The organism is Tardiphaga sp. 862_B3_N4_1, assembly GCF_051811085.1.
In the GTDB taxonomy this organism is placed as follows: domain Bacteria; phylum Pseudomonadota; class Alphaproteobacteria; order Rhizobiales; family Xanthobacteraceae; genus Tardiphaga; species Tardiphaga robiniae.
Genome location: NZ_JBPWQB010000001.1, coordinates 1,196,637 through 1,251,079 on the forward strand (window position 1 = coordinate 1,196,637; position 54,443 = coordinate 1,251,079).

Annotated in this window: 57 protein-coding genes and 1 tRNA gene (2 of these 58 cut by a window edge); 33 read left to right on the forward strand and 25 right to left on the reverse strand. The window is 61.3% G+C overall.

The genetic code is table 11. The annotated features are described in order from the left end of the window. Both AB8B02_RS05605 and AB8B02_RS05610 read left to right on the forward strand, forming a co-directional pair. Positions 1-144: the 3' portion of a DUF2065 domain-containing protein gene (locus AB8B02_RS05605; RefSeq protein WP_068734021.1), read on the forward strand. It extends 57 nt beyond the left edge of the window; only the last 144 of its 201 coding nucleotides appear in the window; its start codon lies off the left edge, out of view; its stop codon occupies positions 142-144. Between the two features lie 198 nt (positions 145-342). Next, positions 343-1,881: a Do family serine endopeptidase gene (locus tag AB8B02_RS05610; RefSeq protein WP_439063359.1), complete on the forward strand. Its 1,539-nt coding sequence runs from the start codon at positions 343-345 to the stop codon at positions 1,879-1,881. 1,058 nt (positions 1,882-2,939) lie between these two features. Here the strand turns inward: AB8B02_RS05610 and AB8B02_RS05615 are convergent. Continuing rightward, on the reverse strand, positions 2,940-3,263 hold the full coding sequence (locus tag AB8B02_RS05615) for a hypothetical protein (RefSeq protein ID WP_139285909.1): 324 nt from the start codon (positions 3,261-3,263) through the stop codon (positions 2,940-2,942). Positions 3,264-3,351: 88 nt separating this feature from the next. Continuing rightward, entirely contained in the window at positions 3,352-4,245 is an 894-nt protein-coding gene (serB, locus tag AB8B02_RS05620; RefSeq protein ID WP_439063360.1) for a phosphoserine phosphatase SerB, read from the reverse strand. 3 nt (positions 4,246-4,248) lie between these two features. Here serB and miaA point away from each other — a divergent pair, with 3 nt between their 5' ends. The 8 genes from miaA (at position 4,249) to ilvC (ending at position 11,465) form a co-directional block, all read left to right on the forward strand. Then, the gene (gene miaA / locus AB8B02_RS05625) at positions 4,249-5,175 is read left to right on the forward strand and encodes a tRNA (adenosine(37)-N6)-dimethylallyltransferase MiaA (protein WP_175365602.1); all 927 of its coding nucleotides are present in this window, start codon (positions 4,249-4,251) and stop codon (positions 5,173-5,175) included. Between the two features lie 39 nt (positions 5,176-5,214). Further along, complete coding sequence (locus AB8B02_RS05630; RefSeq protein WP_175365601.1) at positions 5,215-5,511, forward strand: type II toxin-antitoxin system RelE/ParE family toxin; 297 nt, start codon at positions 5,215-5,217, stop codon at positions 5,509-5,511. An 8-nt stretch (positions 5,512-5,519) separates the two neighbouring features. Continuing rightward, positions 5,520-5,828, forward strand: a complete 309-nt coding sequence (locus AB8B02_RS05635; protein ID WP_175365600.1) for a HigA family addiction module antitoxin — start codon at positions 5,520-5,522, stop codon at positions 5,826-5,828. A 480-nt stretch (positions 5,829-6,308) separates the two neighbouring features. After that, positions 6,309-8,087: an acetolactate synthase 3 large subunit gene (locus AB8B02_RS05640; RefSeq protein ID WP_175365599.1), complete on the forward strand. Its 1,779-nt coding sequence runs from the start codon at positions 6,309-6,311 to the stop codon at positions 8,085-8,087. A gap of 163 nt (positions 8,088-8,250) precedes the next feature. Beyond that, entirely contained in the window at positions 8,251-8,793 is a 543-nt protein-coding gene (ilvN, locus tag AB8B02_RS05645) for an acetolactate synthase small subunit (protein WP_068738461.1), read from the forward strand. A gap of 18 nt (positions 8,794-8,811) precedes the next feature. After that, positions 8,812-9,684, forward strand: a complete 873-nt coding sequence (locus tag AB8B02_RS05650; RefSeq protein ID WP_175365598.1) for an EamA family transporter — start codon at positions 8,812-8,814, stop codon at positions 9,682-9,684. 4 nt (positions 9,685-9,688) lie between these two features. Continuing rightward, a complete protein-coding gene (locus AB8B02_RS05655; protein WP_175365597.1) occupies positions 9,689-10,291 on the forward strand; it encodes a LysE family translocator in 603 nt (200 codons plus the stop codon). Positions 10,292-10,445: 154 nt separating this feature from the next. After that, entirely contained in the window at positions 10,446-11,465 is a 1,020-nt protein-coding gene (ilvC, locus tag AB8B02_RS05660; protein WP_089267877.1) for a ketol-acid reductoisomerase, read from the forward strand. A 141-nt stretch (positions 11,466-11,606) separates the two neighbouring features. Here ilvC and AB8B02_RS05665 read toward each other — a convergent pair whose 3' ends face one another. After that, a complete protein-coding gene (locus AB8B02_RS05665) occupies positions 11,607-12,095 on the reverse strand; it encodes an energy transducer TonB (RefSeq protein ID WP_231077549.1) in 489 nt (162 codons plus the stop codon). Positions 12,096-12,214: 119 nt separating this feature from the next. Here AB8B02_RS05665 and AB8B02_RS05670 point away from each other — a divergent pair, with 119 nt between their 5' ends. The 5 genes from AB8B02_RS05670 (at position 12,215) to AB8B02_RS05690 (ending at position 19,076) form a co-directional block, all read left to right on the forward strand. Continuing rightward, on the forward strand, positions 12,215-13,063 hold the full coding sequence (locus AB8B02_RS05670) for an SDR family NAD(P)-dependent oxidoreductase (protein ID WP_439063361.1): 849 nt from the start codon (positions 12,215-12,217) through the stop codon (positions 13,061-13,063). 73 nt (positions 13,064-13,136) lie between these two features. Continuing rightward, positions 13,137-13,880, forward strand: coding sequence for a FadR/GntR family transcriptional regulator (locus AB8B02_RS05675; protein ID WP_184514884.1), 744 nt, complete (start codon positions 13,137-13,139; stop codon positions 13,878-13,880). Between the two features lie 151 nt (positions 13,881-14,031). After that, complete coding sequence (locus tag AB8B02_RS05680; protein ID WP_439063362.1) at positions 14,032-15,255, forward strand: ABC transporter substrate-binding protein; 1,224 nt, start codon at positions 14,032-14,034, stop codon at positions 15,253-15,255. A gap of 182 nt (positions 15,256-15,437) precedes the next feature. After that, positions 15,438-17,183, forward strand: a complete 1,746-nt coding sequence (locus AB8B02_RS05685; protein WP_439063363.1) for a sulfatase-like hydrolase/transferase — start codon at positions 15,438-15,440, stop codon at positions 17,181-17,183. A gap of 186 nt (positions 17,184-17,369) precedes the next feature. Further along, positions 17,370-19,076, forward strand: coding sequence for a sulfatase-like hydrolase/transferase (locus AB8B02_RS05690; protein ID WP_439064601.1), 1,707 nt, complete (start codon positions 17,370-17,372; stop codon positions 19,074-19,076). Between the two features lie 65 nt (positions 19,077-19,141). Here AB8B02_RS05690 and AB8B02_RS05695 read toward each other — a convergent pair whose 3' ends face one another. Then, positions 19,142-20,701 (reverse strand): ABC transporter permease/substrate-binding protein, encoded by a 1,560-nt coding sequence (locus AB8B02_RS05695; protein WP_439063364.1) that lies wholly within the window; start codon positions 20,699-20,701, stop codon positions 19,142-19,144. After that, positions 20,698-21,507, reverse strand: coding sequence for an ATP-binding cassette domain-containing protein (locus AB8B02_RS05700; protein WP_439063365.1), 810 nt, complete (start codon positions 21,505-21,507; stop codon positions 20,698-20,700). Before AB8B02_RS05700 ends, AB8B02_RS05695 begins: the two co-directional genes overlap by 4 nt. Before the next feature lie 137 nt (positions 21,508-21,644). Here AB8B02_RS05700 and AB8B02_RS05705 point away from each other — a divergent pair, with 137 nt between their 5' ends. Beyond that, on the forward strand, positions 21,645-22,451 hold the full coding sequence (locus AB8B02_RS05705) for an ABC transporter ATP-binding protein (protein WP_439064602.1): 807 nt from the start codon (positions 21,645-21,647) through the stop codon (positions 22,449-22,451). Further along, positions 22,448-23,236, forward strand: a complete 789-nt coding sequence (locus AB8B02_RS05710) for an ABC transporter permease (RefSeq protein ID WP_439063366.1) — start codon at positions 22,448-22,450, stop codon at positions 23,234-23,236. The genes AB8B02_RS05705 and AB8B02_RS05710 overlap by 4 nt, the downstream gene beginning before the upstream one ends. A 44-nt stretch (positions 23,237-23,280) precedes the next feature. On the opposite strand, the gene AB8B02_RS05715 is transcribed toward AB8B02_RS05710, so the two are convergent. Further along, on the reverse strand, positions 23,281-23,742 hold the full coding sequence (locus tag AB8B02_RS05715; protein WP_068738428.1) for a cupin domain-containing protein: 462 nt from the start codon (positions 23,740-23,742) through the stop codon (positions 23,281-23,283). 130 nt (positions 23,743-23,872) lie between these two features. Between AB8B02_RS05715 and AB8B02_RS05720 the strand changes: the two genes are divergently transcribed. The 3 genes from AB8B02_RS05720 to AB8B02_RS05730 all read left to right on the forward strand — a co-directional run bounded on the left by AB8B02_RS05720 (position 23,873) and on the right by AB8B02_RS05730 (position 26,686). Next, positions 23,873-24,928 (forward strand): ABC transporter substrate-binding protein, encoded by a 1,056-nt coding sequence (locus AB8B02_RS05720; protein WP_439063367.1) that lies wholly within the window; start codon positions 23,873-23,875, stop codon positions 24,926-24,928. Between the two features lie 9 nt (positions 24,929-24,937). Then, positions 24,938-25,645 (forward strand): NUDIX hydrolase, encoded by a 708-nt coding sequence (locus AB8B02_RS05725; protein WP_439063368.1) that lies wholly within the window; start codon positions 24,938-24,940, stop codon positions 25,643-25,645. Between the two features lie 66 nt (positions 25,646-25,711). Beyond that, entirely contained in the window at positions 25,712-26,686 is a 975-nt protein-coding gene (locus AB8B02_RS05730) for a polyphosphate kinase 2 family protein (RefSeq protein ID WP_309946510.1), read from the forward strand. Positions 26,687-26,837: 151 nt separating this feature from the next. Here AB8B02_RS05730 and AB8B02_RS05735 read toward each other — a convergent pair whose 3' ends face one another. Next, a complete protein-coding gene (locus AB8B02_RS05735; protein ID WP_439063369.1) occupies positions 26,838-27,731 on the reverse strand; it encodes a dihydrodipicolinate synthase family protein in 894 nt (297 codons plus the stop codon). 499 nt (positions 27,732-28,230) lie between these two features. On the opposite strand from AB8B02_RS05735, the gene AB8B02_RS05740 reads away from it, so the two are divergent. The 7 genes from AB8B02_RS05740 to AB8B02_RS05770 all read left to right on the forward strand — a co-directional run bounded on the left by AB8B02_RS05740 (position 28,231) and on the right by AB8B02_RS05770 (position 35,081). After that, entirely contained in the window at positions 28,231-29,811 is a 1,581-nt protein-coding gene (locus tag AB8B02_RS05740; RefSeq protein WP_439063370.1) for a 2-isopropylmalate synthase, read from the forward strand. Between the two features lie 340 nt (positions 29,812-30,151). Beyond that, positions 30,152-31,153: a TRAP transporter substrate-binding protein gene (locus AB8B02_RS05745; protein WP_231077537.1), complete on the forward strand. Its 1,002-nt coding sequence runs from the start codon at positions 30,152-30,154 to the stop codon at positions 31,151-31,153. A 144-nt stretch (positions 31,154-31,297) separates the two neighbouring features. After that, on the forward strand, positions 31,298-31,873 hold the full coding sequence (locus AB8B02_RS05750; RefSeq protein ID WP_068738416.1) for a TRAP transporter small permease: 576 nt from the start codon (positions 31,298-31,300) through the stop codon (positions 31,871-31,873). After that, the gene (locus AB8B02_RS05755; RefSeq protein ID WP_175366840.1) at positions 31,870-33,195 is read left to right on the forward strand and encodes a TRAP transporter large permease; all 1,326 of its coding nucleotides are present in this window, start codon (positions 31,870-31,872) and stop codon (positions 33,193-33,195) included. Before AB8B02_RS05750 ends, AB8B02_RS05755 begins: the two co-directional genes overlap by 4 nt. Positions 33,196-33,333: 138 nt before the next feature. Beyond that, positions 33,334-33,987: a Spy/CpxP family protein refolding chaperone gene (locus AB8B02_RS05760; RefSeq protein ID WP_439063371.1), complete on the forward strand. Its 654-nt coding sequence runs from the start codon at positions 33,334-33,336 to the stop codon at positions 33,985-33,987. A gap of 173 nt (positions 33,988-34,160) precedes the next feature. After that, a tRNA-Lys gene (locus AB8B02_RS05765) sits at positions 34,161-34,236 on the forward strand. Between the two features lie 158 nt (positions 34,237-34,394). Continuing rightward, positions 34,395-35,081, forward strand: coding sequence for a hypothetical protein (locus AB8B02_RS05770; protein ID WP_439063372.1), 687 nt, complete (start codon positions 34,395-34,397; stop codon positions 35,079-35,081). A gap of 52 nt (positions 35,082-35,133) precedes the next feature. Here the strand turns inward: AB8B02_RS05770 and AB8B02_RS05775 are convergent, their stop codons facing one another. After that, on the reverse strand, positions 35,134-35,619 hold the full coding sequence (locus AB8B02_RS05775) for a hypothetical protein (RefSeq protein ID WP_439063373.1): 486 nt from the start codon (positions 35,617-35,619) through the stop codon (positions 35,134-35,136). 418 nt (positions 35,620-36,037) lie between these two features. Between AB8B02_RS05775 and AB8B02_RS05780 the strand changes: the two genes are divergently transcribed. From AB8B02_RS05780 to AB8B02_RS05790, 3 genes are all read left to right on the forward strand, one after another. Then, positions 36,038-36,238 carry a hypothetical protein gene (locus AB8B02_RS05780; RefSeq protein ID WP_439063374.1) on the forward strand — a complete coding sequence of 67 codons (201 nt, stop codon included), beginning with the start codon at positions 36,038-36,040 and terminating at the stop codon, positions 36,236-36,238. 219 nt (positions 36,239-36,457) lie between these two features. Then, on the forward strand, positions 36,458-37,087 hold the full coding sequence (locus AB8B02_RS05785) for a DUF6680 family protein (RefSeq protein WP_439063375.1): 630 nt from the start codon (positions 36,458-36,460) through the stop codon (positions 37,085-37,087). A 66-nt stretch (positions 37,088-37,153) separates the two neighbouring features. Then, positions 37,154-37,801, forward strand: a complete 648-nt coding sequence (locus AB8B02_RS05790) for a hypothetical protein (protein ID WP_439063376.1) — start codon at positions 37,154-37,156, stop codon at positions 37,799-37,801. 21 nt (positions 37,802-37,822) lie between these two features. Here AB8B02_RS05790 and AB8B02_RS05795 read toward each other — a convergent pair whose 3' ends face one another. The 3 genes from AB8B02_RS05795 to AB8B02_RS05805 are packed head-to-tail and all read right to left on the reverse strand — an operon-like array spanning position 37,823 to position 40,927. After that, complete coding sequence (locus AB8B02_RS05795; protein WP_439063377.1) at positions 37,823-38,626, reverse strand: hypothetical protein; 804 nt, start codon at positions 38,624-38,626, stop codon at positions 37,823-37,825. A 27-nt stretch (positions 38,627-38,653) separates the two neighbouring features. After that, positions 38,654-38,950, reverse strand: a complete 297-nt coding sequence (locus AB8B02_RS05800; RefSeq protein ID WP_439063378.1) for a hypothetical protein — start codon at positions 38,948-38,950, stop codon at positions 38,654-38,656. A 9-nt stretch (positions 38,951-38,959) separates the two neighbouring features. Further along, a complete protein-coding gene (locus tag AB8B02_RS05805; protein ID WP_439063379.1) occupies positions 38,960-40,927 on the reverse strand; it encodes a hypothetical protein in 1,968 nt (655 codons plus the stop codon). A gap of 210 nt (positions 40,928-41,137) precedes the next feature. Here AB8B02_RS05805 and AB8B02_RS05810 point away from each other — a divergent pair, with 210 nt between their 5' ends. Continuing rightward, the gene (locus AB8B02_RS05810; RefSeq protein ID WP_439063380.1) at positions 41,138-42,394 is read left to right on the forward strand and encodes a glycosyltransferase family 87 protein; all 1,257 of its coding nucleotides are present in this window, start codon (positions 41,138-41,140) and stop codon (positions 42,392-42,394) included. Here AB8B02_RS05810 and AB8B02_RS05815 read toward each other — a convergent pair. The 7 genes from AB8B02_RS05815 to AB8B02_RS05845 all read right to left on the reverse strand — a co-directional run bounded on the left by AB8B02_RS05815 (position 42,391) and on the right by AB8B02_RS05845 (position 46,911). Then, positions 42,391-43,791: a hypothetical protein gene (locus AB8B02_RS05815; protein WP_439063381.1), complete on the reverse strand. Its 1,401-nt coding sequence runs from the start codon at positions 43,789-43,791 to the stop codon at positions 42,391-42,393. The two genes, AB8B02_RS05810 and AB8B02_RS05815, sit on opposite strands and share 4 nt — an antisense overlap. Beyond that, positions 43,788-43,934, reverse strand: coding sequence for a hypothetical protein (locus AB8B02_RS05820; protein WP_439063382.1), 147 nt, complete (start codon positions 43,932-43,934; stop codon positions 43,788-43,790). Before AB8B02_RS05820 ends, AB8B02_RS05815 begins: the two co-directional genes overlap by 4 nt. A 125-nt stretch (positions 43,935-44,059) precedes the next feature. Beyond that, the gene (locus AB8B02_RS05825; RefSeq protein WP_439063383.1) at positions 44,060-44,722 is read right to left on the reverse strand and encodes a hypothetical protein; all 663 of its coding nucleotides are present in this window, start codon (positions 44,720-44,722) and stop codon (positions 44,060-44,062) included. After that, positions 44,688-44,894, reverse strand: a complete 207-nt coding sequence (locus AB8B02_RS05830; protein ID WP_439063384.1) for a hypothetical protein — start codon at positions 44,892-44,894, stop codon at positions 44,688-44,690. The genes AB8B02_RS05825 and AB8B02_RS05830 overlap by 35 nt, the downstream gene beginning before the upstream one ends. A 9-nt stretch (positions 44,895-44,903) precedes the next feature. Then, a complete protein-coding gene (locus AB8B02_RS05835; RefSeq protein WP_439063385.1) occupies positions 44,904-45,149 on the reverse strand; it encodes a hypothetical protein in 246 nt (81 codons plus the stop codon). Positions 45,150-45,157: 8 nt separating this feature from the next. Continuing rightward, a complete protein-coding gene (locus tag AB8B02_RS05840) occupies positions 45,158-46,570 on the reverse strand; it encodes a hypothetical protein (protein WP_439063386.1) in 1,413 nt (470 codons plus the stop codon). Continuing rightward, positions 46,567-46,911 (reverse strand): hypothetical protein, encoded by a 345-nt coding sequence (locus tag AB8B02_RS05845; protein ID WP_439063387.1) that lies wholly within the window; start codon positions 46,909-46,911, stop codon positions 46,567-46,569. The genes AB8B02_RS05840 and AB8B02_RS05845 overlap by 4 nt, the downstream gene beginning before the upstream one ends. 265 nt (positions 46,912-47,176) lie before the next feature. Here AB8B02_RS05845 and AB8B02_RS05850 point away from each other — a divergent pair, with 265 nt between their 5' ends. Then, positions 47,177-47,419 carry a hypothetical protein gene (locus AB8B02_RS05850; RefSeq protein ID WP_439063388.1) on the forward strand — a complete coding sequence of 81 codons (243 nt, stop codon included), beginning with the start codon at positions 47,177-47,179 and terminating at the stop codon, positions 47,417-47,419. Between the two features lie 380 nt (positions 47,420-47,799). Here the strand turns inward: AB8B02_RS05850 and AB8B02_RS05855 are convergent, their stop codons facing one another. From AB8B02_RS05855 to AB8B02_RS05865, 3 genes are all read right to left on the reverse strand, one after another. Then, positions 47,800-48,447, reverse strand: a complete 648-nt coding sequence (locus tag AB8B02_RS05855; protein ID WP_439063389.1) for a hypothetical protein — start codon at positions 48,445-48,447, stop codon at positions 47,800-47,802. Between the two features lie 256 nt (positions 48,448-48,703). Further along, positions 48,704-48,934 carry a hypothetical protein gene (locus AB8B02_RS05860; RefSeq protein WP_439063390.1) on the reverse strand — a complete coding sequence of 77 codons (231 nt, stop codon included), beginning with the start codon at positions 48,932-48,934 and terminating at the stop codon, positions 48,704-48,706. Between the two features lie 297 nt (positions 48,935-49,231). Beyond that, positions 49,232-50,473: a tyrosine-type recombinase/integrase gene (locus tag AB8B02_RS05865; protein ID WP_439063391.1), complete on the reverse strand. Its 1,242-nt coding sequence runs from the start codon at positions 50,471-50,473 to the stop codon at positions 49,232-49,234. Positions 50,474-51,068: 595 nt separating this feature from the next. Between AB8B02_RS05865 and AB8B02_RS05870 the strand changes: the two genes are divergently transcribed. Continuing rightward, on the forward strand, positions 51,069-51,344 hold the full coding sequence (locus AB8B02_RS05870; protein WP_093760270.1) for a hypothetical protein: 276 nt from the start codon (positions 51,069-51,071) through the stop codon (positions 51,342-51,344). A gap of 353 nt (positions 51,345-51,697) precedes the next feature. Here the strand turns inward: AB8B02_RS05870 and AB8B02_RS05875 are convergent, their stop codons facing one another. The 4 genes from AB8B02_RS05875 to AB8B02_RS05890 form a co-directional block, all read right to left on the reverse strand. Beyond that, positions 51,698-51,934: a hypothetical protein gene (locus tag AB8B02_RS05875; protein WP_231077535.1), complete on the reverse strand. Its 237-nt coding sequence runs from the start codon at positions 51,932-51,934 to the stop codon at positions 51,698-51,700. A 330-nt stretch (positions 51,935-52,264) separates the two neighbouring features. After that, positions 52,265-52,684 (reverse strand): hypothetical protein, encoded by a 420-nt coding sequence (locus AB8B02_RS05880; protein ID WP_231077534.1) that lies wholly within the window; start codon positions 52,682-52,684, stop codon positions 52,265-52,267. Positions 52,685-53,011: 327 nt separating this feature from the next. Beyond that, positions 53,012-53,758 carry an SDR family NAD(P)-dependent oxidoreductase gene (locus AB8B02_RS05885; protein ID WP_309946442.1) on the reverse strand — a complete coding sequence of 249 codons (747 nt, stop codon included), beginning with the start codon at positions 53,756-53,758 and terminating at the stop codon, positions 53,012-53,014. Positions 53,759-53,797: 39 nt separating this feature from the next. Continuing rightward, positions 53,798-54,443, reverse strand: the 3' portion of a protein-coding gene (locus tag AB8B02_RS05890) for a sugar kinase (protein WP_439063392.1). The gene runs 314 nt beyond the window's last position; the window shows 646 of its 960 coding nt (coding positions 315-960); the start codon falls outside the window, past its right edge — the gene reads right to left on this strand; it ends in the stop codon at positions 53,798-53,800.

Here is a 54,443-nt window from a genome sequence, read left to right on the forward strand (position 1 = left end):
GAAGGCATCCTGTTCCTGGCATTTCCCGGATGGATGCGCCGCGCGATGAAGAGCGCGCTGCAAAGCCCTGACAATATCCTGCGCATCGCCGGTCTGGTCTCGGCCGTCGGCGGCCTGATCCTGATCTGGGCGATCCGGCGCTAGCGGCGGCTCATAATCTCTCCGGGCGTCCGAAAAAGCTCTTCCCGATCAACGCGATCGTGCACGTTTACGTCCGCATTCCGCCGCAATCCACGTCCCAGATGGGCCAGCCGGATGGCCCGCGCGAAGGCTTGCGCGATGTCGCCGTTCGGGCGCACTCTCAGTCAAATTTGCCGACTCTCTTTTGGAGACGTTTCCGACATGTCCATCGCTCATCCCTCTCTGAGCTCCGTTTCGCGCCGTGCACCGTATAGCGGCCTGCGTCCGCTGCTGACGGCGCTTTGTTTTGGCGCCGCGGTCGCCACGTTTTCCGCGCCGGCCTCGGGCCGCGGACCGGATGGCATCGCCGACGTCGCCGAGAAGGTGATCGATTCCGTGGTCAATATCTCGACCACCTCGACTGTCGAGGCGAAGAACAGCGACAAGGGGGAGGGCGGTGGCCGCGGGGCGATGCCGCAACTGCCGCCAGGCTCGCCGTTCGAGGAGTTCTTCGACGACTTCTTCAAGAACCGCGGCGGGCGCCCCGGCGGCGACAAGAATGGCGGCCTGCAGCCGCGCAAGACCAATTCGCTCGGCTCCGGTTTCATTATCGACACCTCGGGCGTCGTGGTCACGAACAACCATGTCATCGATGGTGCCGACGAGATCACCGTCATCATGAATGACGGCACCAAGATCAAGGCCGAGCTGGTCGGCGTCGACAAGAAGACCGATCTGGCAGTGCTGAAGTTTACCCCGGTAAAGCCTGTGGTCGCCGTGAAGTTCGGCGATAGCGAGAAACTGCGGCTTGGCGAATGGGTGATCGCGATCGGCAATCCGTTTTCGCTCGGCGGCAGCGTCACTGCGGGCATCGTCTCGGCGCGTAACCGCGAGATCAGCAATAACAGCCCCTATGACAGCTACATCCAGACTGACGCCTCGATCAATCGCGGCAATTCGGGCGGTCCGCTGTTCAACCTCGAGGGCGAAGTGGTTGGCGTGAACACGCTGATCATCTCGCCCACCGGCGGCTCCATCGGCCTCGGCTTCGCCGTGCCGTCGAAGACCGTGGTCGGCGTCATCGAGCAGCTGCGCGAATACAAGGAAGTCCGCCGCGGCTGGCTCGGCGTGCGCATCCAGCCGGTGACGGACGAGATTGCCGAGAGCCTGAACATCAAGCCGGCGCGCGGCGCACTGATCGCGGGTGTCGACGACAAGGGCCCGGCCAAGCCTGCCGGCCTCGAGCCCGGCGATGTGGTGATCAAGTTCGACGGCCGTGACGTCAAGGAGCCGAAGGACCTGTCGCGCATCGTTGCCGGCACCGCCGTCGGCAAGGCGGTCAATGTGCTGATCATTCGCAAGGGCAAGGAAGAGACCAAGCAGGTCACCCTCGGACGTCTCGAGGATGACAAGCCGGTGCAGGCCTCGATCAAGGCCACGCCGGAAGCCGAGAAGCCGGCGACGCAGAAGGCGCTGGGCCTCGACCTCACCGGTCTCAGCAAGGATCTGCGCACCAAGTACAAGATCAAGGACAGCGTGAAGGGCGTCATCGTGACCGGCGTCGATGCCGGCTCCGACGCCGCCGAGAAGCGCCTAGCCGCCGGCGACGTCATCGTCGAGGTCGCGCAGGAAGCGGTCACCAACGCCGCCGACGTCAAGAAGCGCGTCGATGCCTTGAAGAAGGACGGCAAGAAGTCGGTGCTGCTGCTGGTGTCGAATGCCGAAGGCGAGCTGCGCTTTGTGGCGCTGAGCGTGCAGTAGGGCTCTTTCTTCTCCCTCCCTCAAGCGCGGCGAAGCCGCGCGCAGCGGGGAGGGTGGCGCGTTTGAGAGCGAAGCGAACAAACGTGACGGGTGGGGTGCCCCACGTGAGGGCGTCGCTCGTGGCACCCCCACCCCGGCCTCCACTTCGTCGATGCTGCGCATCGCCTCCTTCGGCCGACCCTGCCCGCCTAGCGAAGCTTCGCTTCGCGCGGGGGGAGGGATTCCACAAACGCCTGCGCGCCGTTGCAGATGTGAATGTTAAACAGCCACTACCCTTCAGACATGCGTCATCGCCCCCATTGTTTGCGGCGCGGGGGCGCCGTCGTCGCTTGCATTCCCACCCTCCTGTGAGAGGGCGTGCGGAACGCCGGGTGCCCGTTGCACCCTTGGGCCTGATGCGATGCGGTCTTCCGCAATCTAGAGTGCATCAGGACTTTCGGAGGCGCCGAGCGATTGCCCAGCGTTCCGCATGCGGTGTTTTTCGGTTGCTTGCACTTTGCCTCGACGAACGCTCCGATCGCGAATTAAAGTCCCAAGGCGATGGGAAGGGAGCCTCAAGCGACTAGGCCGAACGCGTTTTGACTTGGTCGTCCGTCACACTGTTCAGAGGGTCATTCCATCCGAAGGTCGGCCGTCTCCCTGCCAGTGGCAGTGCTGGCGCAGATCCGTCCTGCCCGAAGACAGACGTTCCCCATGAACCGCGTGACGCCGCATCTCCGGCGTCCACCGCATCCCACCCCGCGAACGTGACGATCGCGATCGCCCCTCTCGGTGGGGCAGGACGAGGGGGAATATAAACCTTATGGGGATGGTGTCAACGGAAGATAGGAAAAAATGTTTGGCGTCGGCCTGTTGCCCTCACGAAAGCGGGGAGCCCAGTAAACGCCGGCGTTGCGCTTCGTCACGATGGCCTGCGTTTACTGGGCCGCCCGATCAAGTCGGGCGACGACAATTAGAGTTTGCGGCTGAAGCCACCAGAACACGTCGAGATTCCCCGCCACTCCAACTGGAGTGGCGGGGAATCTCGTCATGGGATGAACACTCCGGGAATCTTATTTTTAGGCGGGCGGCTCAGTGACCGGTTCCTTCTCGGGATAGCGCTGTTTGATCAACCAGTCGGCGGTCAGCAGCACCGCGAATGTCGCAAGTAGCAGCAGAACCAGCGTGCGAAGCGATATTGCCTGCTGCCTGTAAGCTTGCTGGAGAACGAGAAACATCGTCAGCCATGCGCCCGCATAGATGCTTCGCCAGCCGGTATGGAGAAGTTGGCGTGCGGAAAGCGGCCTGTCGGCCAGGAACGTCCGCACGCATTCCATTAGGGGCACGAGAATCCAAATCAAAGCGAAGAGCGGAACGAGACCCGATAAATCCAACGGCGGCATGATGACCGGTGCTTTCGTAACTGAAGACCGGTCGTTTGACGCTGCGGCTGCCGCAGTGGTTCAATTTACGTTTAGACTTTGGCCGTGCCTACGCGGTCACAAACGTGCTGCGCTTGTAGCCCTGCGCATACAGTAGCGCGGTGAGATCGCCGTGGTCGATCCGGGCTGCTGCCGATGCAGCCACGGCCGGCTTGGCGTGATAGGCGACGCCGAGGCCTGCATCCTGGATCATGGCGAGATCGTTGGCGCCGTCGCCGACGGCCATGGTGTCGAGATTGTCGAGATCGAAGGACTCGCGCAGCTCCACGAGTGTGGCGAGTTTCGCGGCCTTGCCGAGGATCGGCTCGGCCACCGTGCCGGTCAGCTTGCCATCCGCGACATGCAACACGTTGGCGCGGTTTTCCTGGAAGCCGACGAGTTCGGCGACCTTGGCTGTGAACAGCGTGAAGCCGCCGGAGACGAGGCAGGTATAGGCGCCATTGGCGCGCATGGTCTGCACCAGCTCGCGGCCGCCTGGCGTCAGCGTGATGCGCGAGGCCAGCACCTCGTCGACGACGCCGACCTTCAGATTTTTCAGCAGCGCCACGCGTTCGCGCAGCGCCGGCTCGAACTCGATCTCGCCGCGCATGGCGCGTTCGGTAATCGCAGCCACATGGGCCTTGAGGCCGGCGAAATCGGCGAGCTCGTCGATACATTCCTGGCCGATCATGGTGGAATCCATGTCGGCGAGAAAAAGCTTCTTGCGGCGGTCGCTGACAGGCTGCACGACAACGTCGATCGGCATGTCGCCGCGGGCTGCGCGCAGGCGGTCGCCGAGCGCGAGCATGTTGTGGTCGCTGGCAAACATGATATCTGCGGCGACGCCGTCGCTCAGCCAGTGCGCCTCGGTGTCGCCCGGCAGAAGTGCGCGCAGACCGTCGACCACCGTGCTATCGAGAGCGGGATTGGCGGGATTGCAGATCAGGGTCGCGACGAGAGACATGACGTGAGTTCCAAGCCAGACAACAGAGCGCTGCTTATCGCAGGGCCGACCGCCAGCGGCAAGTCGGCGCTGGCGCTGGCCGTGGCGCGCGCGCAGAACGGCGTGGTCATCAATACCGACAGCATGCAGGTCTATCGCGACCTGCGCGTGCTGACGGCGCGGCCGACGGTCGACGAGGAGGCGCTGGCGCCGCACCGGCTCTATGGCTCGGTCGATGCCGCGGTGAATTTCTCCGCCGGCGCCTGGGTGGAGGAGGCGGCGCGGGTGCTTGCCGAGGTGCGGACGCAAGGCAAACTGCCGATCTTCATCGGCGGCTCCGGACTATACTTCAAGGCGCTGACGCGCGGGCTCTCGGCCGTACCGCCCGTCGCCGCCGAGGTGCGCGACGATGTCCGCGCACGGCTGGAGCGGGACGGGCCAGAGGCGCTGCATGCGCAGCTCGCTTTGGTCGATCCGGTCTCCGCTGCGCGGCTCAATCTGCGCGACCGCACGCGCATCGCCCGCGCGCTTGAAGTGGTGGAGGCGACCGGACGTTCGCTGACCGACTGGCATAGCGAAGGCCTGCCGCCGCTGCTGCCACCGGAGGGCGTGACCGCGCTGTTTCTCGCGCCTGAGCGCGATGAGCTTTATGCGCGGATCGATGCGCGGTTCGCGCGGATGCTGGATGAAGGCGCGCTGGACGAAGTCGCAGCGCTGGCCGCGCGCGGTCTCGATTCGCTGCTGCCGGCGATGAAGGCTCATGGCGTGCCGGCGCTGATCCGGCATATCCGCGGCGAGATCTCGCGCGAGGAGGCCGCGGAGATCGGGCAGGCGGATACGCGCCACTACGCCAAGCGGCAGTTCACGTGGTTTCGGCATCAACTGCCGGAGTTCGCGTGGATGACGGTGGAGGAGGCGGGGACGAGCTTGGCCAGAGCTCTTGTCCGTTGACCCATAGGGTGGTACAATGGCTCATCTGGGAGGCTCTGAATGATCGTCGGGTTTCGCGATGATTGGTTGCGGGCCTTCTTCGTGGACGACGTCCATTCTCGCAACATTCCGGCGGACCTTGAAAGCCGGCTGTTTCGCAAGCTTCAGATGATCGACGATGCGACCACCGATCAGGATCTGCGCGTACCGCCGAGCAATCATTTCGAAAAGCTGCGCGGCAAACTTGGCGGCTTGCACTCGATCCGCGTCAACAACCAATGGCGGCTGATCTTCCGCTGGGACAGCAGCCGCGGCGAAGCGTCGGATCTTTATCTCGACGATCACAGCTATCGATGAGGTGACTCATGCTGATGACCAAACGCAAGCCGGCCACTGTCGGTGAAATCCTGGTCGAGGAATTCATGCAGCCGCTTGGCCTGACACAAGGGACATTGGCAAAGGCGATGGGTGTCCAGCGCAAGCATGTGAACGAGTTGTGCAACGATCGCCGTAACGTGACCGCGGCGACCGCGCTCATTCTCGCGCGCGTCTTCGGCAACAGCCCGGACTTCTGGCTGAACGTGCAGCGCCGCAGCGATTTGTGGGAGGCGATGAACTCGCCGCAGGAAATGGCGCGGATCGAACGTGCAACGCCGCTGGTGAAGGCGGCGTAGGCCTGCAAACCAACACGCCGTCATGGCCGGGCAGAGCGAAGCGAGCTTCGCTAGATGTCCTGGCCATCCACGTTTTCGCTTGCGGCCAAAGGCGTGGATACCCGGCATGCGCCGGGCATGACGGTTGAGGAGGCGGCGCATATCAGCCCGCCCGTTTTTTCCGCTCGCCGAACGCCAAAGACCCGGCTAGGCTCCAAAATCAGCGCGATCACAGCAACTTCCCTTGACATCCCCCGTTTGCTGGCTATGTTCCGCGCAAGTTATGAAAAGTCGGACCGATCCTGTGCGCAACAAAGTTACGAATCTCCTTATTATCGTGGTACCCTGGCGCACCGCCGGGGGTAGCTGACGGCTACCCACGAACCGAGCGGTGTGCACAGGGTCCTGAACGGGCCCTTTTTTATTGTCTGAACTTCAAGCTTTCCGAACCCAGCGACCATCCAGACCAAGCCGCGCCGCAGAGCGCATCCGGAGCGAACCATGAGCGACAGCAAGCCTCACGATCCCAATCAGATGACCGGCGCCGCGATGATCGTGCGCGCGCTTGCTGATCATGGCGTCAAGCACATCTTCGGCTATCCCGGTGGTGCGGTGCTGCCGATCTATGACGAGATCTACCAGCAGTCCGAAGTGGAGCACATTCTGGTCCGCCACGAGCAGGGCGCCGGTCATGCCGCCGAAGGCTATGCGCGCTCGACGGGTTTGCCGGGCGTCGTGCTGGTGACCTCGGGTCCGGGCGCCACCAATATGGTGACGCCGCTGGCCGACGCGCTGATGGATTCGATCCCGCTGGTCTGCATCACCGGACAGGTCCCGACGCATCTCATTGGTAACGACGCGTTCCAGGAATGCGACACCGTCGGCATCACGCGGCCCTGCACCAAGCACAACTGGCTGGTCCGCGACGTCAACGATCTCGCCAAGGTGCTGCATGAAGCCTTCTACGTCGCCACCACCGGCCGTCCGGGCCCGGTCGTCGTCGACGTGCCGAAGGATGTGCAGTTCGCCACCGGCACCTATCATCCGCCGCGCAAGTCGGACGTCCATATCTCCTATTCGCCGCGCGTGAAGGGTGATGCCAATGCGATCCGCAAGGCGGTGTCGCTGCTGGCGGGTGCCAAGAAGCCGATCATCTATTCCGGCGGCGGCGTCATCAATTCGGGTCTCGCGGCATCGAAGCTGCTGCGCGAGCTGGTCGAGGTCACCGGTTTCCCGATCACCTCGACGCTGATGGGCCTCGGCGCCTATCCGGCCTCCGGCCCGAACTGGCTGGGCATGCTGGGCATGCACGGCACTTACGAAGCGAACATGGCGATGCACGACTGTGACGTCATGCTGTGCGTCGGCGCGCGCTTCGACGACCGCATCACCGGACGTACGGACGCGTTCTCGCCGAACTCGAAGAAGATCCATATCGACATCGATCCGTCGTCGATCAACAAGAACATCCGCGTCGATATCCCAATCATCGGCGATTGCGGCAACGTGCTGGGCGACATCCTGCAGGTGTTCAAATCCGAGGCGAAGAAGCCTGACACCAAGGACTGGTGGAAGACCATCGCCACCTGGCGCGCGCGCAATTCGCTGGCCTATAAGACGAATAACGATGTGATCCTGCCGCAATATGCGATCCAGCGGCTGTTCGAGGCGACGCGCGGTCACGACACCTACATCACCACCGAAGTCGGCCAGCATCAGATGTGGGCGGCGCAGTTCTTCGGCTTCGAAGAGCCGCATCGCTGGATGACGTCGGGTGGTCTCGGCACTATGGGCTACGGCCTGCCGGCGGCGCTCGGCGTGCAGGTCGCGCATCCGGATTCGCTGGTCATCGATATCGGTGGCGACGCGTCGGTGCAGATGACGATGCAGGAAATGTCAGCCGCGGTTCAGCACGAACTGCCGATCAAGATCTTCATCCTCAACAATCAGTATATGGGCATGGTGCGCCAGTGGCAGCAGCTGCTGCATGGCAACCGGCTGTCGCATTCGTACTCGGAAGCACTGCCTGATTTCGTCAAGCTGGCGGAAGCCTATGGCGGCGTCGGCTTCCAGTGCAGCAAGCCCGGCGATCTCGACGGCGCGCTGCAGGAGATGATCAAGGTGAAGAAGCCGGTGCTGTTCGACTGCCGCGTTGCCGCGCTGGAAAACTGCTTCCCGATGATCCCGTCCGGCAAGGCGCATAACGAAATGCTGCTGCCGCTGGAAGCCAATGATGAAGCCACCGCCGCGGCCTTCGCCGGCGGCAAGGCGCTGGTGTGATGCAGATAACACAGGCCCTCATCCTGAGGAGCCGCACTCTTGTGCGGCGTCTCGAAGGATGAGTGTCCAAGCTCATGGTTCGAGACGCGCGAAGCCGCGCTCCTCACCATGAGGGATGTAACATCGTGGCGAAAGCCAAACGAGACTTCGACAGGAAACGACAATGGAACAGCCTGCCTCCGCCTATTTCATGGAAGAGCGTCACGATCCCAACGAGACGCATACGCTGACGGTGCTCGTCGCCAATGAGCCCGGCGTGCTCGCGCGCGTCATCGGTCTTTTCTCCGGCCGCGGCTACAACATCGAAAGTCTCACGGTGTCGGAGACCGAGAGCCACAAGCATGTCTCGCGCATCACCATCGTCACCACGGGCACGCCGATGGTGATCACGCAGATCAAGCATCAGCTCGATCGCATGATCCCGGTGCATCGCGTGGTCGACATGACGCTGACCGGCCGCTCCATCGAGCGTGAGCTTGCCATGGTGAAGTTGCGCGGCACCGGCGAGCATCGCGTCGAAGCGTTACGTTTGGCCGAAGCGTTCCGCGCGCGCGTCATCGACGCCACCATCGAGAGCTTCGTGTTCGAGATCACCGGCAATACCGGCAAGATCAACCAGTTTATCGACCTGATGCGGCCGCTTGGCCTCGTCGAGATCTCGCGCACCGGCGTTGCCGCCATCAGCCGCGGACCGGAGGGGATGTAGCCTCCACGCATCGCAGTCATGAAACCTCTCGACATCGCGTTGGCCGTCGCAGTGGCCGTGATCTGGGGCGTCGGCTTCGTGCTGACCCGGATGGCGGTCGACGAAATGTCGTCGACGCTGCTCACCACGCTGCGCTTCGGCATCACGGCACTGCCGTGCCTGTTCCTGCCGAAGCCGAAGCTATCATGGCTGCTGATCGTCGCCACCAGCTGGCTCTTGGTGGCGCAATTCCTGGCGCAGACCTATGGCATGGCGCATGGCGTGCCGGCGGGGTTGACCTCGGTGATCGTGCAGAGCCAGGCGTTGTTCACGGTGGGCGCCGCAGCGCTGTTCCTGCGGGAATTGCCGACCCGGCAGCAGGTCGCGGGTATCGCCATCGCCATGGGCGGACTGCTGATGATCTGCTTCACGGTCGGCTATGACTTCAGCGTGTTTCCTTTCATGGTGCTGATGACCGCGCCGGTGAGCTTTGCGTTCTCCAATCTGCTGCTGCGGCGCGCGCAGGGCGTGCCGATGCTCGACCTGTTCGCCTGGATCAGTCTTGTCGCGCTGCTGCCGCTGCTGGTGGTGCTGTTCGGTGTCGATGGCGCGAGCACGACGTGGCAGTCGCTCACGCATGTCTCGCTGAAGGCCTTCGCCTGCGTGCTGTTCCTCGCGCTGGTCGGCACCACGCTGGGCTACTGGATCTGGGGCCGGCTGCTGCGTGACTATTCCGCGGCGCAGGTCGTGCCATTCGCGCTGCTGGTGCCCTTCATCGGGGCGGCTGCGTCGAGCGTCACGTTCGGCGAGCAGTTTGGATCACTGCGGCTCGCCGGTATGATCGTCGTCGTCTGCGGCATCGCCGTGATGCTGCTGTCGAAGCGCCCACCCACGCTTGTCGAGGTGGTCTGAGGTCATGTCGCAGCAACTCTTGTTCGCCTTCATCGTGTTCGCCATCGTGATGTTCTTCACGCCAGGCCCGAACAACATCATGCTGCTCGCGTCGGGGCTTAATTTTGGCTTTCGTCGTACGCTGCCGCATGTCTTCGGCGTCACCGTCGGCTTTGCTTTCATGGTCGCCGTCACGGGCCTCGGATTGGGGGCGGTCTTCACCTCCTATCCGGTGCTGCACACCGTCCTGAAATATGCCGGCGCGGCGTATCTCGTCTATCTCGCCTTTGCGATCGGGATGTCCGGTCCGCCGAGCCCCGGTGACGCCGAGCGGCGCCGGCCGATGACGTTTTTCGGCGCAGCGCTGTTTCAATGGGTCAACGTCAAGGGCTGGGTGATGGTGATCGGCACCATCACCGCCTATGCGGCGATTGCGAACTATCCCTGGAACATCCTGCTGCAGGTCGCCCTGTCGCTGCTGCTCGGGTTCGTCTCCTGCGTCACTTGGGTGCTGTGCGGCACCTCGCTGCAATCGCTGGTAAAATCGCCTGGCGCGGTCCGGGCGTTCAATATCGTCATGGGGCTGCTGCTGCTGGCCTCCCTGTATCCGGTGCTGGTCGAGCTATGAGCCCGACGCGCAGCGTAAAATCACCGCCGCGGGCTTGTCTCGCGGCACCCGTCGCCCTAGAAACCGGCGGCAATTCATGGTCTTCGGCCATTCGGCTTGAGACCGGTTCGAACGGGCAGCTTTGAAATATAGTTGCTGAAGAGAGGAAATACCCATGCGAGTTTATTACGATCGCGACGCCGACCTGAACCTGATCAAGGGCAAGAAGGTCTGCATCGTCGGCTATGGCAGCCAGGGCCATGCCCATGCGCTGAACCTCAAGGACTCTGGCGTCAAGGACGTGGTCATTGCGCTGCGCAAGGGCTCGGCCACCGCGAAGAAGGCGGAAGCCGCCGGCTTCAAGGTGATGGAAGTCGCCGAGGCCGCCAAGTGGGCCGACCTGATGATGATGCTGACCCCCGACGAATTGCAGGGCGACATCTATCGCGACCACATGCATGACAACATGAAGAAGGGCGCAGCGCTCGTCTTCGCGCACGGCCTCAACGTGCACTTCAACCTGCTTGATCCGCGTGAAGATCTCGACGTGCTGATGATCGCACCGAAGGGTCCAGGCCACACCGTGCGTTCGGAATATCAGCGCGGCGGCGGCGTGCCCTGCCTGATCGCGGTTCACAAGGACGTTTCGGGCAACGCCCATGACCTCGGCCTGAGCTACGCTTCGGCAGTGGGTGGTGGCCGCGCCGGCATCATCGAGACCTCGTTCAAGGAAGAGTGCGAAACCGATCTGTTCGGCGAACAGGCCGTTCTCTGCGGCGGCACCGTCGAATTGATCCGCGCCGGCTTCGAGACGCTGGTGGAAGCCGGCTACGCGCCGGAAATGGCTTACTTCGAGTGCCTGCACGAACTGAAGCTGATCGTCGACCTGATCTATGAAGGCGGCATCGCCAACATGAATTACTCGATCTCCAACACCGCCGAATACGGCGAATACGTCACCGGCCCGCGCATCGTCACCTCGGAGACCAAGGCCGAGATGAAGCGCGTGCTGACCGACATTCAGTCCGGCAAGTTCGCCCGCGACTGGATGCTGGAAAACAAGGTCAACCAGGCCTCGTTCAAGGCGACCCGTCAGCGCAACAACGCGCATCCGATCGAGGAAGTGGGCGCCAAGCTCCGCGACATGATGCCGTGGATCAAGGAAAAGGCGCTGGTCGACAAGACCAAGAACTAAGCGCTTCGCTTAGGCGCAGCTATGATGGGACCGCGGCAACGCGGTCCCGTTTCTTTTGAAATGTACAATGCGTGATGAGCTCACCGAAATGGCCAGCCCGCAAAGTCCGCGCCAGGTATTTGCCACATGCTATCCGGGAGTTCACGTGCCATGCAGGCGCGCGGCTCTGCCGCCATGGGAGGACGGGCCCGAATAGGCTATCGGCACGCCGACCGCCAGAACCGCTTTAGGGTATATCGATGGCAGTGGCGCGAATGGGCCGGCCATCCGCACAACGGCGAGAGCTGCACCGTCAAGTTCGGTGTTTCCAGAACTCCTTAAGACGGTAGCCTCGACCACCCGACCACTGCGGTTCACCGCAAGACAGACGACCACACGTCCGCGAAGTCCCGCCTCGGCAAGCCGCTTTGCCGTTCGCATGATCCGCGCGGTTGTGTGCTGCCGCCATGCGCGCATGGCCGGACTCGCGGTCATGGCTTCGGGGCCAGTTGTCGGTGCAATCTGCGCTTCCGCACTCGTTGCCATTGCGGCGAGCAACACGGCGACGCCGATTGCTCGCCGCATGGTCATATTGAGTCCTTTGCTCTGCTTCGTGTGGTTGGCCGGGGTTGAGGCAAAAACAGGAAGCATGTCGAGCCCTTGAGATTGGATGACGGAAGCCAATAGATGAGTGATATCATATTGCGCCCACTTTCTTCCATTTTCTGGGTACTGAGACAACCTTCGCACCATGTCGAGCAGGTCACCGCATGAATGCTATTGTTATCACCGGCGTCTCCACGGGCATCGGCCACGCCACGGCGAAGCTTCTACTCGCGCGCGGTTTTCGCGTATTCGGCAGTGTCCGCAGGCAGGCCGATGCCGAGCGCTTGCAAGTCGAGTTCGGCACGAACTTCATCCCGCTGCTGTTCGATGTGACCGATGAGGCCGCTGTGTTGGCCGCCGCTGTCCAAGTTCGCGCCGCGCTGAACGGCGAGACGCTTGCAGGGCTCGTCAACAATGCCGGCGTTGCGGTGCCGGGCGCGCTGCTCGATCTGGCGGTGGACGAGTTTCGCCAGCAGATCGAGATCAATGTGATGGGGCCGGTGATCGTCACCAAGGCCTTCGCGCCGCTGCTCGGCGCCGATCCGGCAATGACGGGCGCGCCCGGGCGCATCGTGATGATGAGTTCGGTGTCCGGACAGTTCGGCAATCCACTGCTGTCGCCCTATAGCGCGTCGAAATTCGCACTGGAAGGATTGGCCGAGAGCCTGCGGCGCGAATTCATGCTGTTCGGCATCGACGTGCTGGTGATCGCGCCGGGGGCCGTGCGCACGCCGATCTGGGACAAGGCCGACGCCATCGATATGGCGCGCTTCGATGCGTCGCCGTTTCTGCCGGCGCTAACGAAGCTGCGCGAGATGCTGATGAAGCTGGCGAAGAACGGGCTGCCGCCGGAGACGATCGGCGAGCTGGTTCATCAGGCGTTGACCAGGCCCAACCCGAAAGTGCGCGTGGTGGCATCGCCGCAGCCGGTTCAGACTTGGATCGCCGGTTGGCTGCCGCGGCGCTGGCTGGACGGCATTATGGCGAAGCAGTTGGGATTACGGCCCAAATAGCGGGGCCATTTGTCGCCTCGACAGGGCGGCTAAAATTGGCTAACTGGTACTACCAGATTGGTAGGGTCAGTCCATGCTCGCTGCGGTCAGCACTGATACGTCCGACGCCGTTCGGAAAACGCTCCAATTCGTTCGGCACCACCGGCTGTCGAAGGGCGACCGGCTGCCGTCCGAGCGGGACCTGTCTGAGCGGTTCGGGGTGACGCGCAGTTCGGTTCGCGAGGCACTGGCGGTGCTCGATGCCATGCGCATCACCGAGCGGAAGCCCAAATCCGGCATCTATCTGCGCAATACGCTGGAGGACAGCGGCCTCGATGCACTGGTGCTGCAGGCCGATCTGGGTGTCACGTTCGATGCGCAGGTGACGCGCGATGCTATCGAGGCGCGGATCATCTGCGAGGAGCAGGCGTTCCGGCTCGCTTGCCAGCGCCGCACCGATGCCGATCTCTCAAAGCTGCACGGACTGCTGGACACCTATGCGGCGCTGGCCGCCAACGGCCGCAACATGGCCGACGAAGACGTTGAGTTTCATCTTGCCGTGGCTGCCGCGAGCCAGAACCGCATTCTCGTGCGCACGATTACGCCTTTGATGCTGATGAGCACGCGCGGGCGTCGCCGTTATTTCGAGTCGGCGGCGCTACGCCAGCGCTCGCTCGACGATCACCGCGCATTCGTCGCCGCCATAGCAGCGCGTGACGAAGTCGCTGTCACCGCGCTCGTCCATAGCCATGTGCAGATCGCTGCCGCCGACATTCAGGCGCTGGCTGATCAGGCCGCGACCGACCTCGATCATTCCGACACCGACCGCAAGGACTGAGGTTCACGAACAACACACGCACCTGACGAGCCGCTCGACAATCCCGACCAACGGGAAGGCTCGGATCGAATACGGCAACGGCCGTAGCGGCACCACCGCACGCACTGGAAACGCAAAAGAAGGACGTATGATGCGTATGAAGACAACTGCCATGACTGCAACTTCGATGGCCGCTTGGGCGGTCGCCGTCGCGATGGTCGCAAGCCCGGCGCTGGCGCAGAAGAAGTATGGCCCCGGCGCCAGCGATACCGAAATCAAGATCGGCAACACCGTGCCCTATAGCGGCCCGGCGTCTGCTTACGGCATTCTCGGGAAGTCCTATGCCGCCTATTTCAAGAAGATCAATGACGAGGGCGGCATCAACGGCCGCAAGATCGTCTTCATCTCCTATGACGACGCCTATTCGCCGCCGAAGACCGTGGAGCAGACCCGCAAGCTGGTCGAGAGCGACGAGGTGATGGCGATCGTCGGCAATGTCGGCACCGCCGCGAATGCCGCGATCCAGAAATACGTCAATGCCAAGAAGACGCCGCAACTGTTTCTCGCGACCGGCGCCACCCGCTGGAACGATCCGAAGCAGTTTCCATGGACCATGGGTTGGCTGCCGAGCTACCACGCCGAAGCTGCGGCCTATGCGAAGTATCTTCTGAAGGAGAAGCCGGATGCCAAGATCGGCGTGCTCTATCAGAACGACGATTTCGGCAAGGACTATCTGAAGGGACTGAAGGAAGGTTTCGGCGACAAGGCGGCGTCAAGGATCGTGGCTGAAGCGAGCTACGAGGTTTCCGAGCCGACCATCGACTCGCAGATCGTCAAGCTGAAGGCCGCCGGCGTCGATACGCTGTTCTCCTTTGCTGTCGGAAAATTCGCCGCACAGTCGATCAAGAAAGTCGCCGAGCTCGGCTGGAAGCCGCTGCACATCGTGCCGAATGCGAGTTCGTCGGTGGGCAGCGTGATCCGTCCGGCAGGCTTCGAGAATGCGCAGGACGTTTTGTCCGCGACCTTCGCCAAGGATCCGACCGATCCGCAGTGGAAGGACGATCCGGGCATGCAGAAGTTCTACGCCTATGTCGAGAAGTACATTCCGGAAGGCAAGCCGATGGAGAGCACCGTGCTGTCCGGCTACAGCATCGCCCAGACCATGGTCGAGGCGCTGAAGCAGTGCGGCGACGATCTCACCCATGAGAACCTGATGAAGCAGGCCGCCAACCTGAAGAACGTGCAGCTCGACGGACTGCTGCCGGGCGTGACCGTCAATACCAGCCTGACCGACTTCTCGCCCATCGACCAGTTCCAGATGATGAGCTTCAAGGGCGAGCGCTGGCAGCGCTTCGGCGAGATCATCAAGGGCGAGACGCCGACCGCAGTGCGGTAGAGGCGAGGGATGACGACGGCAGGCGGCGCCCGGACCGGCACCGCCTGCGTCGAAAGGTTCATTGTCCGTTCATGACGCCTGTATTACGATTTTGTGACATTCCGCAGGGTCCGGTCGCGGTGTGAGCCGGCTGGCCGTTGCCAGACAAGGTAGTTTTCTTGCCGGGTGTTCGCAGGCAAGTCATGCTGCCGTCGCCGATCTCAGTCTCCCCGGCGCAAGCCGGCCGCCGCTTCAGGGAGCGAATGGCGGCGGCCTGGCAGTATGTTCGGCACTGGCCGCTGCGCACGGCGCTGATCGCTGCGATCCATACGCTCGCGATCTATGTTCTCGCCTCGGTCGAATACGGCCCGTTCGCCACCACGCTGGCGCTGTTCACCTGGGGTTTGCTGAATTTCCTGTTCCTCGCGCTGTTCAAGCGGCCCGGCGTCAGCGCGGTGCTGTCGCTGCTGCTGGTCACGGCGCTGATCGTGCTGTCGCAGTTCAAATTCGGCATCACGCAGCTCACGCTGACCTTTCTCGATTTCCTGATCATCGATCGTGATACGATCTCCTTCCTGCATTCGATCTTCCCGCAGCTGCGGACCTGGCTGCTGATCGCCGCCGCCGTCGCGCTGCCGATCCTTTGGCTGATCTGGCGCGCCGATCCGTTCCGACTGCGCCGCCGCACGGCTCTGGCCTGCGCGGGCGTCTGCATGGTCGGAATCGTCGGTCTGTCGGCAGCCAATCCCGAAAAGCCATGGGAGCCGTTCCAGGGCGTCAATCACATTTCCAATCTGGCGCGTTCGGGCGTGGTTTCGGTCTCGCATCTGACCGCGACCGGCTGGATCGAGGCGGATTCCAAGAGCCTCGTCAGCTCCGCGCAGGCGTCGCCGATGACCACCTGCGAGCCGGGCGTGAAGCGGCCGAATATCGTGATGGTGCTCGACGAGTCGTCCTTCGACGTGTCCGCGGCCCCCGGCATCAAGGTGCCGGCGGGCTATCATGATTACTTCAAGTCTGCCGATGGCCAGCAGCGCGCGCTGATCACCGAGTCCAGCGGCGGGCCGACGTGGTACACCGAGTTCAATATCTTCACCGGACTGTCTGCGCGCTCTTTCGGTGCGCTGAAATTCTATGTGACGCGTATCGCTGCCGGAAAGATCTCGCGCGGCCTGCCGCAGGCGCTGCAGCGCTGCGGCTACAAGACCTTCTCGCTGTATCCGACCTACGGAAATTTCCTCAGCGCGCGCAGCTTCCAAGAGGGCGCAGGCATCGACGGCTTCATCGACATGGCGGCGATGGGTGTCAGCGAAGACATGCAGCCCGACAGGTTCTATTTCGATCAGGCCAGGGACCTCATCGCGCGCGAGAGCAAGACCGACCAGCCGGTCTTCGTGCTGGTCTATCTCACCGCCAATCACTTCCCGTGGACCACGACCTATCGCGACGACCTGACGCCGGCCGGCTGGCAGGCGCCGGGCAATACGGCGGAGGTGGATGAGTATATCCGCCGTCAGGCGATGACGGCTGCGGACTACAAGGCCTTCGTCGCGCAGCTGCAGAAGGATCATCCGGCCGAGCCGTTCCTTCTGGTGCGGTTCGGCGATCACCAGCCGGCAATCGCGCAGAAACTGCTGGAGCCTGATCTGGCCCAGCCGAGGCGCGCCGACCGGATCATGACGCATGATGTCAGATACTATACGACCTATTACGCCATCGACGCGCTGAACTACCGGCCCGAACTGTCATCGGCGCTGCCGGTGCTGGATGCTGCCTATCTGCCGTTGATGGTGCAAGAAGCCGCGCGGGTGCCGCTCGATCCATCCTTTGTCGAGCAGAAGAAGATCATGCTTCGCTGCAAGGGCGTGTTCTATGGCTGCAAGGGCGGCGATGAAGCCAGCCGTTTCAATCGCTGGCTGATCGATGCGGGGCTGATCAAGGATCTCTGACCCGGCCGGCTGCAGCAGTGAGGGCAGTCTGCTGGTTCCGTCGATCCCGTTCGGGCCAAGGTCATTGCCCGTTCATGACGATTACATTACAAATTAATGACATATCGCAGTTTCCGGCTGCGACATGCGCCCTCTGGCCGTCGCCAGCCCAGGCCCGAGGCCTCGCCGGTGGTGTTGCGTGCCGCCATGGCGCCTCCGCTCAATCCAGTACCCAGCGTCTCGTCAACTGCTGTGGCCGCGCCGACCAGCGTGTGGCGGCTGTTGGCCGTGGCTGCGTCGCATTTCGGCGCGCTGCTGGTGATGGTCCAGACCGAGACCGATCTGGTGGGTCGGATCGGCTTCGTGCTGGCCTGGGCCATCCTCAACTTCTTCTGGATCGCGCTCTTGCGCCGCCCCGCGCTGTCGGGGGCGCTGTCGCTGACCCTGGTCGTCATCCTCGTGCTGCTGTCGCGGCTGAAGCACGACGTGGTGCAGATGACCGCGAACTTCGTCGACCTGATGGTGATCGACCGCGATACCGCAGCCTTCCTGTTCACGATCTTTCCGAACCTGCGCTGGTCCGCCATCGGCGCTGCCGTGGTGGTGCTGCCGCTGATGTATGCGCTGTGGTGGCTCGATCCGTTCCGCATTCGACGGCTGCCGGCGCTCGCCGCGCTGACGGCTTGCCTCGCCGCATTGACGGGATATGCGTTGGCCTGGCCGGATGAAGCCTGGCGCGGCTATTACGATGACGGCTATCTGTCGAAATTCGCGCGCTCCGGCGTTACCGCGGTGTCGGACTTCAGCAGCTACGGTTTCATGGAGTCCGACGCGGTCATCACCGAGCGGCTGAAGTTGCCGCTGGAGGATTCCTGCCATCCGGCGGGACGTCGTCCGCACATCATCATGGTGCATGACGAGTCGTCCTTCGACATCCGTCAGGCCGCCGGCGTGAAGACGCCGAAAGGCTATGGCAGCCACTTCAATTCATGGGATGGCAAGGCACGCAAATTTCTCGCCGAGAGCAATGGCGGGCCGAGCTGGTTCACCGAATACAACGTATTGGCCGGACTCTCGTCGCGCTCGTTCGGGCCGTTCTCCTATTTCGTCACGCGGATCGCTTCGGGCCGCGTCGAGCGCGGATTGCCACTGGCGCTGCGCCGCTGTGGCTACAGCACTATCTCGCTCTATCCGGCCTTCGGCGCCTTCATGAGCGCGCGCAGCTTCCAGACCACCACCGGCGTCGAGCGCTTCTATGACGCCAAGGATCTTGGTGCCAAGGGCGTCGAGCCCGACAGCTTCTTCTACGATTCAGCGGCGCGCCTGATGGCCGAGCAGCCGCCGACCAATCCGCTGTTCATGTTCGTCTATCTCGCCGCCAATCACTTTCCGTGGGAGACCAAATTTCGCCCAGACATGACGCCGGGCTGGCGTGCGCCCGGCAATGTGCCGGTGGTTGATGAATATCTGCGCCGGCAAGCGATGAGCGTCGATCATTATAGCGCGTTCGTCGCGAAGCTGAAGAAGCAGTTTCCAGCGCAGCCGTTCCTGATCGTACGCTATGGCGATCATCAGCCGGAATTCGCGCCGGGCATTCTCGATCCCAACATGGATGAAGCGGGCCTCGGCAAGAAGCTGCAGAGCTACGACCCGCGCTACTACGCGACCTACTACGCCATCGACGCGATCAATTTCGAACCGGTGAAGAGCGCGACGGTGATGGACACGATCGACGGGCCGTATCTGCCGCTGGTCATTCAGGAGGCCGCGGGCATTCCGCTGGACCCGTCCTTCGAGGAGCAAAAGAAGATCATGCTTCGCTGCAAGGGTATGTTCTATGCCTGCAAGGACGGCGCGGAAGCGCGGCGGTTCAATCGGCTGCTGATCGACGCGGGGATGATCAAGAATTTGTAGTCGCTCTTTCTTCTCCTCTCCCCCGCGAAGCGAAGCTTCGCAAAGGGGAGAGGGGAAGAGAAGTGTCACTTCTTCCCGATCTTTTCCCACATCCACCGGGCCACACTCTCCGGCGAACTCGTCGCATCATTGCCTGCCGCGCGCAGGTTTGCCTCGCGCATAAGCGGCAGATCGATCTTGCCGAGCAGTGGCTCCAATGCGCTGCGCAGCTTCTCGTCACCCGCGTGCTTCGGCGCCAGCAGCATGATCGCGTCATAGGGCGGGATCGCATGTTTGGGATCGTCCAGCACCACGAGATCGTATTTCGCGATCAGCCCGTCGCTGGTGTAGCCGGCGATGACATCGACCTCGCCGGAGGCGACGGCGGCATACATGAAATCGGGCTGCATGGTGCGCTGGGCCTTGAACGACAGGCCATAGGCTGCCTTCAGCCCCGACCATTCCGGCCGCGAGAAGAATTCGTAGTCGCCGGCGATGGTCATATTACTGCTCAGCGCCGCGAGATCGGCTGCGGTCTTGATCCCCAGCATCTCCGCCTTCGTACGCGGCATCACCAGCGCATAGGCATTGGCGAAACCGAGTTCGCCGAACAGCGTGATGCCTTGTTTGGCCAGCGTCGTCTTCAGCTCGGTCAGCAACTGTTCGCGCGGCAGGATCTCGCTGCGGTGAAACTGGTTGGCCCACAGCGTGCCGGAATAATCGATGTAGACATCGATATCGCCGGAGGCCAGCGCATCGTAGATCACGCTGGAGCCGAGACCCTGCCGCGTCGTGGCGGGCAGGCTGGCCGCCTGCAGGCGCTGCGACATCAGCGCGGCCAGCACATATTGTTCGGTGAAAGTCTTGGCGCCGACCACGATGCGTGTGCCGGAGCGGGCGAATGACGGCGCGAGTGTGACGAGCACCAGCGCAGCGATACCGAGCACGCCGATGGCAGTGCGGATGCGGCTGCGCCGGCGGATGCCGGTCTCGATCAGCGCCAGCAATTGATCGACGGCCAGCGCGAGGATTGCAGCGGCGACGCAGCCGAAGATCACCAGCACCCAGTTCTGCGTCTGCAATCCTGCAAAAATGTAGTTGCCGAGACTGGTCTGGCCGATCGGCGTGGACAGCGTCGCGGTGCCGATGACCCACACCGCCGAGGTGCGGATGCCGGCCATGATGACTGGCAATGCCAGCGGCAATTCGACCATGGTCAGCGATTGCCGCGGTGTCATGCCGACGCCTTGCGCGGCTTCGGTGAGCGCGGGATCGACGCCGTTCAATCCCGTGATGGTGTTACGCAATACCGGCAGCATCGAATACAGCGCCAGCGCCAGCACGGCCGGCAGGAAGCCGAAGGCCGAGAAGCTGACGCCGAGATATTGCAGCGACAGCGCCGCAAGCGCGAGCAATAGGGGATAGAACAAAGCCAGCAGTGCCAGGCCCGGCACTGTCTGCACGATGCTGGCCGCACCGAGCAGCGCGCTGCGCATCACGGGCCGGTGCCGCGCGATGATGGCCAGCGGCAGGCTGATGACGAGGCCGAGCGCCAGCGCGGCGAGGCTGACGCGCACGTGGCTGCCGAGATAGTCCGGCAGATGCCCGAGCGCGTCGCTCCAGCGCGGATCGGTGAACAGGCTCATGTCGCGCCGCCTTGGGGCGCCGCGCCATCCTTCGGCAGCAGCATCTGAAGTCGTTTCGCCTGCCGGCGCGGCGTACCCAGCAACTCGCCGACATAGGGATCGGTGCTTTCGGACAAATCAGTGGGCGTGCCCTCCGCGAGCAGTTTGCCGGACTGCATCACCGCGATCCGGTCCGCGAGCAGGATCGCCTCCGTCATGTCATGGGTGATCATGATGGTGGTGAGGCCGAGGCTGCAATGTAGCGCGCGGTAGTCGTCGCCAAGCGCATCGCGGGTCAGCGGATCGAGCGCGCCGAACGGTTCATCCATCAGCACGATGCGCGGCTTCGCAGCCAGCGCCCGCGCGACACCGACGCGCTGGCGCTGACCGCCGGAGAGTTCGTGCGGGAAGCGGTCGCGATGCTGCTTGCGGTCAAGGCGCACGAGATCGAGCAATTCATCGACGCGATCCGCGATGTCCCTGGCGGGAGTGCCCAGCAGTCTGGGCGTGATGCCGATATTGTCGGCTATGCTCATATGCGGAAACAACCCGCCGCTCTGGAACACGTAGCCGATGCGCCGGCGCAGTTCGATGGGATCGACCTGCGCGACGTCCTCGCCGGCGATGGTGATGTGTCCCGTGTCCGGTGCGATCAGCCGGTTGGCCAGCCGCATCAGCGTGGTCTTGCCAGAGCCGGAGCCGCCGACGACCGCGAGGAACTCGCCCTCGGCAACATCGAGCGAGACGTTGTCGACGGCTTTGATGGCACCGCCGTCGAAGCTCTTGCTGACATGCTGAAAGGCGATCAGGGGGGCAGCGGAGGTCATGTCCCGGACTATCACAGCCGTGGCAACCCACCAAGCTCGGCCCAGACGTTGAATTGTCTGCCCTGCAGCGCTAAGCCAGTCCCGGAACAAAAACACTCTGGGGGACGCGCGTGCAGGCAGGTGAGGCCGCGGCATCGATGGCGGTGGCGCTTGATGACGCGACGGTGGCGTTCGGTATTGCCGACAACCGCGTCTATACGGCGGTAGAGAAGGCGACGCTCCGGGTCGCGGATGGCGAGTTCGTTGCCATCGTCGGGCCGACCGGCTGTGGCAAATCTACACTGCTCAATGTCGCTGCCGGTCTGCTGGCGCCAGCCTCCGGTGCTGTCCGGATTTTCGGTCAGCCGCTGGGCGGACTGAACGCACAGGCGGGCTACCTGTTTCAGGCCGATGCGCTGTTTCCCTGGAAGACCGCCCTCGACAATGTCGCCATCGGACTGGAGATCGCGGGCATAGCACGCGACGCGGCGTTGGCGCGGGCGCAGGAGTGGTTGACCTCGGTCGGTCTCGGTGCGTTTTCGGGGCGCTATCCGCATATGCTGTCGGGCGGCCAGCGCAAGCGCGTCGGTCTTGCGCAGGTGCTGATCCGCAATCCGAAAATCCTGCTGATGGATGAGCCGTTCGGGCCGCTTGACGCGCAGACCCGGCAGGTGATGGGCAACCTGTTGCTGGATCTGTGGAGCAGGGATCGCAAGGCGGTGCTGTTCGTCACCCACGATCTCGAAGAGGCGATCGCGCTGGCGGACCGCGTCGTCATCATGTCGGCGGGGCCTGGTTCGCGCATCATCGGCGACTGGAAAGTGCCGTTGCCGCGGCCGCGCGATATTTTCGAAGTGCGGCTCGACAAGGAGTTTCACGCGCTTCATCGCGAGATCTGGAGCGTACTGAAGGACGAAGTGATGAAGGGCTACGCGCAGTCCGCTGGTATGGGAGCCGCGTCATGACGCGTCCCGTGCTGCTGCTGTGTCAGGTGCTCGTCGCCGTGGTCGTCATCGGGCTGTGGCACCTGCTCACCACCGTGCCGGTGTTCGGCCGCATCCTGCTGCCGCCGTTTTTCTTCTCCAACCCCTGGGATGTCGGCAGCCAGATCTATAGCTGGTTCGCTAGCGGCATTATCTGGAAGCATCTCGGCATCACACTGCTGGAATCCGTGCTGGCCTTTGTGATCGGCTCGACGCTGGGCGTGCTGATCGGCTTCTGGTTTGCGCGCCAGCCGCGTCTCGCAGCGATCTTCGATCCTTATGTGAAGATGGCCAATGCGCTGCCGCGCGTGGTGCTGGCGCCGATCTTCGCGCTGTGGCTCGGGCTCGGCATCTGGTCAAAAGTCGCGCTCGGCGTCACGCTGGTGTTCTTCATCGTATTCTTCAACGTCTATCAGGGCGTCAAGGAAGTCTCGCCCACGGTGCTCGCCAATGGCCGCATGCTGGGCATGAGCGAGCGGCAGTTGATGCGCCATGTGTTCTGGCCGTCGGCGCTGTCATGGATGTTCTCGTCGCTGCATACCGCAGTGGGCTTTGCCGTCGTCGGCGCCGTGGTCGGCGAATATCTCGGCTCCGCGGCGGGGCTTGGCTATGTCATCCAGCAGGCGGAGGGTACGTTCGATGTGGCCGGCGTGTTCGCGGGCATGTTTGTGCTATCGGCCTTTGTGATCGCCATCGATATTCTCGTGACGATGGTCGAGAAGCGCTTGCTGGTGTGGAAGCCGGTGGCGAGCGACGGGCGGAGCTGAGACGATTCCCCCGCCCCGCAAGCGGGGCGAGGTTAGCCCGTGGCTTACGGCAGCGGCTTGGTGTCGTCCGGCGCCTGTGGCGGGGTCTTGATGGCGATGGCGCGGAACGGCTTGCCGTCCGGCTTGGTGCCGCCATGGGGCGTACCCTTCGGGATGATGATGAGGTCGCCGGCCTTGACCTGAACTTCCTTGTCGCCGAGCCAGACGGTGCCGGTGCCTTCGAGGATGTACTGGATCTCGTTGGTGTTGGGATGCATGTGCTTTACCACATTGCCGTCCTGCACCGAGATGGTGGCGCCATCGGCCTGCATGAACATCTTGGAGCGGAAGCCGGTGGGCGAGGCCGGGCCGAGTGCGTCGCCGACGAGTTCGGGGACGTGGATGACCTGGGCGGTGATGTTTTCCGCAGCCTGTGCCGGCGTGATGCCCTCGGGCACGAGATGCGTGATGAGACAACCGGCGGCGAAGGCTGCGGTGATCGAGAGTGTCGCAGTGATGCGCTTCATGAACGTTCCCCCTGGATGACAATGATTTGCCGCGCGGATGCTATGTCGCGGAATGTGCGTTGACCAGTGCCGGCTTTCCAACCGGCGGAGGCTCCTCTATCCTCCGCGCCTGATAGCAGCGGAGGAAATAATGACAACAAACATAAAAACCGGCTTGAGCCGTTTATTCCCCACACGTCTTTTCCTTGCGAGCCTTTTGTCGCTGTTTCTCGTTCATCCCGCTGCAGCGCAAACCAAAGTGACCATCGCCATCGGCGGCGGGGCGTGCCTGTGCTATCTGCCGACCGTGCTGGCCAAGCAGCTCGGCGAATACGAGAAGGCGGGTCTCGCGGTCGAACTGGTCGATCTCAAGGGCGGCTCCGATGCACTGAAGGCGGTGCTCGGCGGCAGCGCCGATGTGGTCTCCGGCTATTTCGATCATTGCGTCAATCTCGCCGCCAAGAAGCAGGAGCTGCAATCCTTCGTCGTCTACGACCGCTATCCCGGTCTCGTGCTGGTGGTGTCGCCGAAGCACACCGGCAAGATCACGTCGATCAAGGATCTCGCCGGCAAGAAAGTCGGCGTCAGCGCGCCGGGCTCGTCGACAGACTTCTTCCTGAAGTATCAGCTCAAGAAAAACGGTCTCGATCCGGCTGGCACCGCCGTGATCGGCGTGGGCCTCGGCGCGACCGCGGTGGCGGCGATGGAGCAGGGGCAGATCGAAGCCGCCGTCATGCTCGACCCTGCCGTCACCGTGCTGCAAGGCAGCCACAAAGACCTCACGATTCTCAGCGATACCCGGACGCAGAAGGACACGCTGGCGGTGTTCTCCGGCGAATATCCCGGTGGCGCGCTGTATTCGACGACCGCATGGGTCAAGGGACACGAGAAGGAAGTGCAGGGGCTGACCAACGCGATCATGAACACGCTGAAGTGGATCCACAGTCATACGCCGGAAAAGATCATGGCGAAGATGCCGGAAGGTATCGTCGGCAAGGACAAGGAGCTCTATCTCGCGGCGCTCAAAAACACGCTCCCGATGTATTCGGAGACGGGGCTGATGGATCCGAAGGGCGCGGCTGCCGTGCTCGCCGTGTTCAGCGAGGGCTCGCCCGAGGTGGCCAAGGCCAATATCGATGTCAGCAAGACCTACACGAATAAATATGTCGAGCAGTTCGCCAAGACGACGGGGACGAATGCGAAGTAGGTTCTGCGCATGATGACGCCGGTCATTCACCGCGTCACGCAACTCGACCTCACACGCAGCGATTGGCAGTGGCCATTCGCGCGTGAGCGGCGTGAGGAGATCGACGCTCACTTCGCAAGCAAGCGCGCCGAGAAGCCGCAACTGTTCAATGGGCGCGTGTTGCTGGCGCGCAATGCGCAGTTCACTGGCAACCAATTTAGCGCGGACTATTTCGAGACCGATTTTGCGAGCTTTCTGGCGTGGCGGGATTGGCGCTGTCCCGATCCGGATGTGTTCAACGGATTTGGCATGGGTGCGCTGCGTGCCAGCGACGGCGCCTTCGTGCTCGGCGAGATGGGGCAGCATACATCCAATGCCGGACGCATCTATTTTGCGGCGGGCACGCCTGATCTGGACGACCTGCGCGGCGACGTCGTCGATATCGCGGGCAGTGTGACCCGTGAAGTCGAGGAAGAGCTCGGTCTGACGGAAGCCGATTACCGGGCCGACGCTGGTTGGTCCTGCGTCGTGACGGATTTCTCGGTGGCGATGATGCGTCTTCTGGATGCGGATCAGCCGGGTGAGACGCTGCGCAGCACCATCGAAGCCAATCTTGCCGGTCAGGCGTCGCCTGAGCTGAGCGGAATTCGTCTGGTGCGCAGCGAAGCTGACTTCACCCCGACGATGCCGCTGTTTGTGACAGCGTTTATGACAGCGCAGCTGATGCCAGCGACGTGATCTGCTGGTATTGCCGGGATCGGCACGCTACGCTTGCAATCCCCGTGTCCCGGAGTTGCCGATCTCATGTCTGCCAAGCCAGTTGTGTCCGCGTTGAAGTCCTATATCGAGCCGTATCGGGTCGACGGTTCGAAAGCTTTCCACCTCAAGGCGCATGACACCAATGGCAGCGGCGGGCTGCACAAGGAAACCGGCAAGAAGATCATCGAGGCCAACCGCCGCCGGCTGCAGGAGCTGCAGGAGAAGCTCTATGCGCAGGATCGCTGGTCGCTGCTGCTGATCTTCCAGGGCATGGACGCCGCCGGCAAGGACAGCGCCATCGAGAGCGTGTTCGACGGCATCAATCCGCAGGGCTGCGAGGTGCATTCGTTCAAGACGCCGTCGTCGAACGAGCTCGATCATGATTTCATGTGGCGTCACACCATCGCGCTGCCACAGCGCGGCCGCATCGGCATCTTCAATCGCTCTTACTACGAGGAATGTCTCGTGGTGCGCGTGCATCCGGAGATTCTAGCCAAGCAGAAGATCCCGGCGGAGCTGGTGACAAAAGATATCTGGCGCGAGCGCTTCGAGGACATCACCGCCTTCGAAAAGTATCTGGCGCGCAACGGCACCGTGGTGCTGAAGTTCTTTCTCAACGTCTCCAAGGAAGAGCAGCGCGAGCGCTTCCTCGATCGTCTCGAGCAGCCGGCCAAGAACTGGAAGTTCTCATCGGCCGATATCGCCGAGCGCGCGTTGTGGGACAAGTATCAGGAGGCCTATGAGGACCTGATCAAGCATACGTCCTGCGAGGAAGCGCCATGGCATGTGGTGCCGGCGGATCGCAAATGGTTCTCGCGTGTAGTGATCGGCTCGGCCATCGTCAACGCGCTGGAGAAACTGGACCTGCACTTTCCGACCGTGGACGGCGAGGCGAAGAAGGACTTTACGCTGATCCGCGAGGCGCTGGAGAAGGAAGGGCCGCCGCGGGAAGGCAAGCCTGTGGTGAAGAAGGTCGCGAAGAAGAAGGTGGCCAAGAAGAAGGTGGCGAAGAAAACGTGATATTTTCTGGCTGTCATCCCCGCGAAGGCGGGGATCCATACACGCCGAAGAGGCCGTTCGTACGTTGTCGTTGCGACTTTGCCGTTTTGATTAGTTCGACCGTGGCTATGGGTCCCCGCCTTCGCGGGGACGACAGCTACGGCGGGCTAGTTTAACTCAACTTCAATTCCTTCAACACCGCGGCGACCTTGTCCTGCGCCGCGTCATTCAATGGCAGCACCGGGCGCGGTGGCTTCGCATCCGTCAGCCCCATCTGCTCCGCAGCCGCATACATCACGCGCAGGCTGGAAAACTGCTTGAACAGATCCCACAGCGGCTGCATCGCGCCGTTGAGGCGGCGCGCTTCGTCGGCATTGCCGGCCTGCGCTGCGCGGGTGATGGCCAGACAACTCTTTGGAAACAGGCCCGCCGCCACGCAATACCAGGCATCGCCGCCGGCCAGCAGCGTCTCCATCGAATTCCAGTCACCGGCATAGCCGACGGAGAAGCCTGATGGCACAGCGGCACGCATTTGCTTCAGGTGATCCGCGGCGAGGCTGGCTTCGGGCGAGGTGCCCTTGACGGCGACGACGCCGGGAATACGTGCGATGCGGCCGACCAGGTCGGGCGTGAACTTGAAATGCGTGGTGGCGAAATTGTCGTAGATGACGATCGGCAGTTTGCTCTCGCCGGCAACCACTTTGAAGTGCTCGAACACCTCGTCCTCGGTGAGCGGCGTGTAGGACACCGGCGCGAGCAGGCCGGCGGCTGCGCCGGCCGCCTTGGCGTCGCGGGCGAGTTCGATCGTCTCGTCGGTACGCAGTGCGCCGATGCCGACCAGCACGGGGACACGGCCGTTCACCTCCGCAATGGCGGCTTCAGTGGCACGCCGACGCTCGTCACGGCTGAGAAACGGATACGATCCGGTGCTGCCCAGGAGCCCGATGGAATCGACCTTGGCGGTCGCCAGCGGCGCCACCAGCCGCCGTAGCGCGGGCGTATCGACCCTGCCATTCGTATTCATCGGCGTGATCGGGAAAGCGGATAATCCCCTAGCGAAAGTCATCGTCCTGTCCTCGCAATTGCCGTTCGGTCTTAGGGCAAAAGGATGGCTGCGAAAACGTCCAGTTGGCGATGTTCTGGCTAGGCCAGTCGGCCACGCGCCCGAGCTTCTCCCAGGAGGATTTAGGTCAGTCTTCCTGACCCTCTTAGCCGTTGCAGGGCCCCGCATTTGTCGTCTAGAACGACCTTAGGCCTCGTCGGCAACGAACCATCAAGGGTTTTCCTTGAAACTGGTTTTGGCCGAGGATCTGGGCCTGAAGGTGTGGCAATGCTGATTCGCAGCGACATGGTTGGAGTTTCCGGGGGAGTGGCTGTTGCCGCTGGTCCCGACGCGATTCCGGCTGCGCTGCGCTCGAACCTCCTTCTTGGCGGGCTGCTTCTGCTTATCTGCCCCTGAGCGCCGTCTGGGCCGTTTGGCCTGGGTACTCAGGGGATCATGACATTCAGAACCATCAGCTCCCTCTGGCGCCCAGACAGATGCGCCCCGACCTAAGGAATATCTCATGACTTCGACCACCCCGTCCGTTCAGGACAAGTCCGACAAGGACCGCGTCATCATTTTCGACACCACCTTGCGCGACGGCGAGCAGTGTCCCGGCGCCACCATGACCTTCGAGGAAAAGCTGGAGATCGCCGCGATGCTCGACACCATGGGTGTCGACGTCATTGAGGCCGGCTTCCCGATCGCTTCCGACGGCGACTTCGAAGCCGTCAACGAGATTGCCAAGCGCACCAAGAATGCCGTGGTCTGCGGCCTGTCCCGCGCCGGCCAGAAGGACATCGACCGCTGCGCCGAGGCGATCCGTCCCGCCAAGCGCGGCCGCATCCATTCCTTCCTGTCCACCTCGCCGGTGCACATGAAGTACAAGCTGCAGATGGAGCCGGATGCCGTCCATGATCTGGTGATCTCGTCGGTGACCCGTGCCCGCAACCATACCGATGACGTCGAATGGTCGTCGGAAGACGGCACCCGCACCGAATTCGATTTCCTGTGCCGCTGCGTCGAGTCGGCGATCAAGGCCGGCGCGACCACCATCAATATCCCCGACACCGTCGGCTATTCGGTGCCCGAGGAATATTACGACCTGTTCAAGCGCGTGCGCGAGAACGTGCCGAATTCCGACAAGGCGATCTTCTCGGTTCACTGCCACAATGACCTCGGCATGGCCGTCGCCAATTCGATGGCCGGCATCCGCGGCGGCGCGCGGCAGGTCGAATGCACCATCAATGGCATCGGCGAGCGTGCCGGCAATGCTGCGCTGGAAGAGATCGTGATGGCGATGAAGGTGCGCAATGACAAATTGCCGTACTGGAACAACATCGACACCACGATGCTGATGCGCGCGTCGAAGGAAGTCTCGGCTGCGACCTCGTTTCCGGTGCAGTACAACAAGGCGATCGTCGGCCGTAACGCCTTCGCGCATGAGAGCGGCATCCATCAGGACGGCATGTTGAAGAACGCGCAGACCTACGAGATCATGCTGCCGGAGACGGTGGGCGTGAAGCAGACCTCGCTGGTGATGGGCAAGCATTCCGGCCGCCATGCCTTCATCCACAAGCTGGAGGAGATGGGCTATAAGCTGGGTCAGAACCAGCTGGAAGACGCCTTCGTGCGCTTCAAGGCCCTGGCCGATCGCAAGAAGGACATCTACGACGAGGATCTGGAAGCGCTGGTCGATCAGGAAATGACTGCCGCCCACGACCGCATCAAGCTGGTGTCGCTGACGGTGATCGCTGGCACCCACGGTCCGCAGCGCGCGACGATGAAGCTGAACATCGACGGCGTGGTGAAGATCGAGGAGGCCGAGGGCAATGGCCCGGTCGATGCGGTGTTCAACTGCATCAAGGCGCTGGTGCCGCACGAGGCCAAGCTGGAACTGTATCAGGTCCATGCCGTCACCGAAGGCACCGACGCGCAGGCGGAAGTGTCGGTGCGTCTGGCCCATGAAGGCCGCTCCATGACCTCGCGCGCCGCCGATCCGGATACGCTGGTCGCTTCGGCCAAGGCCTATCTCGGCGGGCTGAACAAGATCGTCATGAAGCGCGCGCGCGACATGCCGGCAGCGGTTGCTGCCGCGAGCTGATCTGGGATAACCTCTCCCCGCTCTGCGCGGGGAGAGGTCGCGCGCTCTTACGCGCGGGTGAGGGGCGGTTCGTTGTCCTCTCATCCCTCACTTACTGACGGGTCGCACCCGCACGATTCCCCACGCTGTTAGGCCATTGCCTCGCCCCTCACCCCGCCCCTCTCCCCGTGCAGAACGGGGAGAGGGAGCAGGCGCTCCGCGTTTTGCGTTGCAGCATCGATTTCATGTTGCACCCCTGCGAACGGGCAATGGTGTTTGCGCATTGATCTCTATATTGCTGCAACTGGCATACAAGCGGGAGCCGCTCAATGAGCTCCCACGTCATTACGGGGAGAAACACATGCGCAAATTGATTTTCGCAGCAGCATCGGTTGCCGCGCTTGCATTGATAGGACCGGCCGCCGCGCAGGCGCCTATCATCATCAAATTCAGCCATGTCGTCGCGCCGAACACGCCGAAGGGCCTCGCTGCGGAGAAGTTCAAGGAACTCGCCGAGAAATACACCGACGGCAAGGTCAAGGTCGAAGTCTATCCGAACTCGCAGCTCTACAAGGACAAGGAAGAGCTGGAAGCCTTGCAGCTCGGCGCGGTGCAAATGCTGGCGCCGTCGAACTCGAAGTTCGGGCCGATCGGCGTCAAGGAGTTCGAGGTTTTCGATCTTCCCTACATCCTTCCGGACCTCGCCACCCTGCGCAAGGTGACTGACGGCCCGCTCGGCGCGAAACTGCTCAAGCTGCTGGATTCCAAAGGCATGACCGGCCTTGCCTATTGGGACAACGGCTTCAAGCAGATGACCGCGAACAAGAAGTTGCTCACTCCCGCGGACTACAAAGGTATGAAGTTCCGCATCCAGTCGTCAAAGGTGCTGGAAGCTCAATTCCGCACGCTTGGCGCGATTCCGCAGGTGATGGCGTTCTCGGAAGTGTACCAGGCGCTGCAGACGGGCGTGGTCGATGGTCAGGAGAATACGCCGTCGAACATCTACACCCAGAAAATGCATGAGGTGCAGAAGTACACCACGCTGACCAACCACGGTTACATCGGTTACGTGGTGGTGGTGAACAAGAAATTCTGGGATGGCATTCCGGCGGATACTCGCGGCCTTCTGGAAAAGGCCATGAAGGAAGCCACCGCCTATGGCAACGGCCAGTCGGCGAAGGAAAACGACGACGCACTCGCCGAGATGAAGAAGAGCGGCAAGACCGAATTTGTTACACTGACGCCGGAGCAAGATGCCGGCATGCGCAAGGCGGTGGAGTCGGTTTATACCGATGTAGCAGGCCGGGTAGGCAAGCCACTGATCGACGAATTTCTCAAGGAAACGCGCGGCGCCACCAACTAGGATTGACGATGTGAGCTTCCGCGCCCTCGGGTGCGGAAGCCACTGACGCCCCGGGGGCCGCAGTTGCCTGACTGCGGAATGGGGTTAGCGCAAGGTCACGCCGCGATCAGATCAATTGCCGGTTGACCCGCACTGGGGGACTAAATGTTTCTTCGCATCCTCGATCGGCTTGAGGAACTGCTGATCATGACATTGATCGCGGCCGCGACCGTGATCATTTTCATTGCAGTGGCACATCGCTACCTCGTCGGCATCCCGTTCTTCTATCCGTTTTTGTTCCCGATCCACCTGTCGTGGGCGCAGGAGCTGTGCATCTTGATGTTTGTGTGGATGGCGAAGTTCGGCGCCGCCTACGGCGTGCGGACCGGCATCCATGTCGGCGTCGATGTGCTGGTGAACCAACTCGACCCGCCCTGGCGCAAGACGGTGGTGATGTTCGGTCTGCTCTGCGGCGCGCTCTTCACCTTTGTGGTCGGGAGCATGGGCGCGAAATTCGTCTACGGGCTGATGTACACCGATCAGGTGACGCCCGATCTCGAACTGCCGAGCTGGATCATCTATCTCTGTGTTCCGCTCGGCTCCTATCTGATGTGCTTCCGCTTCCTGCAGGTTGCTCGCAAGTTCTGGCGCACCGGCGAACTCCCACATCATGACGAGACCGACGTGGAGGGGATCGATCCCGAAGCCGCCGCCGCCAGCGCCGCGAGGATCATCCGATGATCGCTGCCATTATTTTCGGACTGCTTGTTGTGCTGATGCTGACGGGCATGCCGATCTCGATCGCGCTCGGTCTCACGGTGCTGACGTTCCTGTTTTTCATGACCAACGTGCCGATCGAATCCGTCGCGCTGAAGCTGTTTACCGGCATCGAGAAGTTCGAGATCATGGCGATCCCGTTCTTCATCCTCGCCGGAAACTTCCTTACGCATGGCGGCGTCGCGCGGCGAATGATCGAATTCGCGCGGACGATGATCGGCCATTGGGCCGGCGGACTGGGCATTGCAGCCACGATGGCCGCCGCGCTGTTTTCAGCGGTGTCGGGGTCTTCGCCGGCGACTGTGGTGGCGATCGGCTCGATCATGCTGCCGGCCATGCTTTCGGTCGGCTACCCGAAGCGCTTTGCTGCCGGCATCATCGTTACCGGCGGCGCGCTCGGCAACCTGATTCCGCCTTCGATCATCATGGTGATCTACGCAGTATCGACCAGCGGTGCCGTTTACTTCGGTCCCGCCGGCGAGAAAGTCTCTTCCGCCTCGGTCGGACAATTGTTCATGGCCGGAATGATACCGGGTGTGATCCTGGCCGTCATGCTCTCCGCCACGACCTGGTATCGCGCGTGGAAGAACAACTATCCGCGCATACCCAAGGCAACCTGGGCCGAGAGCTGGCACGCCTTTCGGGAATCAGCTTGGGGCATTTCGCTGATCGTTATCGTGCTGGGAGGCATCTATCTCGGCTGGTTCACGCCGACGGAAGCCGCCGCCATGAGCGCCGTCTACGCCTTCCTGATCGAGATGTTCATCTACAAGGACATGAAGTGGAAGGACGTGCCCAAGGTTCTTCTGATCTCGGCCAGCATGAGCGCGATGATCCTCTACATCGTCACCAACGCGGTGCTGTTCTCGTTCCTGATGACCAGCGAGCAGATCCCGCAGGCGATGTCGAACTGGATCACGAACAGCGGCATCAACTGGATCACCTTCCTGCTGGTGGTGAACCTGCTGCTGCTGCTCGCGGGCAATGTGATGGAGCCGTCCTCGATCGTTCTGATCATGGCGCCGATCCTTTATCCGATCGCCGTCAAGCTCGGCATTCATCCGGTGCACTTCGGCATCATCATCGTGGTCAATATGGAAATCGGCATGTGTCATCCGCCGGTGGGACTCAATCTCTACGTCGCCTCCGGTATCGCGAAGATGGGGATCACCGAACTCTCCATTGCAGTGCTGCCGTGGCTGATCACGCTGCTGATTTTCCTCGGCCTCATCACCTACATTCCGGAACTCTCGCTGTGGCTGCCGCGATTGCTCGGGATGCTGTGACAAAAGAATTCTGAAGTGTGTTCCATCGTGAATGCATATTCAGAAAACGAACACATCCGGAAAACATATGGCCAAAGCGTAAGTTGAAGGTCCGGCGGCGCGGGATCATCTTCAGGTGACTTTCCAAAGGAGGTTGCCATGAAGAAGATCTTGCTCGCCGGTGCCGCTGTCGCCGTGATCGCCGGTTCCACCGCGGTCTATGCCCAGCACCGTCCATGGATGCATCATCACGTCCGGATGAATCCGGAAGACCGCGCTGCGTTCGCCGATGCGCGCATCGCTGCCGTGAAGGCCGGGCTCAAGCTGACGCCGGACCAGGAGAAGATGTGGCCGGCGGTAGAGAGCGCTGTGCGCGATTTCGCCAAGCTGCGCATCGACCGCGCCAATGCGCGCATGGAAGAGCGCAAGAACCGCGACGACGACGCGAAGCGGACCGACACGCCGGACAATCCGGTCGCCCGCCTGCAGCAGCGCGCCGGCGACATGGCCGCCACGGCCGCCGCGCTGAAGAAAATCGCCGATGCCGCCGACCCGCTCTACAAGACCCTCGACGACGGCCAGAAGCGCCGATTGGCAGTGCTGACCCATATGGACCGCGGCTTCGGCGGCGGGGAGGGCGGCTGGCGTCACCGTGGCCCGCGACCCGGCTTCGAGCGCGGCAGCTTCGAAGGCGAGGGATTCGGCCCTCCCGGCGTCGATCGCCCGCGTTTCGGCGATGACGACGATCGCGGTCCCGGCGGCCCCGGCGACAGATTCGACCGCGACGCCGCACCGGGCGCCGAACGGCTCTGACGCGACGCAGTTTTCCACTGTCGCAATGACGAAGAAGCCGCTGAAATCCAGCGGCTTTTTCGCATTTTTGCGATTGCGAAAAACGGTGCAATTTTTGTGACAGCGTCGCTGGACATCCCCGGATCGCTTTGCTAAACGACGCCGTCCCCACGGGGATATCCGGATCTGGATCCGGGCGCATAGCTCAGTTGGTAGAGCAGGTGACTCTTAATCACCGGGTCCTAGGTTCGAGCCCTAGTGCGCCCACCAAAAACCCAGAAGACACATAGACTTACGAGTATAGCGAGCCACTTATTGTGTCCGCTTCGTATCGTGTCCGCTTAGTGTCCGTAAAACGCGTTCTCCAAACGTTTTTATTTCCAGATCGGCGCCGATTATCCCGCGCTAAATGATAAGGCGAATCGTAAATGCTACGCCGAACCAGATTTGGTTTCCTTCGCGCTTTCGTGCAGCAGTACGGCGCTCTGAAGATGTCGGCTTCAGGATACGATTTTGGTCATATCGCCGAAGCTGCCCGCATGGCGAATGCCGTTTTCATTTTGCTCGGCCCACGTTCCCGAAGCCACACTTCCATTATCGATGCGCTTGGCTGGACACCCAGCATGATGACGTCCCGTCCGTCGGGCAGTTTGCTCTGTATCCAGTGCATTCCGATCGAGCAAGTCGGGGAGCGGCCGGCCTCATGGTTTATTCAGGCATTACCCGCGGGCAGGGATGCTGTTGTCGCAGCTGCCGAGCAGTTCGACGTTAGCCAATGGTGGAATGAGGTCATCCTAACAAAGGAGGAAGGTTCGCTTTCTCGCCTAGACCTCGTCCGGATCGTTCGCGATCGTGATGGTGGAGCGCACCTCGACAACAGCATTACATCGAAGGCTTATAAGTCAGTCCTTTTGACGGGCGCGGGCTTCAACTATGCGCCCGCTGCCGACCAACCGACGCAGCCCGTAGAGAATTCGATTGAAGCTATTATTCGTCAGATCGGATTTGAAGTAGTCCACTCACTTCAAACTAAGTACTTCGCCGCGAATATTGAGCTTCAGCAGATCGCTGCAACGGGCGACGTCGCAATTTTCAAAGAAGATCCGTCGCCTTGAAACCCGCCGGCCGTAGCCGACGGGCAAAAGTACCCGTACCCTTACTTTTTGGTCAGGCGACCACCCGCTGGTGATGCCCTTCGAACAGGCTAGGTACCTGCTCCATGTAGCCGTCCATGTCGGCGATGCCGGAATCATCCGGCTCCCCACCGTCGTGCTCGTCCTCATAGTCGAGTCCGGCGTTAGCCACCGACCACTGCTGCTGGCTTCCGGACATAGTCGGGTTGGCCGAGCCCAGCGATGGCTCGTCGTCATTGCCGTCCTCAAGCTCGCAGTCATCTTCCTCTGCGTCGTCGTGGGCTTCCAGAGCGTAGTGATAAGCGTTCTGACTGACTGAGGCGAGGTTCTGCTCGGCAGGGTCGGGTTCGAGGTCGACGTCGCCATCTAGTTCGTCGCAGAGGTCGATCAGGTATTCGATCTGCTCTTGCGCTTCCTGCCGCAGGCGGCTGAGAGCCTGGAAGATTTGCTCCGGCGTCAGGTCGACTCGTCGATAGATCGCATCCAGGGGTGACCCTGGCTTCTTGGTGGGGGTTTTCATGATCAGTGCTCTGTCTTGAAAGGGCTTATCAGGGCCCTCGCAGCGGGACAGCCGCTGCAGCCGGGGGCTGATAACTTGCCAGAGCGACAAGCCGGACGCTTTTAAGGGTTGCCCCTCTGGACAGCACGTCCGCCCCCGGCCATAAAGGCAGGGTTCGGATCCGTGCCGCCAAGCACGTCCGTCGAGTTAGTGCACGAAATGCACAAACTCATTCAGCCGTCACCCCCGACGCCAATCGGGAGCATCCTGACCAAGGATGTGCGGCTATAGCTCTGGTCCGGGTTATCAGGCCCACGGACATGCTTTCACTGATTTGCTTAAAAATCCATCCCCATCGGGGCGCTTTCGTGCGCTTGCCGCCTACGCCACGGCTCCAGTAATGATGCCAGCCGAGTCGCCGGCATGATGGAGAGGACGCATGTGGACGTTGGAAAGTGATTACTACCTGAAGGGAAGCAAAGATTTTGTTTCCGAGGCCATGGCCCTAAAAGACGCCGAGGTCTGCTTCATACTCGGGGTGCCAACCACCCGCCTGCTGAAAGACGGCCAGGAAGTGATGGACCGGGACGGGCTGCATCGCCGCGTGCTGCGGGATAATCCCAAGCTCGCCAAGTCGTAAAGGCATCGGCGATTGCCGCGGTAACCGCGGCAAAGCCGCGGGAGCATGTCTCTGACCACACGAAGCTATTTCGCTTAAGGTCAGAATTTCTGACCTTTTGAGCACAGAGCGGGCTCGGGCGTCGCTCTGTGTAAACCGTGCATAGTCGCGCGCCCGACTCTCGCGCTAAGAGCGAATCCTGCCATCCTGATCGCATCGCGCGAATCAGAGGATTTTCAATTGCCTATTGAATGGTGGGTCGTCATCGCAACCGTAGCCGGCCCGATCTTGGCGGTGCAAACACAGAAGTGGATCGAACGCGCTGGCGAGCGATCTAAGCGGCGACAATGGATTTTTACCGCTCTTCTCGCCAATCGGGCGACGAGGCTGCACGACGATTACGTCAAAGCTCTAAATCTTATCGACCTCGAATTTGCGCCGAAGAGATTTGGTGGCGCTGCCGACCGTAAAGTCGTCGAGGCTTGGCGATCGCTGTTTGGCAACCTGGCACACGCGGCGCCGAAAGACACTGCTGATCCCGCGGACTTTAGGGCTTGGAACGAAAGATCGAGCGAATTACTGGTCGAGTTGCTTTCCGTGATGTCCACCGCCGTGGGTTACACTTTTGGCAAAGAAGAACTGCGGCGTGGCATCTACTATCCGCAGGGACGCGTGGACCTCGAGCAATCGCAGCTTTCCATCATGCATGGTCTCGCAATGATCATACAAGGTCGAGCCTCTTTGCCTATGAGAATCACCGAAATTCCGGGTTCGGAGGAGACCGCAAAATTGCAGGCAGCCTTAAACGAAAAGATGGTTTCGGCATACGGCGACGACGGAGCGTTAAAAATACGAGTGCTACCAAAATGACCAGCAGCGCCCATTCGATGAGATTGCTTACGCCGATGGCCACACTTATCAGCAGCGAGGTCGTCGATGGCGTTTAATGCAATTGTGCAAACTCGGATGAATTTTGCTACACAACACCTGCTTGCAGCGTCTCGTTTTTCAAAGACTGTGTATGATGTGGAGCAAGCGAACCATGGTGCTCAGTTTGGCGATTTTTATAATGAGATCCTGCACAATGCCAGCGCGTGCATTCTTTCGGCGGGCGCAAGCTTAGAAGCTTATCCGAATGAAATATTTGCCGACAAAGCAAAACTGTTTCCCGATCATTCGACGAAGTTGCTCGAGAAATTTTGGTCAACATTTGAGCGAAAACCGTCGATCGACAAGTTTCAGATGGTCTTGTTTCTACGTGACAAACCCGAACTAGCGCCGGGGAGCGATACTCTAAGAAACGTTCGAACACTGATTGAACTTCGCAACGCGCTGACCCACTTCAAACCTGAATGGTCCGGCGAGGCAGCCAGACATGTGCAGATCTCCAGGACTTTGGACGGTAAATTTTCTCCGAGCCCTTTCTTGAATGACTCCAACGTTTTCCCGCGTCGCTGGGCAACTGCCGGGTGCACGCGATGGGCTATTAAAGCGTGCCTTGAATTCGCCAGCTTGTTTGAAGTTGCGGCCGATCTTCCTTCTAAATATAGACCAGATGTATACTCATACGACGGCGTGTCCTGAGCAGAGCGCGCAGTGGGGACTTCAAATACCTCTTCTGAGCCTCTGAATCTCCGGCGCGCGGATGGTTTCACCGGCGCGCAAGCGGCGCTCTACGGCATCCCGCACCGCCAACGGCGTTGATGGCGCCGACAACGTGAACAGCGCATCCCGCGATAGCTTCTCGACGAGCCATATACGATCGCCATACAATCGCGCTGCGCTTAGCACCTGGCCGCATTCGTTCGGGTGAAGCCCAAAGCGATCGGCCGCTGCGCGCGTGATCGGGCTTGTCGAGTGCGGCCCCTTGACCTTCAGTAGCTCCAGACCCTGTTCAATCGCTCTGCGGGCCGCACTGGTGCGGTTGGGCTGTGGCGGCGCCGGCGGCGCGTCCATTTCCGCAAACACCCTGGCGAGCTTGTTGCGCAGCGCCATGGCGTAATAGTTGCCGATCGTCCGCTCCCGGAAAAGATCGAGCGCGCGCATTGCCTGCAGCATTTCCATGAGCGGGATCTGATCGAACGCCTCAAGCCACTGGCCGCCGCGCGCCACCCACTCGGGATGCTGATTGATCACGTTGGAGACTGCACTGACGACAGGTTCGACCAAGGCATTCTCGTTGCCCTCAGACTCCGTGATCGTGGCGATGAGGAGGACGATGTGCCCCTCATCGTAGAACTGCAGGAGGCGCAACAGGCGAGCCCGAACCGCGGCGTCGATCAGCGGTCGCTCGAGCCGTACCAGAAGCCGCTGCAGGCGATCAGGGTCAGGCGGACTGATCGAAACCGTCGGCCGTGCGGCCGGCGCTGCCTTGACCTTTGGCCCGGTAACCGCCGCTACATTCGGCATGTCTGATGCTCCGCGTTAGTGCGACGTCTAAGATTCCTTGGGATCTTGATTGTCCACGACGATCCGGAGGTGGCGAGCCACAGGATCGGTTCTAATCTCCGGCGCACCGCAGGCTGCTACAAGCCCGCGAAACACAGAGAGGGACTCGCCGATAAAGTTGCTGTCTTCTCGCGATTTTGAACCGCTTAAGTGTTGTTGAAGTCTTTCGTCGACCGAGGCGAAGGTCGCTTCCATCGCTTTTCTGTCGAGTTTCTTGGTCTCGATCAGGTGCATTACTAAAGCGCCGAACGCTAGTTCGATGCCAAGGATTTCAGCATTGCCCATTTTGTCTTCCTACATGCCAGAGTTCAGCATTCCGCGCTGGCGAGAGTGATATGTTAGCTCTTCGCGCACCACCTGCCGCATTGATTCTTTGACTGAAGATGCGATGGCCGCAGCATCCGTCGGGGCCGTTCCCTCCGGCACAGAAATGTGGATCCCGCCGCTGAAGGTGATGCCGGCCGGCTGATTATTCTGACCGAACGGCAGGCGCGTCACGCCACCCGCGGGGTTCAGCATCCCGCCGTCGGCAAAGCCGGGCAGGTATGGCTTGGATATGTGATTTGGCACCACCGTAACGCCGCGGTTGTGCACGTTGATCAGCTCGGGGCCTCGCTCGCCGACCACGCCCCAGCCGCCGCGCAGCATCCCGCCGTTGGCGTATCCGGGGAGAGGCCCGACGAAGCTGCTGGTGCCAAAGCCGGGGAGTTCACCACCGCCGAACATGCCCTGAAGGCTGCGCATCAATGGCTGGACGATCAACATTTTGACGATCATCTTCTCGATGTCGCCGATAATCGACGTGGCCATGGACGAGAAACCGTCCTTGAGCGACGTGGTGCCCATCAGCATCGATGAGAAGCCGGTGGTCAGGTTGGTGTCGAGGGTGCCTGAGATGGCCCTCAGTGCATCGTTAGCGCGCATGCCGGACGCTTCAAGGCTGTTGAGCGCCGTGGCGACGTCGGGATATAAGCCACGCAACTGAGCGGCGATCTGTGCGTCTTCAGGGCTGAGCAGCGAGGTCCGCCGTCCAAACCCGATGGCGTCGGTCACACGCGACCGCTCCAGCGCCATGGCCGCATCAGCAGCGGCCTGGCCAAGCTCCTTCAGCTTCGCCACCTGCGCCGCCGTAGCGAGCCCACCCTTTTGCTGAGCAGCCTCGAGCAACTGCGCTTCCGTTCGCAGGCGAGCATGCTGACCGACGGTCTCTCCGACGGCCAGCGCATCGGCCTTCATGGCGGCAACGTGCTTGTTCGCGGAGATGACGGCGCTATCGAACGGATCCCGTTGTGGAGCTCGGACGCGATTGGAGAGGCCGAGGCCTTCGCGATCTTCCTTCGTTGCCGTTCCCTGCAACAGGCGGAGACTGCGCTGCATCTCCTTGACCTTGTCCGCGGCCAACCCGGCCTCCTGGGAAGCAGTGAGCAGCTGATTAGCCACGCCAGCGAGGGCCGGATTGGAGTTGCCGATGTCGGCGATCGCGTTCCGGAATTTCTCAATGGCAGGCGCGCCCAGGGCGATGGTGCCGCTGAGCTCCTCCAGCGCGTTCTTGAAGGGCCCGAAACCGGCCGAGATGTCGAAGGCGCTGGCGCCGGTGATATCGCCCATCGGGTTGCTCGGCGCCGAGACGGGCACCTGGCTGCGCAGGAACGACGAGGTCTGATCCCTGATGTTCGACTGCAGGGCGTTGATGTTCTGCGACGTCTGCAGCTCGAGGATGGCCTTGGACTGATCATAGAACTTGCCGGCTTTGTCAGCTGCGTCCCGGTAAGCGTCTTTCACCGCGCCAAGCAGCCGCGCTTGCTCGGAGAGCGTGCTCTCGACCGTAGGGCCGTTGTTGGCGGTCAGTGCATAATAGGCCGTCGACGCTGCGGTGATGGCCTGCAGTGCCAACGATGCGGCGTTGTATGAGCCAAGCATCTTCGTGAAGCCGGCTGCCAGCCCGCCAGAGCTCGCGGAAGTGGCCGCGACGTTCATCCTTGTGAGGGCATTCGTCGCCGTGGCCGATGCCGTCGCCATCTTTTCGGTCGTGGCATTGAAATTGGCGGTCCGCGCCTGATACTCGGCGACCGAGACGCCGGCGCGCGCTGCCGCCGCTGCGATTGCGCCGGTCGCAGTCGCGGCCTTGGTGCTCGCCTGTGCCAGCCGATCGGCGGCATCCTCGGCCGTCTTGCTGGCCGCCGCGAGGTTCCGAAGATCGTTGGTGGCGGCTTTGGCTTGGCTGCTATCGACCGCGAGGCCCAATTGCGCGACGTCTGACAATCTCACCTCCCTGATGCAACAAACCAATCAACTGTACGATTAGTACACTTAATGCGACGCATTTGGTAGCGAAAGGTGAGGGGAGGCGGCACAAGGGCAGCGATGGTCATGGTAGCCATCCTGGTTTGGAGTAACTGAGCTGCCGCACAACCATTGCTGGAGACATGGAACCGTGTCAGATCTCTCGCTTGGGTTGTGCTGGGGGTTACGATGCTTCGAGGTTTTGTTGCCAAGAATTGGGGCTGGATCGTTCTTGCCCTGGTCGCTGCGGCCTATTATCCGCGTTATGTCCGGTCCGGCGGCATGCTGCTTTATCGGCACGCGGCCGAATGCCTCTGGACGCAGCAGATCATGCAAGCGTGCGACGTAGGCTTCACATACCCACCCGCCTTCGCCTTTCTCATACTTCCCTTCGCCAGCGTCCCCCTATGGCTAGCCGTGCTCATTTGGTACGTCATTACGCTGGCCTGCACGGCGCAGTGCCTTATCCTTTGCAAGGAAATCGCTCAGGAACAGATACCCGGCGACTGGACTGGCACGCGGCTAGTCACCTTTGAGACGCTAAGTTTTCTTATCAGCCTAAAATTCATTCTGGCTGTGTATGAGGATCAAGCGTTCGACATGCTGGGGCTAGTCTTCGTTCTGTTCGGCATCCGAGGCCTGATGCGAAATCAGAACTACTCCGCAGGCGTCGCGCTGGCGATTGCTGCCGCCGTCAAAGTCACTCCGCTGATATTCCTGCCCTACCTAATCTTCAGACGAAGATTTGCCGCGGCGGGCATCTTTCTCGCCGCTTTGGTGGCGATCTCGTTTTTGCCAGATCTCTTTTTTACTCCAAAGGGATCCTCATCCGGCTACTTCATGACCTGGCTAAAGGAGATCGCAGCGCCCGGCCTATTCGATAAAGCAAACGCTTCGCGATATGCGTTTTGGGATACGGCCAACCCTCTCAATTTATCGCTGCGTGGGATGGTTGCTCTAGCGGTTGATCAGACCTCGGCACAGGAGCATTTTGCTGCGATCTATCGGGCGACTCAGATCGCGTTCGTACTCGCCGTCGGACCGCTATTTCTCCTGACAAGACGCTGGCAGATGACAGCGATAGAGGGATCTTTGCTGATCATCGCGATGCTTATGCTTTCTCCAATGTCGGGGCGCGGGCACTTCGTCCAACTCATGCTGCCCTTCTGCATTCTCGTCGCGGCTTGTTTGGTCGATCAGCGCACCAAGGCTTTTGGGATCGGAACCTTAGTGGTGAGTTTCATCTTCTGCACCGGCATTCCTCGCGATATTGCACCCAAGGCATTCAACCTTTTCATGACGATGCATAGCGACATTACATGGGGAACGTTGGTCCTCTTGCCGTACATCGCGATAATCGTCTTTCGACCGTTCCAATGGCAGATCCGCCCGGTCGCTACGGAAGCACGGCAACGACCGACTCAGACAAGCGCGGTGCTGCGCTAAGGCAGCACCGCCACGACGCATTCGGCAATGACCGTGGGCTGAACCGTCGGTAGTCTGATCTGAGTAACGCCCCCGTTGATCGACGACGCACCGCCGGTCATGCTGTTGAAGCCCTGCGAGGTTCGGAAATCGCCCGCGGCGGAGCCGTCTGCCAACTTATCATAGTATCCTGACGACCCACCGGGATCGCCCTGATGATGAAGAACGCTGCCGTTAACGATCCCACCATCTAGCGACTGCACTGTCACCGTTCCGCTTACAGCAACACTCAACCCGACGTTCGGCAGCTGACTCTGATCAATCAATCTGTTCTTAGCACCCTGCGAGGTGTTGAGTGCGGAAGCGGCGTCGAGATTGGTTGCCGAAGGATCTCGGCCAGCAATCGTTTTACCCACGCAATTGGTGACGCCTACAGTGGTTGAGTCACCACCCGAGCCGTAGCCGGTGATGAAGGCGCGGATGGATTGCGAGCCATTCGCCGTCGCTCCTGTCCCGGACATCACGATCGTAGATGACGTAACACTGACGATAGTCGTTCCAGCTGGAATGCCGACACCTTCCAACGGCATGCCGGCGCCCAGTCCGGCCGTGTTGGCAACCGATGTGATCGTAGTGTTGCCAGCCGTCAGCGTTCCTGACTGCACTCGTGTAGCGGCGGCAAAATAGTCGGGATAGGTCGCGCGCGAGATCGCTTGGCCGGTGCCATAGACCGTTTTTACCGGGATGGTTCCCCACTGACCGTAGAACACAGTACCGACAGGCGTAGCCGGATTTGTGACCGCGCTGCCATCGATCTTCGCTACGGCCACTCGCCAATTACCGGCCCCGAGGTGAAGCGCTTCAGCGAGATCACCAGCCGTCGCCACGTAATCCCGCTGGCCCGGCAGGATCATCGATGTGGCGTTGTAAGTCAGTGGCGTCGCGCTGTTGAAGATAAGCTTCTTGATGACACCGACAGGGCAGCCGGAGCCAAAGCTGGTAATTGTCGTGGTACCGGTGACCGTCTGCAGGCCGGACGGTGCCGCGCAAATATCTGTGGTGGCCGCCGCAGTGATCGACGCGTTGCCGCCGCCGATCGGTGGCGACCAAACATGATTGGTTGCGTCGATCGCGCCGACAGCCACCCACGAATTGCCGTCATAGCGACGCTCGACGTTCGGAGTGACCGAGGTATCGAGCCAAGTCTGCCCCTTGATCGGAACTGCCGTGCAATCCGTCGCCGGGGCCGAAGCGCCGGAGTTACCGGAAATCAGTGCTTGAAGGGCCTGATTGATGAACTGCGTCATCGATAGGCCCGACACAGTGCCCGTCGTCGGCAGACAACCGGATCCCTGTGCGGCCAATGCTGGCGAAGCCAGCGCCAGCCAAGCGACCGCAGCCAAATAGCGCATCTTCATTTCTGATCTCCCATCTTGAGGCCGCAGGCGATCAGATCGTCCTGCATGACATTTCCGGTGCACGGCTTTGGCCGCGCGATGAATACGAAGGCGATGACAGCGAGCGAAAGAGCCGCCAGGCCGATTAGAATTTTCTGCTGCACATCGTTCTCCTTGATCCGCGCCAGTACATCCGTGGTCGCAAATAAGATGGGAGCGCGCCGCCGGCGTCGGATGCCACCAGCGGCGCTATTGCGGGGCGAGGACCTCAAAGCCGTGCCCCGCAGGTTCATGCTGCAGCCTTGTCGAGGCCTGCCATCCGGGCCGTAGCCAACCGCTGGGCTGGATCGCTAACGCCGCGGGCAAATTCGTGGATCAGCGTTTCCGCGTGCGCCGCCAGGCCATCGATCTGCGTGAGATCGGCTTCCATTGCTTTCGCCTCAGGATCGATCACCGCGCCGAACAGGGCGGAGAACTGCAGGCTGTAATCATTCCGATCGTCTCGGCTTTGGAACTCCAGCCGGATTGCTTCGGCCCGTGCGACGCTCTTTTCCTCGATCGCATCCTTGAGGTGCGCGATCAGCTGCGGCGTGGCGGTGCGCTTGAGCGTTTCGAAGGTGCCCATTCGCAGTTGGGCGTCGAGCGCTGGATCTTCCGCAAACTTGGCCTTCCGCCGGATGGCTTCCTGCGAGTAACGAGGCAGGGCGTCTCGCGCGACTTGCCGGCGCTTGCCCATATCATCGCGAGTGGCGCTGATCTGCTTCAGCACATCGTCGCGAATGTCCTGCGCATATTGCCGCCGAGCCTCAGCGGTGAGGCCGGGGTCGAGCTTCGCGATTCGGTCGTTTCCCGCCGCGATCAACCGTTGCACCTGCGCAAGCGCCGCTTTCTGTGAAGGTACGGTCATGGCGTTGCTCCTATGCGGGTTCGTACTGAGTATTTTCGACAGCAAGAATCTCTCGAGCGTCGACTGAGAAATACGCGGCGATAGATCCCGTTTTGGTGTCTCGGAGCTTCACCTTGTCGCCGGGCTGCCGCGGCGCGCGGTATGAGCCCTTGGTCTCTGCCCCGGTATCGAAAGCGTCGTCGTGACGCTCGGTGTCTTTGTCGCCAACATTGAACATGCTGTGCTCCTATGGTGTCGGTTTTGCTGGGATGTCATCGCCGGGGCCGCCGCCGATGTTGGCCCGGTCGTATTTGTGATCGTCGCGCGGATAGTCCTGGCTTTGCTGGCCTTGAAACTGCGGCGCGCCGCGCGTGTCGGTCGTTTCAGCAGCGCCCGGCGGAAATTTGCCGCGCTCGGTCTGCTCTGCGACTTCCACCTTGCGACCACCGCGCAGATGCTCGATCCGATTTATTGCCTTGCTCGCTGGTCCCATGGGATGGCCTATCTTGCGACTTGGTAGACGCCGAACGCGGCTACCGGGGCGGTGAATTTATCGGCGTTTGCCACGCACCAGACCGCGCCCGCTGCGGCGTTGATCCAGTCATCATGTTCGCCGGGGAGATGGTCGACGCGCGATCCGCGCAGGACGAGGCCCAACCCTTGCTCCAGCAGCCGCGGGAGGTCAGGGAGCTCGATCTCGCCGGCGTTGAGCATCGGCTCCATTTCCTCGTAGAGCTCGGTCTTGGGCACCTTGCACGAGGTGTAGGTGATGCCGTGTCCTTCGAAGTCGAAGCGGAAGGTTTGGCCTGCGTACGCATCGCCGGTCACCCGGCGGATGCCATAGGCCTTCAGCTGCCTCACGAAACGTTCGACGGCGGTCCGGGGATTGAAGGGGACGTCACCAGCCTGTCGCATCACAAGATCGACGATAGACTTGCCGTCCTCTTCGTGGGCGATGCCGAGCGTGGCGTCATCCGCGCTGCCGCCGCTCATATCGACGAAGCCGTAGTACTTCTGTCGCGCATCGAAGGGCAGGGACGTGCGGCCCTTGTCGATCGCCCTGGTGAAGCTGTCGGGATCGAAGAACGCACCGTTGGGCGCGCCTGGCAGGTTGAGATGCAGGCGGCGAAACTTGTGCGACGGCAGCCGGCGCCGCTGCTGATCGATATAGCCCATGCCCTCGGGCCACGATCCCATGGAAGGGTTGGCGCGGCACTCGGGCGATAGACTGGCAAGGGCAGGGTCGGTGCAGTATTCGCCAGAGTACCAGCTGAACAGGAAGCGGGGATCGTCACCGACCTTGCCGCGCTCTTTCAGGTCATGCAGCGGGATGCCCGGTGCGTTCCAGAGCGTGTCATAGCTGGTGATCCACATGCGAGCGTCGGACCGCGTCGGGTCCATCGCCAGCGCTTCGAGCAGATCGTAGTCGCGCCAGCCGTGGATCTCGTCGAGGCCAAGGAACAGGTACGTCTTGCCATGGGCGCCGATGCTGTCGCGCGCCGGCAGTATCTGCAGGAAGCCGCGGCCATCGACCCGCTTGATCTCCTCCGAGAACACCGTGACCTCGTCGCCGATCTCGTCAGCGTTGGCCTCGATCAGCTTCTTTGCCAGGCTGAGGTCGTCACCGGCCTGCTTGAGGTCGTTGGCGATGATGAAACATTCGTTGCCCTGCGGACTGTCCAGGCAGAGAAGGCAGTACAGACCGGCCAGCACCAGGTCCGCGCTCTTCCAGTTCTTCTTGCCGCGGCCTGCCAGCACCATGTTGTAGGCAGGCGTGATGCCGTCCGAGCAGTAGGTGTCGAAGGCCTGGACGAACAGGTCGCGCCGGTACTGCTCGATCGTATCCAGCAGCGGCCGGCCGTCGATCCAGCGCAGGGTGGCGAAGAACTCAAGGGGTGAGGGATGGCCGGTCATCCTGCCGACCTCATCAGGCGCTCGCGCATGGGCCGTACAGTGCGGGCTGGTGCATCACCTATGCGGAGCGCGCGGCGTGCACGGTCAGCCAGGTTCTCGGCTTTGATCAGGTCACCGGCTGCTACCGGTTCGCCGCGCAATGAGCGGGTGCGCAGCGTCTCTGCCGTCACCTGGAGCTCTGCTGCCCGCTGCACCGCGTCACGCTTCAGTGGATCAAGCACACCGCCCAGCGCCTTGGCGAAGGTGTCAGCCACCTCCCGAACACGGCGTGCCGCAGAGGTTCGCCCATCCAGGCCGGCTATCCAGCCGTTCCTCTCGTCGATCTGCGCCGTATCCGACATCGTTTGCGATCCAACTATCCATCATCAGCGAGCTATCAATTAGCTCAACATGCCGACACTGTGCGGACACGGAAACGTGGATCGCGGTAAACCTCAAGCAAATTCAACAAGATGTCAGAACGTGGCGTATGATTACGTATCTTGTGTGAGCGTTGTCACGCGCTGTCGTCGCTACTCTCCGACAGACCGCGATGCAACGCAGCTCGTATCGCGTCGCGCTTTGTGGTGTAGTTGCTGAAGGGTTTCATAAAGGGAGGCGAGAGAGATGAATAAACCGAAGGCCGATGACGTCGACAAACAAGGCGGGTGGATGGTTCGAGTCAAAACGCCACCGACCCTAGAAAGACTATTCTACGTGTACGAACTGGACCGGTCCAAGGCACTACAGATGGCCAAAGCGGCTATCCAAGTAAACGAGGGTGAGACCTTGGAAGCCATTGGCCCAGCCAACATCCATGCCATGACCGGAATAGACATGAGGCCGGGCGATGTTAAGCAGTACGCGTAGAGGCGAACAAGGCAACGAACTTTCGTCGCTTCCCTGAGCGAAGCGATCATTTAATTCAGTTTGAAACAGGTCTGTCGCTTCTATTAAGAATAGGAATGGGCGACGAACTTGTTTCAAGTGTTTCGGAACGTAAGGTGAAGAACATGGCGGATTATTTTGTTCAGTATTTTGGTCACATCCCAGATGGGAAGGAGCCTCTTAACAGGTATATAGAGTATGACACCCTTCCGATCATTCCGAGGGTGGGCGAGAAAGTCCAAGTAAGATTCGGAATGGACAATAGCGTCTGGCGCGTTGTCGAGGTCTCATATCTGGTGGGCCAAGACGGACCCGACGGGGCGATCGTGCACTTAGCACAGGCAGAATCGTCCTAGCGCAATTCATCGCACTGTGCGCGGAGCATTCTGGGACATTGCACTCACTTCGGACTGCTTCCGCCGCCGCCAATACGTCGTGCGGCTGATGCCGAGCACCTTCCACGGTTCAGACCGTGACATATTGTGCTCGGCCAGATACTGAGCTCTGGACTGCATGCCTTTTTCAGCCCGTTTTTTTCGAGCGCGCTCCCTATCTCGGATCCGCTTTGTATCGCGCCTACGCTTCGCTCTGGCCTTCCGGTCTAAATCGTAAGCACCGATAGTGCGGATGTTCAGCCGGGTCCTATCAGCATCAGACAGGCGCAGTTGTTCTGCCACCTTATCAGCTTTGCCGATGCCGGGTGTTGTGCTGCTGGAAAGCCGGCAAATCAGAGAAGAAACCTGCGGAACATACGCGTTGGCCCATCGCTCGCACCAGAACTTGACCTGTTCGGCAATATGTTCAGCCGTCGCAACTCGGCCGCGGTCGATCGCCAGCTGTCGAAAACACAGCGCGGCCGGCATGATGTACATGTCCGCGTCATCAGTATCAGGCACGGTGCCGTGCCGATCCAAGATGATGCGCTCTATCTCTCGCAGGCGATGTGTCGCGTGGCTGTAATTACCGCGCTTCCCAGGCCGCGAGGATTTATGAGGCGCTGCCTGCAGCATCTGAGCCCATGTGCGGGTCTACTGCCAAGAACAGATTACTGCGCGACGGTTTGACTACTCCTTCGCCAATCAACCGGGTGGCAATGGCCAGTCCTATCATCGTGAGGCTCGTGGGATTGTGCTTTTTCGCCCGCCATCCTAGCGAAGCTTTTGCGATGTCGATCGCACTGGCGCCGTGCGGTGCTCGCTTAATCCGATCGAGCACACGACGGTCATCATCCCTGTCAGGTCGGGAGTTGGCTGTCCGGGACATGGCTCACGCAACCTTCCGGCTGGCGTTCGGTTTTTTCACTTTTGACCTGAGCCAATCCCGCGCGCCCTCCACGGGAATGTAGATCTTGCCGCCAAACTCAAGGTAGGGCAGGCCGTCTTTCTGTCCGCGATATCGTGCAACGGTGCGAGACGAGATTTTAGCGCTGTCCGCGAACTGCTGTTCGGTGACATAACCTTCGAGGATGGAAATGGGGGCTGATGCAATGTCGGTCATGACGTTCTCCTGTTGGAGGTCTCGTCATGGCGTTGCGTCGAGCGCATCGCACGGAGCGAGACCTGATTGAAACCCTTTCGGGAAATCAGACTCTCTCCGGGCCCGCGCTGGGTTGTCCGGTTCGCTTCCACCTGCGGACGTCGCCGCTGCCATCAATCGTGATGGTTCAGCCCAAGGTCCCGCCTTGGATAGGCTCTCGTTTTCACCAAACGAGCCGCAGCACTTCAGCTAGAGCGCATGGAATGCAATGGACTGCACTCCTGGCGCCGTGAACATAAGTGGAACAGACAGCGCCTGTCAAGCAGTGCCTTTTATCGGAATAATCTCGCCTGTCTGTTCGCGCTTCTCGCCAACAATGGCGCCGACGCGTTCCGTAGCGGCACGCAGTGGATCGTCAAATAGATGGCTGTAGCGGTGCGTCGTCGACGCCTGCGTATGACCCAGAAGCTGACCAATGATGTGCAGCGACAGGCCGGAACTCGCGAGGATTGAAGCGTAGGTGTGCCGAAGATCGTGAATCCGCACTCGGGTCTTAAACCCGGCAGCAACACACATTTCGTCCCATGGACGGCGGATGCCTTCCCGAGCGCCGCCGTCAACGAGCCGGCCCGGAAACACCCACGGTGCGAGTTCTTTTTTCTGCGCCTTAGCCTTTGCCTTTTCGTCGGCGAGGATTTCCGAGAGCAATTGGCGCGCCGGCGCCGACAGCGGGACGCGGTGATCGGTCTTCTGCTTCGTCGTCGCGCCGGGTTTCGTCCAAACACCTGCAGTCAGATCAAACTGATCCCACGTGGCACTCAGCGCCTCGCCACGGCGCGCGCCAGTGAGTAGCAACAGCCGAACGATGTTGGCGGCTTGTTTATCCGAATGCGCATTCAGCGCGGCCAGGAGCGCCGTCATCTCGTCTCCCGTGAGATACCGATGGCGCTTCAGTTCCTGATTGCGCTCAATACCCCTTGCCGGATTGTCGGTCCGGTACTGCCACTTGATGGCGAGGCTGAACATTTTTGACAGCAGAGCCGCGATCCGATTGGCGGCATACGGTCCCGATGCCTTGGTCACCTTCGCATGGAGGTTCTCGACGTCGGAAAATCCGATGTCCGCAACCTTACGGTTCTTCAGCTCGGGGAGAATCCAGCGGTCCACAGCGCCCTTGTAATTTTTGGTGGTCGTCTCGCGGTTCTTCCGTTCCGAATGCTCGAGCAGGAACTTTGCGCACAAGTCGGCAATCGTGGGCGCGTCGCGCTCGGCCTTGATGTCGGCGAGCGGATCCTCGCCGCGGTCGATGCGCTGCTTAAGCGCCATGGCTTCCGAGCGGGCAGGGCCTACTTTCCAGTCGGGGTACTTACCGATCGTGTACCGGCGTTCCATGCCGGACCTTGTCCGGTAATTCAGGATGAACGCACGCGATCCTCCCGCCGTCACGCGCAGACCGAACCCCTTCACGGCCTTCTCGCCGTCGTCGTAAATGATCTTGTTTCCGGTGGCTGGGACCGGAGAATCCTTCACAATCTTGTCGGTGAGCAAGCTGCGCATCATTCCTCGCGTGTCCGCACTGTGTCCGGCGAACAGTGTGTTAGTTGATGGGGAATCCTGTCACCTGATGTCCGCGCCTGTCAAACAGAGGCAAAATGATATCAATGACTTGAGCCCGATCGAGGCGATTTGATAGCAACTACAATTGCATAGAACAGGTGACGAAAACAGACTCTTAATCACCGGGTCCTAGGTTCGAGCCCTAGTGCGCCCACCAAAAAATCTCAACAAATCAGATTGTTAGAATTTCGGTGGTCAGTCATTCCGACCGGACGTCGTTTGTCATTCTGACGGGTCACCTGCTTTTGGTCTTTCGCTGAGCCAACCATCAACCAGACGGCCAAGCCACGAAGAAACGTCGAAAACCCGTTGAGCCCCCTCCGCGCGCTGTAGCGACCTTTCCGGAGCTCTTTGCAAACCCGAGTGAAAACGCGGACCGAATTTTTCTATTGGTCCCGAGCCCTCTGTGGGAGGTGGCCAGGTGGAACCGCCGGGATGCGTGCACGTTCCTACATCTGGAGAAACAGCATTCTGGTGCCGTCGTGCGGCGCGCTTTGCATTCAAGTCCAATCACCAAGCAGCAAATGGGAGTTTGTCGATGCTCAGCGCCTTCATCAACGGAAAAGATATCAAAACCGGTACCGTGATTTCTGTCGTCGCCAAATCGGTGGCGCCGGGAGAAACGCTTGCGCTCGAATACCCAAACAAAAGTCGGGTGTCAGGTAAGGTGATCTCAGCTTCGCACAGCGAGCTCGAATTGGAGATCAATTCGGAGGCCTGGCGGCTGCGTCCACACGCCCCGAGCGACAGCACCATCCACAATGACCTGTCCGATAAGGATGCATCATTCTGGACGGTCCAGGCGAAGCTCTAGACTATTCGTCCTGGCCGGTTTGCGACCTCAGCGGCCCGGTTTGAAAACCGCGGTGGCCGAATTTAAGAAACGTTAGGGGCAGACGGGCCACTATCTGCAGATGAAGCTCTTTTTGTGGTTTTGCGCGGGGTCGGCGGCCGGGATTCTGGCGACGGTAATCTTGTGTCTAGCGCTCGTGCTGGGCGTCAGTCAGTTCGGAATACCCAACGATCATCCTGTGGTGAAGTACATGATCCATGGCATCGCAACGATATGCTGGGTGTTGGAATAGGCGCCGGCCTGTATTTTCATTTTCGGCACCGATCTGGTTTTAGGCTTCCCAAGCAGTAAGGCAGCCTCAGTGGGCGGCTCTTTCATTTTGGCGACCTGGGGGCGGATCGATGGATAGTCTCAAAGCCCACGCGCGGTTCGTTTAGGATCTTCGCTAGAGGATCGTGTTTCGGAGTCGTCCGAGGGGATGCCGTCGGTTTGTGCCGGCGCTCGGCGACCATGGCGCGCTCGGCATTGGCCGCGCGCGAACCGTGCTCTTCAACAAAGCCGATCCTGGGTTCGTCGAGCAGCTTGGACTGCCATGCTTTTGTATTCGTCATCTCGCCACTCTACCCGATGGCGTGCGCCCGCAAAAGCCCGCGGGCGAGGGCGGGTGGAGACCGCACGCGCAACGCCGCCCTGGGCGGAGTATGATCGCCCCGGCGACGTTGGCTAAACACTGGGCCCTCAAATCCCCAGTTCAAATTGGTACGATGGACGTGGCTGAAAGGTTCAAGGGAGCCAGAGAAAAAACGCCCGAGGGTATCGAGCGGGTTATGGCGGTCTGCGGTTCGGCGATATGCCGCCAGGCGTCGAAGGCCCTACCAACGAAATGAAAACCCGCCGAGCTGCGCCGGCGGGTCTCTTCTACCTACTGGCGATACGGCTCGTCAGGGAGTGGTCCGAGCGGCCCGCGGCGTCGCTGCAGGCGCAGCGGTCCTGGTTTTCTGGATTGCCTGGCTGACCGGTAATTGCAGCACGATTGCCTTCTGCCCGGGCCTCAGGTCTGTGACGAGAACAATCCTGCCATTTGAGAATTCCAGAGCGTCGTGGTGATTGTGATACTGGCCCATGTCAATTTGACGAAACCGGGCTAGTCGATCGTTGACGTTGCGGCGAAACACCCATCCATCGACTCGGACGTTTTCTTCAAAAGCGATCTCGGTGCCAGGGCGAAGGCATACCGCAACGTTTGGATCGTCGAAGCTTGCGAACCCTTTGGTCGTCGTCGAAGGAAATCTTGCCGATACCAACCTATCCGCCACCTCTGCGGGACGGTTGGCGACCGCGTGCAGGCTGTAATCACACATGGATGCGCTCCTATGGACGGCCACCCAGCAAATGCTGCAACATCCGTGAACCCCGTTGGTTGCAGCGCGGGGCAAAAAAAGCTGCCGGCCCAGGCGCACCTCATTCTGACCGCGCCAAAATTCCAAGCCTAACGTCCAGATAGGCGCGTCCAGGATCGCTTCGACGTTCGACCGCCGCCTTCACGCGTCTGGTCGAAGCGCTGCGTTATCGTTTGTGAGTATGGAGCAGGGGCCGCCGTATCATTGCGCGGTCCCGGATACGCACGTCCGCGAAGTCCGGCAGGGTCGTGCGTTCGTTGCCGGGCGTCGATCTCGGATTGAGGTCGATTAGCTGTAGAAGATACCGCCATCCACGTTGAGTGCCTGGCCCGTCACGAAGGCGGAATCGTCGGAGGCGAAGAATGCGACTGGGCCGACGACGTCTTCCGGCTCGCCGAGCCGATGCAGGTCGGTGATCTTCTCGAAATAGGTGACCCGCTCCGGATCGCGCAGGTTGTTGCGGCCCATCTCGGTGAGGATGATGCCGGGGCATACGGCATTCACCGTGATGCCATGGCCACCGAATTCCATCGACGAGACCCGCGTGAAGCCCACCACAGCGGATTTCGACGCGGCATAATGCGACTGGCCGGGGCCGCCGGTGCGCGCGGCCAGCGAGGCGATGTTGACGATGCGCCCGTATTTGCGCTCCTTCATGTGGACGACCATCGCCTGGGTCATCTGGAACACGCCGCGGACGTTCACGGCGAAGGTCTGGTCCCAGTGTTCGGGCGTGGTTTCTTCGATGGTCGCGAGACGCAGGATGCCGGCATTGTTGACGAGAACATCGACATGGCCGAGACCCGCGACCGCTTCCGCAACCGAGCGCTGGCAATCCTCGAGCTTGCTGACATCTGCCAGCACCGGAATGCACTTGCCGCCGAGCTTCTTCACATCCGTGACGGTCTCCAGCAGCGTGCTCTCCTGCGAAGCGATGTCCGTCAGAGCGAGATTGTAGCCGCGCTTGGCGAGGCCAAGGGCGATGGCACGTCCGATTCCGCGGCTGGCGCCGGTGACGATGGCATGTCTGGTCATGTGATGTTCCTGCTTCTATGAAAGCTGTCGATGGATGGATTAGGCGCGTGCGCCGCGGACGGGCAGCGTGTTCATCGCCTTGACCGTCTCCTCGAAGGACACGAGATTGGCGCCGGAACCGAGCCCCGTCGCCACGATGGCGGCCGTGGCTGTCGCCAGTTTTGCGCAGTCCAGCAGGTCCCAGTCGCGGACCAGGCCGGCGATGAAGCCGCCGGTATAGGAATCGCCGCAGCCGGAGGTGTCGCGCACCGTCACCTCGAAGGCCGGTACCGTGAACTGCCGCCCGTCGCGCGTCATGATGAAAGAGCCGTGTTCGCCGAGCGAGATCGCGCAGGCACCGGCGCCCTTGCCGATGAAATACTGCGCGCAGGCCGCGGGATCGTCGGTGCCGACCAGTGCGTGGGTCTCGTCGATGCTCGGCATGAAGAAGTCCGTATAGGGCATCAGCGGTTCGACCAGTGCCAGCGTCTCGCCGCGTGCCTGGATGAGATCGACGGTGGTGATGCAGCCGGCCGCCTTGGCATCGCGCAGCAGCGCCACCGTCGGCTCGCCGTCCATCGCCAGCAGCGAGCCGACGCCGCCAAGATGCAGCACCTTGCTGCGGCAGGCGGCTTTCTGCGCTTCGGGCGAAATCTTCCAGCGCGCGGAGGCGCCGCGCGCATGTAGCACCGGGCGCGAGCCATCC

What these genes read in the sequence shown, in the direction of transcription:
- AB8B02_RS05610 (WP_439063359.1), top strand. Translation starts at nt 343, where the DNA reads ATGTCCATCGCTCATCCCTCTCTGAGCTCCGTTTCGCGCCGTGCACCG.
- AB8B02_RS05615 (WP_139285909.1), bottom strand. Translation starts at nt 3,263, where the DNA reads ATGCCGCCGTTGGATTTATCGGGTCTCGTTCCGCTCTTCGCTTTGATT.
- serB (WP_439063360.1), bottom strand. Translation starts at nt 4,245, where the DNA reads ATGTCTCTCGTCGCGACCCTGATCTGCAATCCCGCCAATCCCGCTCTC.
- AB8B02_RS05630 (WP_175365601.1), top strand. Translation starts at nt 5,215, where the DNA reads ATGATCGTCGGGTTTCGCGATGATTGGTTGCGGGCCTTCTTCGTGGAC.
- AB8B02_RS05635 (WP_175365600.1), top strand. Translation starts at nt 5,520, where the DNA reads ATGCTGATGACCAAACGCAAGCCGGCCACTGTCGGTGAAATCCTGGTC.
- AB8B02_RS05640 (WP_175365599.1), top strand. Translation starts at nt 6,309, where the DNA reads ATGAGCGACAGCAAGCCTCACGATCCCAATCAGATGACCGGCGCCGCG.
- ilvN (WP_068738461.1), top strand. Translation starts at nt 8,251, where the DNA reads ATGGAACAGCCTGCCTCCGCCTATTTCATGGAAGAGCGTCACGATCCC.
- AB8B02_RS05650 (WP_175365598.1), top strand. Translation starts at nt 8,812, where the DNA reads ATGAAACCTCTCGACATCGCGTTGGCCGTCGCAGTGGCCGTGATCTGG.
- AB8B02_RS05655 (WP_175365597.1), top strand. Translation starts at nt 9,689, where the DNA reads ATGTCGCAGCAACTCTTGTTCGCCTTCATCGTGTTCGCCATCGTGATG.
- ilvC (WP_089267877.1), top strand. Translation starts at nt 10,446, where the DNA reads ATGCGAGTTTATTACGATCGCGACGCCGACCTGAACCTGATCAAGGGC.
- AB8B02_RS05665 (WP_231077549.1), bottom strand. Translation starts at nt 12,095, where the DNA reads ATGCTTCCTGTTTTTGCCTCAACCCCGGCCAACCACACGAAGCAGAGC.
- AB8B02_RS05670 (WP_439063361.1), top strand. Translation starts at nt 12,215, where the DNA reads ATGAATGCTATTGTTATCACCGGCGTCTCCACGGGCATCGGCCACGCC.
- AB8B02_RS05675 (WP_184514884.1), top strand. Translation starts at nt 13,137, where the DNA reads ATGCTCGCTGCGGTCAGCACTGATACGTCCGACGCCGTTCGGAAAACG.
- AB8B02_RS05680 (WP_439063362.1), top strand. Translation starts at nt 14,032, where the DNA reads ATGACTGCAACTTCGATGGCCGCTTGGGCGGTCGCCGTCGCGATGGTC.
- AB8B02_RS05685 (WP_439063363.1), top strand. Translation starts at nt 15,438, where the DNA reads ATGCTGCCGTCGCCGATCTCAGTCTCCCCGGCGCAAGCCGGCCGCCGC.
- AB8B02_RS05690 (WP_439064601.1), top strand. Translation starts at nt 17,370, where the DNA reads ATGGCGCCTCCGCTCAATCCAGTACCCAGCGTCTCGTCAACTGCTGTG.
- AB8B02_RS05695 (WP_439063364.1), bottom strand. Translation starts at nt 20,701, where the DNA reads ATGAGCCTGTTCACCGATCCGCGCTGGAGCGACGCGCTCGGGCATCTG.
- AB8B02_RS05700 (WP_439063365.1), bottom strand. Translation starts at nt 21,507, where the DNA reads ATGACCTCCGCTGCCCCCCTGATCGCCTTTCAGCATGTCAGCAAGAGC.
- AB8B02_RS05705 (WP_439064602.1), top strand. Translation starts at nt 21,645, where the DNA reads ATGGCGGTGGCGCTTGATGACGCGACGGTGGCGTTCGGTATTGCCGAC.
- AB8B02_RS05710 (WP_439063366.1), top strand. Translation starts at nt 22,448, where the DNA reads ATGACGCGTCCCGTGCTGCTGCTGTGTCAGGTGCTCGTCGCCGTGGTC.
- AB8B02_RS05715 (WP_068738428.1), bottom strand. Translation starts at nt 23,742, where the DNA reads ATGAAGCGCATCACTGCGACACTCTCGATCACCGCAGCCTTCGCCGCC.
- AB8B02_RS05720 (WP_439063367.1), top strand. Translation starts at nt 23,873, where the DNA reads ATGACAACAAACATAAAAACCGGCTTGAGCCGTTTATTCCCCACACGT.
- AB8B02_RS05725 (WP_439063368.1), top strand. Translation starts at nt 24,938, where the DNA reads ATGATGACGCCGGTCATTCACCGCGTCACGCAACTCGACCTCACACGC.
- AB8B02_RS05730 (WP_309946510.1), top strand. Translation starts at nt 25,712, where the DNA reads ATGTCTGCCAAGCCAGTTGTGTCCGCGTTGAAGTCCTATATCGAGCCG.
- AB8B02_RS05735 (WP_439063369.1), bottom strand. Translation starts at nt 27,731, where the DNA reads ATGACTTTCGCTAGGGGATTATCCGCTTTCCCGATCACGCCGATGAAT.
- AB8B02_RS05740 (WP_439063370.1), top strand. Translation starts at nt 28,231, where the DNA reads ATGACTTCGACCACCCCGTCCGTTCAGGACAAGTCCGACAAGGACCGC.
- AB8B02_RS05745 (WP_231077537.1), top strand. Translation starts at nt 30,152, where the DNA reads ATGCGCAAATTGATTTTCGCAGCAGCATCGGTTGCCGCGCTTGCATTG.
- AB8B02_RS05750 (WP_068738416.1), top strand. Translation starts at nt 31,298, where the DNA reads ATGTTTCTTCGCATCCTCGATCGGCTTGAGGAACTGCTGATCATGACA.
- AB8B02_RS05755 (WP_175366840.1), top strand. Translation starts at nt 31,870, where the DNA reads ATGATCGCTGCCATTATTTTCGGACTGCTTGTTGTGCTGATGCTGACG.
- AB8B02_RS05760 (WP_439063371.1), top strand. Translation starts at nt 33,334, where the DNA reads ATGAAGAAGATCTTGCTCGCCGGTGCCGCTGTCGCCGTGATCGCCGGT.
- AB8B02_RS05770 (WP_439063372.1), top strand. Translation starts at nt 34,395, where the DNA reads ATGCTACGCCGAACCAGATTTGGTTTCCTTCGCGCTTTCGTGCAGCAG.
- AB8B02_RS05775 (WP_439063373.1), bottom strand. Translation starts at nt 35,619, where the DNA reads ATGAAAACCCCCACCAAGAAGCCAGGGTCACCCCTGGATGCGATCTAT.
- AB8B02_RS05780 (WP_439063374.1), top strand. Translation starts at nt 36,038, where the DNA reads ATGTGGACGTTGGAAAGTGATTACTACCTGAAGGGAAGCAAAGATTTT.
- AB8B02_RS05790 (WP_439063376.1), top strand. Translation starts at nt 37,154, where the DNA reads ATGGCGTTTAATGCAATTGTGCAAACTCGGATGAATTTTGCTACACAA.
- AB8B02_RS05795 (WP_439063377.1), bottom strand. Translation starts at nt 38,626, where the DNA reads ATGCCGAATGTAGCGGCGGTTACCGGGCCAAAGGTCAAGGCAGCGCCG.
- AB8B02_RS05800 (WP_439063378.1), bottom strand. Translation starts at nt 38,950, where the DNA reads ATGGGCAATGCTGAAATCCTTGGCATCGAACTAGCGTTCGGCGCTTTA.
- AB8B02_RS05810 (WP_439063380.1), top strand. Translation starts at nt 41,138, where the DNA reads ATGCTTCGAGGTTTTGTTGCCAAGAATTGGGGCTGGATCGTTCTTGCC.
- AB8B02_RS05815 (WP_439063381.1), bottom strand. Translation starts at nt 43,791, where the DNA reads ATGAAGATGCGCTATTTGGCTGCGGTCGCTTGGCTGGCGCTGGCTTCG.
- AB8B02_RS05830 (WP_439063384.1), bottom strand. Translation starts at nt 44,894, where the DNA reads ATGTTCAATGTTGGCGACAAAGACACCGAGCGTCACGACGACGCTTTC.
- AB8B02_RS05835 (WP_439063385.1), bottom strand. Translation starts at nt 45,149, where the DNA reads ATGGGACCAGCGAGCAAGGCAATAAATCGGATCGAGCATCTGCGCGGT.
- AB8B02_RS05840 (WP_439063386.1), bottom strand. Translation starts at nt 46,570, where the DNA reads ATGACCGGCCATCCCTCACCCCTTGAGTTCTTCGCCACCCTGCGCTGG.
- AB8B02_RS05845 (WP_439063387.1), bottom strand. Translation starts at nt 46,911, where the DNA reads ATGTCGGATACGGCGCAGATCGACGAGAGGAACGGCTGGATAGCCGGC.
- AB8B02_RS05850 (WP_439063388.1), top strand. Translation starts at nt 47,177, where the DNA reads ATGAATAAACCGAAGGCCGATGACGTCGACAAACAAGGCGGGTGGATG.
- AB8B02_RS05855 (WP_439063389.1), bottom strand. Translation starts at nt 48,447, where the DNA reads ATGCTGCAGGCAGCGCCTCATAAATCCTCGCGGCCTGGGAAGCGCGGT.
- AB8B02_RS05860 (WP_439063390.1), bottom strand. Translation starts at nt 48,934, where the DNA reads ATGACCGACATTGCATCAGCCCCCATTTCCATCCTCGAAGGTTATGTC.
- AB8B02_RS05865 (WP_439063391.1), bottom strand. Translation starts at nt 50,473, where the DNA reads ATGATGCGCAGCTTGCTCACCGACAAGATTGTGAAGGATTCTCCGGTC.
- AB8B02_RS05870 (WP_093760270.1), top strand. Translation starts at nt 51,069, where the DNA reads ATGCTCAGCGCCTTCATCAACGGAAAAGATATCAAAACCGGTACCGTG.
- AB8B02_RS05875 (WP_231077535.1), bottom strand. Translation starts at nt 51,934, where the DNA reads ATGACGAATACAAAAGCATGGCAGTCCAAGCTGCTCGACGAACCCAGG.
- AB8B02_RS05880 (WP_231077534.1), bottom strand. Translation starts at nt 52,684, where the DNA reads ATGTGTGATTACAGCCTGCACGCGGTCGCCAACCGTCCCGCAGAGGTG.
- AB8B02_RS05885 (WP_309946442.1), bottom strand. Translation starts at nt 53,758, where the DNA reads ATGACCAGACATGCCATCGTCACCGGCGCCAGCCGCGGAATCGGACGT.